Source organism: Pseudomonas sp. EU05-FHT14B02 (assembly GCF_058791055.1).
Genome location: NZ_JBYTDD010000039.1, coordinates 1 through 49816 on the forward strand (window position 1 = coordinate 1; position 49816 = coordinate 49816).

The 49816-nt window shown below is 59.3% G+C and carries 47 protein-coding genes; 29 read left to right on the forward strand and 18 right to left on the reverse strand.

Going from position 1 to position 49816, the window contains the following annotated elements:
- Window positions 1-98 precede the first annotated feature (98 nt).
- From msrQ to mrcB, 9 genes are all read right to left on the reverse strand, one after another.
- Window positions 99-719: a protein-methionine-sulfoxide reductase heme-binding subunit MsrQ gene (gene msrQ, locus AC3WTM_RS27160; protein ID WP_102672222.1), complete on the reverse strand. Its 621-nt coding sequence runs from the start codon at window positions 717-719 to the stop codon at window positions 99-101.
- Window positions 719-1732, reverse strand: coding sequence for a protein-methionine-sulfoxide reductase catalytic subunit MsrP (msrP, locus tag AC3WTM_RS27165; protein WP_102672223.1), 1014 nt, complete (start codon window positions 1730-1732; stop codon window positions 719-721). Before msrP ends, msrQ begins: the two co-directional genes overlap by 1 nt.
- A 58-nt stretch (window positions 1733-1790) precedes the next feature.
- Complete coding sequence (gene pssA / locus AC3WTM_RS27170) at window positions 1791-2645, reverse strand: CDP-diacylglycerol--serine O-phosphatidyltransferase (protein WP_007971084.1); 855 nt, start codon at window positions 2643-2645, stop codon at window positions 1791-1793.
- A gap of 143 nt (window positions 2646-2788) precedes the next feature.
- Window positions 2789-3805, reverse strand: a complete 1017-nt coding sequence (gene ilvC, locus AC3WTM_RS27175) for a ketol-acid reductoisomerase (protein WP_003228216.1) — start codon at window positions 3803-3805, stop codon at window positions 2789-2791.
- Between the two features lie 45 nt (window positions 3806-3850).
- Window positions 3851-4342: an acetolactate synthase small subunit gene (gene ilvN, locus AC3WTM_RS27180; protein ID WP_003205610.1), complete on the reverse strand. Its 492-nt coding sequence runs from the start codon at window positions 4340-4342 to the stop codon at window positions 3851-3853.
- Between the two features lie 2 nt (window positions 4343-4344).
- A complete protein-coding gene (locus AC3WTM_RS27185; protein WP_057716561.1) occupies window positions 4345-6069 on the reverse strand; it encodes an acetolactate synthase 3 large subunit in 1725 nt (574 codons plus the stop codon).
- 483 nt (window positions 6070-6552) lie between these two features.
- On the reverse strand, window positions 6553-6888 hold the full coding sequence (locus tag AC3WTM_RS27190) for a YqcC family protein (RefSeq protein WP_102672224.1): 336 nt from the start codon (window positions 6886-6888) through the stop codon (window positions 6553-6555).
- Complete coding sequence (locus AC3WTM_RS27195; RefSeq protein ID WP_102672225.1) at window positions 6888-7625, reverse strand: tetratricopeptide repeat protein; 738 nt, start codon at window positions 7623-7625, stop codon at window positions 6888-6890. The genes AC3WTM_RS27190 and AC3WTM_RS27195 overlap by 1 nt, the downstream gene beginning before the upstream one ends.
- Window positions 7626-7641: 16 nt before the next feature.
- A complete protein-coding gene (gene mrcB, locus AC3WTM_RS27200) occupies window positions 7642-9960 on the reverse strand; it encodes a penicillin-binding protein 1B (protein WP_090451424.1) in 2319 nt (772 codons plus the stop codon).
- A gap of 116 nt (window positions 9961-10076) precedes the next feature.
- On the opposite strand from mrcB, the gene AC3WTM_RS27205 reads away from it, so the two are divergent.
- The 4 genes from AC3WTM_RS27205 to AC3WTM_RS27220 all read left to right on the forward strand — a co-directional run bounded on the left by AC3WTM_RS27205 (window position 10077) and on the right by AC3WTM_RS27220 (window position 13388).
- Window positions 10077-11633, forward strand: a complete 1557-nt coding sequence (locus AC3WTM_RS27205; RefSeq protein ID WP_102672226.1) for a bifunctional aminoglycoside phosphotransferase/ATP-binding protein — start codon at window positions 10077-10079, stop codon at window positions 11631-11633.
- 91 nt (window positions 11634-11724) lie between these two features.
- Window positions 11725-12069, forward strand: coding sequence for a pentapeptide repeat-containing protein (locus AC3WTM_RS27210; protein ID WP_102672227.1), 345 nt, complete (start codon window positions 11725-11727; stop codon window positions 12067-12069).
- 247 nt (window positions 12070-12316) lie between these two features.
- Entirely contained in the window at window positions 12317-12589 is a 273-nt protein-coding gene (locus AC3WTM_RS27215; RefSeq protein WP_057713281.1) for a TfoX/Sxy family protein, read from the forward strand.
- 481 nt (window positions 12590-13070) lie between these two features.
- Window positions 13071-13388, forward strand: a complete 318-nt coding sequence (locus AC3WTM_RS27220) for a Rieske (2Fe-2S) protein (protein ID WP_102672228.1) — start codon at window positions 13071-13073, stop codon at window positions 13386-13388.
- Here the strand turns inward: AC3WTM_RS27220 and sfsA are convergent.
- Both sfsA and AC3WTM_RS27230 read right to left on the reverse strand, forming a co-directional pair.
- The gene (gene sfsA, locus AC3WTM_RS27225; protein ID WP_102672229.1) at window positions 13385-14098 is read right to left on the reverse strand and encodes a DNA/RNA nuclease SfsA; all 714 of its coding nucleotides are present in this window, start codon (window positions 14096-14098) and stop codon (window positions 13385-13387) included. The two genes, AC3WTM_RS27220 and sfsA, sit on opposite strands and share 4 nt — an antisense overlap.
- Window positions 14098-15270, reverse strand: a complete 1173-nt coding sequence (locus AC3WTM_RS27230; RefSeq protein WP_102672230.1) for a pyridoxal phosphate-dependent aminotransferase — start codon at window positions 15268-15270, stop codon at window positions 14098-14100. Before AC3WTM_RS27230 ends, sfsA begins: the two co-directional genes overlap by 1 nt.
- Window positions 15271-15602: 332 nt before the next feature.
- Between AC3WTM_RS27230 and dksA the strand changes: the two genes are divergently transcribed.
- From dksA to AC3WTM_RS27310, 16 genes are all read left to right on the forward strand, one after another.
- Window positions 15603-16043, forward strand: a complete 441-nt coding sequence (gene dksA / locus AC3WTM_RS27235; protein ID WP_008053890.1) for an RNA polymerase-binding protein DksA — start codon at window positions 15603-15605, stop codon at window positions 16041-16043.
- 77 nt (window positions 16044-16120) lie between these two features.
- Window positions 16121-17011 (forward strand): tRNA glutamyl-Q(34) synthetase GluQRS, encoded by an 891-nt coding sequence (gene gluQRS, locus AC3WTM_RS27240; protein ID WP_102672231.1) that lies wholly within the window; start codon window positions 16121-16123, stop codon window positions 17009-17011.
- Window positions 17012-17088: 77 nt separating this feature from the next.
- Window positions 17089-17265: a hypothetical protein gene (locus AC3WTM_RS27245; RefSeq protein WP_003176118.1), complete on the forward strand. Its 177-nt coding sequence runs from the start codon at window positions 17089-17091 to the stop codon at window positions 17263-17265.
- Complete coding sequence (locus AC3WTM_RS27250; RefSeq protein WP_173677973.1) at window positions 17249-20203, forward strand: sensor histidine kinase; 2955 nt, start codon at window positions 17249-17251, stop codon at window positions 20201-20203. Before AC3WTM_RS27245 ends, AC3WTM_RS27250 begins: the two co-directional genes overlap by 17 nt.
- A gap of 22 nt (window positions 20204-20225) precedes the next feature.
- Window positions 20226-21659 (forward strand): sigma-54-dependent transcriptional regulator, encoded by a 1434-nt coding sequence (locus tag AC3WTM_RS27255; protein ID WP_102672233.1) that lies wholly within the window; start codon window positions 20226-20228, stop codon window positions 21657-21659.
- A gap of 703 nt (window positions 21660-22362) precedes the next feature.
- Window positions 22363-23763: a polynucleotide adenylyltransferase PcnB gene (locus AC3WTM_RS27260; RefSeq protein ID WP_173677974.1), complete on the forward strand. Its 1401-nt coding sequence runs from the start codon at window positions 22363-22365 to the stop codon at window positions 23761-23763.
- Window positions 23764-23766: 3 nt separating this feature from the next.
- Complete coding sequence (gene folK, locus AC3WTM_RS27265; protein ID WP_102672235.1) at window positions 23767-24252, forward strand: 2-amino-4-hydroxy-6-hydroxymethyldihydropteridine diphosphokinase; 486 nt, start codon at window positions 23767-23769, stop codon at window positions 24250-24252.
- A 364-nt stretch (window positions 24253-24616) separates the two neighbouring features.
- The gene (gene panB / locus AC3WTM_RS27270; protein ID WP_102672236.1) at window positions 24617-25417 is read left to right on the forward strand and encodes a 3-methyl-2-oxobutanoate hydroxymethyltransferase; all 801 of its coding nucleotides are present in this window, start codon (window positions 24617-24619) and stop codon (window positions 25415-25417) included.
- Entirely contained in the window at window positions 25414-26274 is an 861-nt protein-coding gene (gene panC / locus AC3WTM_RS27275; RefSeq protein ID WP_102672237.1) for a pantoate--beta-alanine ligase, read from the forward strand. The genes panB and panC overlap by 4 nt, the downstream gene beginning before the upstream one ends.
- A 194-nt stretch (window positions 26275-26468) precedes the next feature.
- A complete protein-coding gene (panD, locus tag AC3WTM_RS27280) occupies window positions 26469-26849 on the forward strand; it encodes an aspartate 1-decarboxylase (protein WP_003228271.1) in 381 nt (126 codons plus the stop codon).
- A 224-nt stretch (window positions 26850-27073) separates the two neighbouring features.
- On the forward strand, window positions 27074-28738 hold the full coding sequence (pgi, locus tag AC3WTM_RS27285; protein ID WP_102672238.1) for a glucose-6-phosphate isomerase: 1665 nt from the start codon (window positions 27074-27076) through the stop codon (window positions 28736-28738).
- A 191-nt stretch (window positions 28739-28929) separates the two neighbouring features.
- Window positions 28930-30867: an acetate--CoA ligase gene (gene acs / locus AC3WTM_RS27290; protein ID WP_102672239.1), complete on the forward strand. Its 1938-nt coding sequence runs from the start codon at window positions 28930-28932 to the stop codon at window positions 30865-30867.
- Window positions 30868-31010: 143 nt separating this feature from the next.
- Complete coding sequence (locus AC3WTM_RS27295; RefSeq protein WP_102672240.1) at window positions 31011-31880, forward strand: oxygenase MpaB family protein; 870 nt, start codon at window positions 31011-31013, stop codon at window positions 31878-31880.
- 100 nt (window positions 31881-31980) lie between these two features.
- The gene (locus tag AC3WTM_RS27300; protein ID WP_102672241.1) at window positions 31981-32997 is read left to right on the forward strand and encodes a class I SAM-dependent rRNA methyltransferase; all 1017 of its coding nucleotides are present in this window, start codon (window positions 31981-31983) and stop codon (window positions 32995-32997) included.
- Window positions 32998-33090: 93 nt separating this feature from the next.
- Entirely contained in the window at window positions 33091-36048 is a 2958-nt protein-coding gene (locus tag AC3WTM_RS27305) for a DUF748 domain-containing protein (protein ID WP_102672242.1), read from the forward strand.
- Window positions 36048-36341, forward strand: a complete 294-nt coding sequence (locus AC3WTM_RS27310) for a DUF2845 domain-containing protein (RefSeq protein ID WP_173677975.1) — start codon at window positions 36048-36050, stop codon at window positions 36339-36341. The genes AC3WTM_RS27305 and AC3WTM_RS27310 overlap by 1 nt, the downstream gene beginning before the upstream one ends.
- Window positions 36342-36607: 266 nt before the next feature.
- On the opposite strand, the gene AC3WTM_RS27315 is transcribed toward AC3WTM_RS27310, so the two are convergent.
- Both AC3WTM_RS27315 and AC3WTM_RS27320 read right to left on the reverse strand, forming a co-directional pair.
- Window positions 36608-36964: a BON domain-containing protein gene (locus tag AC3WTM_RS27315; RefSeq protein ID WP_057713265.1), complete on the reverse strand. Its 357-nt coding sequence runs from the start codon at window positions 36962-36964 to the stop codon at window positions 36608-36610.
- A gap of 300 nt (window positions 36965-37264) precedes the next feature.
- A complete protein-coding gene (locus AC3WTM_RS27320) occupies window positions 37265-37684 on the reverse strand; it encodes a pilin (RefSeq protein ID WP_057713264.1) in 420 nt (139 codons plus the stop codon).
- Between the two features lie 227 nt (window positions 37685-37911).
- Here AC3WTM_RS27320 and AC3WTM_RS27325 point away from each other — a divergent pair, with 227 nt between their 5' ends.
- Genes AC3WTM_RS27325 through yacG form a run of 4 tightly spaced genes read left to right on the forward strand, consistent with a single transcriptional unit; the run spans window position 37912 to window position 40820 of the window.
- Window positions 37912-39129, forward strand: a complete 1218-nt coding sequence (locus AC3WTM_RS27325) for a type II secretion system F family protein (RefSeq protein ID WP_102672243.1) — start codon at window positions 37912-37914, stop codon at window positions 39127-39129.
- A 1-nt stretch (window position 39130) separates the two neighbouring features.
- Complete coding sequence (locus AC3WTM_RS27330; protein WP_102672244.1) at window positions 39131-40003, forward strand: prepilin peptidase; 873 nt, start codon at window positions 39131-39133, stop codon at window positions 40001-40003.
- Window positions 40000-40623, forward strand: coding sequence for a dephospho-CoA kinase (coaE, locus tag AC3WTM_RS27335; RefSeq protein WP_102672245.1), 624 nt, complete (start codon window positions 40000-40002; stop codon window positions 40621-40623). Before AC3WTM_RS27330 ends, coaE begins: the two co-directional genes overlap by 4 nt.
- The gene (yacG, locus tag AC3WTM_RS27340) at window positions 40620-40820 is read left to right on the forward strand and encodes a DNA gyrase inhibitor YacG (RefSeq protein ID WP_102672246.1); all 201 of its coding nucleotides are present in this window, start codon (window positions 40620-40622) and stop codon (window positions 40818-40820) included. The genes coaE and yacG overlap by 4 nt, the downstream gene beginning before the upstream one ends.
- Before the next feature lie 35 nt (window positions 40821-40855).
- On the opposite strand, the gene AC3WTM_RS27345 is transcribed toward yacG, so the two are convergent.
- Together AC3WTM_RS27345 and AC3WTM_RS27350 are read right to left on the reverse strand one after the other, a co-directional pair.
- Window positions 40856-41545 (reverse strand): energy-coupling factor ABC transporter permease, encoded by a 690-nt coding sequence (locus AC3WTM_RS27345; protein ID WP_007990394.1) that lies wholly within the window; start codon window positions 41543-41545, stop codon window positions 40856-40858.
- 71 nt (window positions 41546-41616) lie between these two features.
- Entirely contained in the window at window positions 41617-42549 is a 933-nt protein-coding gene (locus tag AC3WTM_RS27350; RefSeq protein WP_057713260.1) for a LysR family transcriptional regulator, read from the reverse strand.
- Between the two features lie 120 nt (window positions 42550-42669).
- Between AC3WTM_RS27350 and AC3WTM_RS27355 the strand changes: the two genes are divergently transcribed.
- Window positions 42670-42912 carry a DUF2790 domain-containing protein gene (locus AC3WTM_RS27355; protein WP_102672247.1) on the forward strand — a complete coding sequence of 81 codons (243 nt, stop codon included), beginning with the start codon at window positions 42670-42672 and terminating at the stop codon, window positions 42910-42912.
- A 9-nt stretch (window positions 42913-42921) separates the two neighbouring features.
- Here the strand turns inward: AC3WTM_RS27355 and AC3WTM_RS27360 are convergent, their stop codons facing one another.
- Genes AC3WTM_RS27360 through AC3WTM_RS27370 form a run of 3 tightly spaced genes read right to left on the reverse strand, consistent with a single transcriptional unit; the run spans window position 42922 to window position 46774 of the window.
- Window positions 42922-44190, reverse strand: a complete 1269-nt coding sequence (locus AC3WTM_RS27360) for an OprD family porin (protein WP_102672248.1) — start codon at window positions 44188-44190, stop codon at window positions 42922-42924.
- 16 nt (window positions 44191-44206) lie between these two features.
- Window positions 44207-45427 carry a benzoate/H(+) symporter BenE family transporter gene (locus tag AC3WTM_RS27365; protein WP_102672249.1) on the reverse strand — a complete coding sequence of 407 codons (1221 nt, stop codon included), beginning with the start codon at window positions 45425-45427 and terminating at the stop codon, window positions 44207-44209.
- Between the two features lie 3 nt (window positions 45428-45430).
- Window positions 45431-46774: an aromatic acid/H+ symport family MFS transporter gene (locus AC3WTM_RS27370; RefSeq protein ID WP_102672250.1), complete on the reverse strand. Its 1344-nt coding sequence runs from the start codon at window positions 46772-46774 to the stop codon at window positions 45431-45433.
- A 219-nt stretch (window positions 46775-46993) separates the two neighbouring features.
- Here AC3WTM_RS27370 and AC3WTM_RS27375 point away from each other — a divergent pair, with 219 nt between their 5' ends.
- Genes AC3WTM_RS27375 through AC3WTM_RS27390 form a run of 4 tightly spaced genes read left to right on the forward strand, consistent with a single transcriptional unit; the run spans window position 46994 to window position 49728 of the window.
- Window positions 46994-47620 (forward strand): DUF1780 domain-containing protein, encoded by a 627-nt coding sequence (locus AC3WTM_RS27375; protein WP_007970534.1) that lies wholly within the window; start codon window positions 46994-46996, stop codon window positions 47618-47620.
- Complete coding sequence (locus AC3WTM_RS27380) at window positions 47617-48144, forward strand: MOSC domain-containing protein (RefSeq protein WP_102672251.1); 528 nt, start codon at window positions 47617-47619, stop codon at window positions 48142-48144. The genes AC3WTM_RS27375 and AC3WTM_RS27380 overlap by 4 nt, the downstream gene beginning before the upstream one ends.
- Before the next feature lie 51 nt (window positions 48145-48195).
- The gene (locus tag AC3WTM_RS27385; RefSeq protein ID WP_007970531.1) at window positions 48196-48369 is read left to right on the forward strand and encodes a DUF3094 domain-containing protein; all 174 of its coding nucleotides are present in this window, start codon (window positions 48196-48198) and stop codon (window positions 48367-48369) included.
- Between the two features lie 60 nt (window positions 48370-48429).
- The gene (locus AC3WTM_RS27390; protein WP_102672252.1) at window positions 48430-49728 is read left to right on the forward strand and encodes an NAD(P)/FAD-dependent oxidoreductase; all 1299 of its coding nucleotides are present in this window, start codon (window positions 48430-48432) and stop codon (window positions 49726-49728) included.
- Window positions 49729-49816 lie beyond the last annotated feature (88 nt).

Consider the following 49816-nt stretch of genomic DNA (forward strand, 5'->3'; position numbering starts at 1 on the left):
AAACTGCGTAACTCTTTGTTTACCAAGGAGTTTTCCGTTTCGACTGCGCCGGAAGTGGGGCGAATTATAGACACCTGGAATCTGCCGTCAACCACTATTTACGCCTTTTTGGCAGAAGAGGCCTTTTTAGCCATTAGACGCGGGATTCGACGAGCCACAGGCGGTAGCCGCAGCATTAACAGCAATGCACCTATAGATGCATAGATCACCCACTCTTTCAGGTCGGCGCGCACAATCCAGAGCATATGCAGTAACCCAAGCCCGAGAATGGCATAAGCCAGGCGATGCAACTTCTTCCAGCGGGCGCCCAATCGTCGCTGGCTGTATCGATTGGAAGTCACCGCCAATGCCAGCAAACCAAGAAAACCCAACGCCCCGACAATAATGTAAGGCCGCTTGCGCAACTCGACACCCAACTGCGACCAGTCAAAACCAAGAATGAATGCGCAGTAGCTACCGAGGTGGAGCAGCACATAGGCAAAGCACCACAATCCCAACTGTCGCCGCACGGCATTCCACCCCGCCCAACCGGTGAGTCTCTGCAAAGGCGCCATGCTCAAGGTTACAAGCAGCAGAACAAGCGCCCCCAAACCCAATCGATCGACCAGCACCTTGCCCGGATCCGGCCCGAGGACATCCTCCCAGGCCTGGTACAGCCACAGCAGCGGCCACACCAGCACCACGACAAAGACACCGATACGCCAAAACGGATAGCGCATCAGTAATTCTTCCTCAGGTCGAGCCCCGTATATAGAGAGGAGACTTCCTCTGAATAGCCGTTGAACATTTGCGTGTCGCGCACATTGGGCTTGAACAAGCCACTGGGCAGGCGGCGTTCACGCGCCTGAGTCCAACGAGGATGATCAACGGTGGGATTCACGTTCGCATAAAAGCCATATTCATCCGCAGCAATACTCTGCCAAGTGGTTTTCGGCTGCTCGCTGACCAGACTGATGCGCACAATTGACTTGATGCTCTTGAAGCCATATTTCCAAGGCACCACCAAACGCAACGGCGCGCCGTTTTGATTAGGCAATTCACGCCCGTACATCCCCACTGCGAGAATCGCCAACGGATTCATGGCCTCATCCAGTCGCAACCCTTCCACATAGGGCCAGTCGATCAAGGCAAAACCGGAGCGCTGCCCCGGCATGCTTTGGGGATCCTGCAAGGTTTCGAAGCGGATGAATCTGGCTTTCGAGGTCGGCTCGACCTCCTTGAGCAAGGCCGAGAGCGGAAAACCGATCCAGGGAATGACCATCGACCAGGCTTCCACGCAACGCAGCCGGTAGATTCGCTCCTCCAACCGATACGGTTTCATGAAGTCCTCCAGCGCATACCGCCCAGGCTTGCCCACCTCCCCGTCCACCACTACCGACCACGGCTCCGTCTTCAGCGTACCGGCATTGGCGGCCGGATCACCTTTGTCTGTGCCGAACTCGTAGAAGTTGTTGTAGTGGGTCGCATCCTTGAACGGCGTGATCGCCTCATCCTTGACGCTGATCGCCCCCCACTGGGTAGCCGGAAGTTTTTCGCTGAACCAGGAAGGCGCCTTGCCGGGCTCGACATCCGGATAACGCACAGCATCGCCAGCGCTGGCCCATTGCGACAGGCTGCCCAGAGCGAAGCCCGCAACCGTGGCGCCGAGCACTTTGCGTCGAGAAAGATAGAGGGATTCAGGCGTGACGTCCGACTCGTGGCAATCGGACGCTCTGGGGACTTTGATCAGCATGGTTACTCCGCAGCTTTGGAGGACAGATGCACCCATAGACTGCGGAGTATGAGGGAAATTACGCGCTCTTGTTACGGCGAAGACGTAACAGATATTGAACCGGGCCGGAGGCTGCATAGGCGAGAAACACCAGCAGCAGGATGCGCGGAGGGTCACTGAACACCACTGCGAACACCAGCACCACGGCGAGAATCGCCACGAAAGGCACTCGCCCCTTCAGGTCCAGCTCCTTGAAGCTGTTGTACTTGATGTTGCTGACCATCAGCATGCCGGCCGCCGCAACCATCAGCGCAACCAGGAAGGACATCTTGGAACCCTGAATGCCGTAGTCACTGAACGCCCAGACGATACCTGCAACCACACCCGCAGCGGCAGGACTGGCCAGACCGATGAAGTAGCGCTTGTCCGCAGTACCGACCTGGGTGTTGAAGCGCGCAAGGCGCAAGGCCGCGCCCGCCACATAGATGAAGGCGACCATCCAGCCAACCTTGCCCATGTCACCCAAGGCCCAACCAAAGGCCAGCAATGCCGGGGCAACACCAAAGGCAACCATGTCCGACAGCGAGTCGTACTCGGCACCGAAGGCGCTCTGGGTATTGGTCATGCGGGCCACGCGCCCATCAAGACCATCGAGCACCATTGCGACGAAGATCGCGATGGCCGCGAACGCGAAATACTTGCTCGCATTGGCCGAGTCACCGGCGCTCAAGGCCGCCTGGGCGCTCATTGAGTTGATGATGGAATAGAACCCTGCGAACAGATTCGCAGTGGTGAACAAATTCGGCAGAAGATAGATACCACGATGCCGGACTTTACGACCTTCGGCGTCATGCCCTTCCTCGACATGTTCATCGATGGGCAGCAGGCTTTCGGCGTCAGAAGCCTGGTTTGGCTCTTCGGGGCGTTCGCTCATGGACATTACCTTGCAACGGGTGGAAAGTTTGGACAGGTGTCTGGGACGACGGTTCGGCCGCAAACGATGCAGCTTTATACCAGAACCGGCCCCCCAAACGAAAAAACGCGGCCTAAGCCGCGTTTTTCGTACAAGCGCGTGACTTAGTTTTTAGCTTTGTCGACGATCTTGTTGGCACCGATCCACGGCATCATGGAGCGCAGTTGCTCGCCGATGATTTCGATACCGTGAGCGGCGTTGTTACGACGCTTGGCGGTCATCGAAGGATAGCCGGTAGCGCCTTCGCTGATGAACATCTTGGCGTATTCACCGTCCTGAATACGTTTCAGGGCGTTGCGCATGGCCTGACGGGATTCGGCGTTGATGACTTCAGGGCCGGTCACGTACTCGCCGTATTCGGCGTTGTTGGAGATCGAGTAGTTCATGTTGGCGATACCGCCTTCGTACATGAGGTCAACGATCAGCTTCAGTTCGTGCAGGCACTCGAAGTAGGCCATTTCCGGCGCGTAGCCAGCTTCAACCAGAGTTTCGAAACCGGCCTTGACCAGCTCAACGGTACCGCCGCACAGAACGGCTTGTTCGCCGAACAGGTCGGTTTCAGTCTCGTCCTTGAAGGTGGTTTCGATGATGCCGGTACGACCGCCGCCAACGCCGGCAGCGTAGGACAGGGCGACGTTCTTCGCGTTGCCCGAGGCGTCCTGGTAGATAGCGATCAGGTCAGGGATACCGCCGCCCTTCACGAACTCGGAACGTACGGTGTGGCCTGGAGCCTTCGGCGCGATCATGATCACGTCGAGGTCAGCGCGCGGCACAACCTGGTTGTAGTGGATCGCGAAGCCGTGGGAGAAGGCCAGGGTGGCGCCTTTCTTGATGTTCGGCTCGATTTCGTTCTTGTACAGGGAGGACTGGAATTCGTCCGGGGTCAGGATCATGACCAGGTCGGCAGCTGCAACAGCAGAAGCAACGTCGGTCACTTTCAGGCCGTGGGCTTCAGCCTTAGCAACGGTAGCCGAACCTTTACGCAGGCCGACAGTCACGTCAACGCCGGAGTCTTTCAGGTTGCACGCTTGAGCGTGGCCCTGGGAACCATAACCGATGATGGCAACTTTCTTGCCCTGGATGATCGACAGGTCGCAGTCTTTATCGTAGAAAACTTTCATGAATTTCCCCTATATCAGGCCGTTCAGGCCGTTCGCTAATTTGGTTTAAATGCTGAGTACTTTGTCGCCGCGGGCAATGCCGGTCACGCCACTACGGACGGTCTCCAGAATCGAGGCGGTGCCAATGGACTGAATGAAGCTGTCGAGCTTGTCGCTGGTACCGGTCAGTTGAACGGTATACACGCTGGCGCTGACATCGACGATCTGCCCACGGTAAATATCGGTAGTGCGCTTGATCTCGGCGCGCTGGGCGCCGGTGGCCTTGACCTTGACCAGCATCAGTTCGCGCTCGATGTGAGCACTCTCCGACAGGTCGACCAGTTTTACCACTTCGATCAGCTTGTTCAGGTTCTTGGTGATCTGCTCGATGATTTCATCGTGACCGACCGTGGTCAGCGTCAGACGCGACAGGGTCGGGTCTTCGGTTGGTGCCACAGTCAGGCTTTCGATGTTGTAGTTGCGCTGCGAGAACAGACCAACCACACGAGACAGAGCACCGGGTTCGTTTTCCAGAAGCAAGGAAATAATGTGCCGCATGATTAGGTACGCTCCGTCTTGCTCAGCCACATATCGCGCATGGAGCCGTCTTTGATCTGCATCGGGTAGACGTGCTCGCTGGTATCGACCGAAATATCGATCACCACCAGGCGATCTTTCATGGCGAACGCTTCTTCCATCTTCGACTTCAAATCTTTCGATTCAGTGATGCGCACGCCAACGTGACCATAGGCTTCAGCCAGCTTGACGAAGTCAGGCAACGACTCCATGTAGGAGTGCGAGTGACGGCTGCCATAGCTCATGTCCTGCCACTGACGAACCATACCCAGAACGCCGTTGTTCAGAATGACGATTTTTACCGGCAAACCGTATTGCAGACAGGTGGACAGCTCCTGGATGTTCATCTGGATACTGCCTTCGCCCGTCACACAGGCGACGTCGGCATCCGGATAGCTCAACTGAATGCCCATGGCCGCCGGGAAACCGAAGCCCATGGTGCCCAGGCCACCGGAGTTGATCCAGCGGTTCGGCTTGTTGAACTTGTAGTACTGCGCAGCAAACATCTGGTGCTGACCCACGTCGGAGGTCACAAAGGCATCGCCATTGGTCACTTCGCACAGGGTTTCGATCACGGTCTGAGGCTTGATCTTGCTGCCGTCGCCCTTGTCATACGGGAACAGGCCGCGATCACCGCGCCACTCGTCAACCTGCTTCCACCAGCTGGCAACGGACTCCTTGTTCGGGGTCTCGCCGATTTCCTTGAGGATCGCGACCATCTCGGTCAGGACACTCTCAACCGGCCCCACGATAGGCACGTCGGCCTTGATGGTCTTGGAGATCGAAGCCGGGTCGATGTCGATGTGAATGATCTTGGCGTTCGGGCAGAACTTCGACGCGCCGTTGATGACACGGTCGTCGAAACGTGCGCCGACAGCGAGGATCACGTCAGCATGGTGCATCGCCAGGTTGGCGGTGTAGCTGCCGTGCATGCCGAGCATGCCGATGAACTGACGGTCGGTGCCAGGGTAGCCACCGAGGCCCATCAGGGTATTGGTCACTGGCAGGTTGAGCATCTTCGCCAGTTCGGTCAGTGGTGCGGAACCACCACCCAGGATCACGCCGCCGCCCGAGTACAACACAGGACGCTTGGCCGCCAGGAGCATTTCTGCCGCCTTGCGGATTTGACCGGAGTGACCACGAACAGCCGGGCTGTAGGAACGCAGCTTGGCTTTTTTCGGGAAGACGTATTCGAACTTCTCGGCCGGGTTGGTCATGTCTTTCGGGATATCGACAACGACCGGGCCAGGACGACCGGATTGCGCCAGGTAGAACGCCTTCTTCATGACTTCCGGGATTTCCGACGCGTGCTTGATCATGAAGCTGTGCTTCACGATCGGCCGGGAGATACCGATCATGTCGGTTTCCTGGAACGCATCGGTGCCCACCATGGTGCTAGGCACCTGGCCGGAAATGATCACCATTGGAATGGAGTCCATGTAGGCGGTGGCGATACCGGTGATGGCGTTTGTTGCGCCAGGACCGGAAGTCACCAGTACCACGCCGGCTTTACCGGTGGCACGGGCGTAGCCGTCAGCCATATGGGTAGCCGCTTGCTCGTGACGAACCAGGATGTGGGTCACTTCCGGTTCTTTGAACAGGGCATCGTAGACATGAAGAAGAGCACCACCCGGGTACCCGTAGATATATTTGACGCCTTCGTCACGCAAGAAGCGGACGAGCATCTCACCGCCAGATAAAAGCTCCACGTTGCTCACCTCTAAAACGCCAGAATACCGCCCACGAAAAATGGGACGGGTCTTAATAGGTTTACTTCTCGGCAGAGCATGAGCGACGGTGGTCGCCGACTACGTCAGCACTGACTGAGCAAGTATTGGGATCGTCCCAAGTGTTGCGGGGCTTTCCCACCCAGCGCGAGGTAACGCGTTGCGGGTGTAACAGGTCGACGCGGATATGCGCCTCATGATCTGCTGAGAGGGTCTGCTTCTGGCAGTCCCTGTACAGCGGACTTTGGATTCTTCTGTTTCGGCCTTCGCAAGTCAAGTCGTCTATGTGCTTTATTCTACTAAGCACATGAGAACGCAAGAAAAAACCCGTAAATCCACCCCGTGTTAGCTTTGATTGCGCAACTTTTGGCAAAAAATTGGCACGCGAATGCACTTACCCTGAAACGGCCGACAAAATAGAGAGATATTGTGAACAACTGCCAGCGGACACTGGCAGCTTCTGGCTCAGCGGGACGCGGTGATCAGTTGATCGAATTCTTTGAGCAGCACCTGTAACTGCCGATCCCTACCTTGGACATTGCGCCCGGCAAAGACCATTTCGGCCATTTCCTGAATGCCCGAAGCATTGGGTAGCGGCAAATTCTGCTCGAGGATCATTTTCATGCGTGGTAGGAAGATCCATTGCAGCCATTGCTCGAAATCCAGCGTATCGACCGAAAACGGCTCGACGCTGGAAAGCGCCTCAGCAGATGGCGAGACTTCATCCCACCATCCTTGCGCCCGCAACTCGCGCTCGATCAACAACAGTTGATCGGCGATTTTCAGAAATCGCGCATCCATCACAGCGTTACCTTGGCCTTCTGTCGAGCCAATGCCGCGCCCTGGGAGTCACCCTGCTTTTCACGCGCCTGGCCAATCAGCTCCCACAAGCTGGCCTGAAGGGCTGGACGGCCATTGGCAAAGGTCAACCCACGGCGAGCGAACTGCTCGGCCTGGGCTGCGTCGCCTTGAGCCATTCGCACCTGCGCCAGACGGTAAAGCACCTGCGGCTCACGCGGTGCAACGCGCTGGGCACGCTCGAGGCTGGAGGAGGCACCATTGAGATCACCGCTCGCCTGTTGCTGTTGAGCGGTGGTCAGCAAAGCCAATACCGGGCCGTCCAGTTGCTCGTCGGCAGAAAGTCCGCCCGAACTGGCCGATGGAATCCCGCTTGGCGACGACGGCATGCTGTAGCTGCCCGGATTGATCGGCGCTGATTGGACCGGCGACGTGTCAATCGGCCCCGGCGTGATCGGCCCCGGGGTAATCGGCGTGGTGCTGATCGGCGTCGAAGTCGTTGCCGCGCCTGGCACCATCACCACTACGCCGCTGTCACCTTGCGGAATCGCCTGGGTCTGCGACTGACCTTGCGCAGGGCGCTTGACGGTCGTCTGGCGGAAACCGCCATTGGCCGAGATCCGCTCACTGTTGGACACGGCGGTGCCGGAATCCACGACCGGAATCGAGCCACGTTGTACGCTAGAGCAACCGCTGAGCAAAGCTACGGCGGCAACCGCTGGAATCAACCACTTGTTCACTTGAAACCCTCTTTGCTTAATTCATCCAGCCCTTGACCCAGTCCATCACCGTCTCGGCAGGGTTTTCACCACCGCAAGCGGCACCGGGAGGCGGTTCGCTGCCGCGAATATACGGCATCTGCACGGCACCCGGGCAACCGGCGTCAGAACCTTGCCCGGTTCGCGAGTCCACCCAAGCCTGAACGATATTATCCGGCTGCGGCATGTCCAGCGGCAACGGGTCGGCCTTGCGCATAAAGCTGGTCCAGACCTGCAAGGCCCCGGTGGCGCCGGTGAATGGCGTCTTGCCATTGTCGTCGCGACCCAGCCAGACCACCGCCAGCAAGTCCTGGCTGAAACCGGCAAACCAACTGTCTCGCGAATCGTTACTGGTACCAGTCTTGCCCGCCAGGGTCAGGGTCCTTGGCAACGCGTTATAAACCGAGCTGCCGGTCCCCTCACGCATCACCCGCTGCATGGCACTCTGGATCAGGTAAATGGAGGCCGGATCAAAACGCTGCTGAATCTGGAACGGATAACGCTTGAGTGGCTCGCCTTCGGCAGTCAGCACGCTACGAATCCCGCGCATCGGCGTATTGAAGCCGCCGTTGGCGAGGGTCTGGTACATGGTCGCCACTTCGATTGGCGTCATGCCGCCGGCCCCGAGCAACATCGACGGAAAGGCAGGGAACTCACGCGTCACACCCAGGCGCGCCACCGTCTTCAATACGTTCGGCACACCGACCGCCAAACCAAGACGCGCGGTCGACAGGTTGTAGGAATGCGCCAGGCCCTGATAGAGGAACACCGTACCGTGAGAACGGCGATCGTAGTTCTGCGGCTTCCAGACCTGACCATCCGCGCCTTTGACCGAGAAGGACTCGTCCGACAGCCAACTGGTCAATGTGTACTGGCTCGGTTTCTCCAGCGCAGTCAGATAAACCGCAGGTTTGATCAGCGAGCCAATCGGCCGTACCGCATCCAGCGCCCGGTTGAACCCGGCAAAACTGGCCTGGCGACTGCCGATCATGGCCTGCACTTCCCCGGTCTCCGGATTGGTCACGACCATTGCCGCTTCGACGTCATCGGAACCCTTGCGTCCCGCCAGACGCTTGAAGGTGTCGTTGACCGAAGCCTCAGCCTTCATCTGCAGGATCGGGTCGAAACTGGTGAAGATCCGCAGGCCTTCTTCGGTCAAGTCTTCGTCGCGATAGTCTTCACGCAACTGACGCTTGACCAGATCGAGGAAGCCGGGGAACGAGCTGTCCGCGAGACTGCCGCGCTTGGTCACGCCCAGCGGCATCTTCTTCGCGGCCTCAACCTGCTCGGCGGTCGCGACGCCCTGCTCTTGCAGCACATCGAGTACCAGGTTGCGCCGCTCGAGGGCACGCTCCGGATTACGACGAGGGTTATAGGAAGAAGGCCCCTTGACCATGCCCACCAGCAGCGCGACCTGGTGCAGCTTGAGCTCGGCCAGCGGCTGACTGAAGAAGAACTGGCTGGCCAGACCGAAACCGTGCACCGCACGCTGACCGTCCTGCCCGACAAACACTTCGTTGAGGTAAGCCTCAAGGATTTCGCGCTTGTCGTAGTGCAGTTCAAGCAGCAGCGCCATCATCGCTTCGGTGAGTTTGCGGCTCAGGCTGCGCTCGTTGGTCAGGTAGAAGTTCTTGACCAACTGCTGCGTCAGGGTACTGCCGCCCTGACGCATGCGCCCGGACGAACCGTTGACCCAGATTGCACGGGCGATCGACTTCGGCGAAACACCAAAGTGATGATAAAAATCGCGATCCTCGACCGCCACCAGCGTTTCAAGCAAGTACGGTGGCACCTGATCGATCTTGATCAGAATCCGGTCTTCGAGGTTTTTCGGGTACAGGCCGCCAATCAGCAGCGGCTCCAGGCGCACCACCGACAGCTTCGAGCCTTTAGCCCCCGCCAACTCGGCCACGTAATCGCCGGAGAAACGCACCCGCACAGGTTGCGCCTGCTCCATGCCTTCATAGAACTGGAAGCCACGGGTATTCAGATCAACGGTATTGCCGTTGACCGACGCCGCCCCCGGACCGTTGGCCACGCTTTCACGGCGATAGCCCAAGGCATCGAGTTCGGTCAGAAAATCATCCCGGCTCAGCTTCTGTCCGACGAACAGTTCGAGCGGGCGCGCGTAAACCTTGGCCGGGATGGTCCAGCGCTTGCCGGAGAACTTCTCCTGGACGATCGCATCAAGGTAAACGGCGAATCCGGCCAGCACCACAAGGGCGACCAGACTGAGTTTAATGGCCCATCCCAGCCACGGGCGCAGGCCCCTGGAGGGTGGTTTTTTCGGGGTACGGGGAGTTCGAGTACGAGTCATGGCGGCGGATTATACGCACTTTATTCATCCTCAACAGGAGCGCTCCGAGGTTTGCGTCAAGCGGACTTGCGGCCATAATGACGGCCTTGAATTTCCCAGACTCTGAAGGATCGCCTGTGAGCCAGTCCCTGATCGCTGCCCTGCAAAACCCTGCCCTCTACCCGCATCCTATAGAGGGATTCCAGGTCATCGAGACCCATATTTCCTGGGTACTGCTTACCGGCCCCTATGCCTATAAAGTGAAGAAGCCGGTCAATTTCGGTTTTCTCGACTTCACCAGCCTTGAGGCTCGCGGACACTTTTGCGCTGAAGAACTGCGCCTGAACCAGCGTCTGACCGACGATTTGTACCTCGAAGTGCTGCCCGTCACCGGCAGCGCCGAGGCTCCGCAACTGGGTGGTGAAGGCTCAGCCATCGAATATGTACTGAAGATGCGTCAGTTCCCGCAAAACGGCTTGCTCAGCACCCTGCAAGCCAATGGAGAATTGACCACCGCGCACATCGACGAGATGGCCGAACAAATCGCCCGCTTCCACCTCAGCGCACCGAAAGTGCCGACCGGGCACGAAGCCGGCACCCCGGACAGCGTCATGGCGCCGGTGCGGCAGAACTTCGAACAGATCCGTCCGTTCCTCAGCGACAAAGCCGACCTGTTGCAACTCGACGCCCTGCAAGCCTGGGCCGAAAGCAGCTTCGAGCGCCTCAAACCGCTGCTCGCCCAGCGCAAGGCCGAAGGTTTCATTCGTGAATGCCACGGTGATATCCATCTGGGCAATGCAACCGTGATCGACGGCAAGGTCGTGATCTTCGACTGCATCGAATTCAACGAACCGTTTCGCTTTACCGACGTTTATGCCGATACCGGTTTCCTGGCGATGGACCTGGAAGATCGCGGCCTGAAGTGCCTGGCGCGTCGCTTCATCAGCCAGTACCTGGAGCTGACCGGTGACTATCGCGGTCTCGAACTGCTGAACTTCTATAAAGCCTACCGCGCACTGGTTCGCGCCAAGGTTGCCCTGTTCAGCATGCCGGCCGACGCCACTGCGGTGCAGCGCGCCACGACCCTGCGCCAGTACCGCAACTACGCCAACCTGGCCGAAAGCTACAGCACCATTCCTTCACGCTTCATGGCCATTACCCACGGTGTTTCCGCTGTCGGCAAGAGCCATGTCGCCATGCGCCTGGTCGAAGCCCTGGGCGCGATTCGCCTGCGTTCCGATGTCGAGCGCAAGCGCCTGTTCGGCGAGCAAACCGTCGAGAACGACGTACAGGCCGGCATCTATAGCGCCGACGCCAGCGCGGCGACCTATGCCCGCCTCCACGAAATCGCCGACATTATTCTGCGTGCGGGTTTCCCGGTGGTGGTCGACGCCACTTACCTCAAGCGTGATCAGCGTGACAGTGCAGCGAAGGTAGCCGAGGCAACAGGTGCCCCCTTCCTGATCCTCGACTGCAATGCGCCACAGGCCGTGATCGAAAGCTGGCTGGCCATGCGTCAGGCAGACAAGAAAGACCCGTCCGACGCCACTCTGGCCGTTATCGCCGCCCAGCAAGACAGTCGTGAAGCGCTGACACCCGCGGAAATCCTCTGCAGCAAGCGCGTCCAGACCAATGAAAGCGGGACGCTCGATACCGTTGTGGAACAGATTCGCCAGCGCCTGCCAGGGCTGTAAAAAACTATTTCAGTCGTGAGGCCCTCGCTGGCTTCACGACTGTCAAATGGTGGCACTATACTGGCGTCATAAAAACATCAGGTGATGAGACATGAGCCAGCCAAAACTTCTCGACACACCGCTATATGCCCTGCTGCACAAAGACGATATCAAGGGCTTCAACAATGAACGCCCCAAGAATGGCCCCATCGACATGGTGGGGGGAGATTTCCGCGGGCTGGACCTGCGCGAACTGAATGCCGACGGCGTGGATTTCAGCGACGCCTACTTCCGTTCCGCCGACTTGCGCGGCATCGATTTTCGCAAAGCGAACCTGGAAGGCGCGAGCCTGGCCCATGCGCAAATTTCCGGTACGTACTTTCCAGTGGAACTCAGCGCCGACGAAATCCTGATGTCGATGAACTTCGGCACGCGATTGCGCTATCGCACCCGCTGATCATCGTCGCTGACTGACACGTCCGGCGCCTCTCGTTGCGCTGGACGGGGGGGATGTTCGCCCTTTGTTTCCAGACTCTTCCCCGCCTCTCTCTACTGCGCTCATAGACTTCTTCATGCACTGCCAATGCTCGTTTCTTAGAAGCATTTGCGTCGTAAACGAGCAAACAATCACGCTTTTCCTACTGATGGCTACACTCCTCAGAAGATTGCCCACGCTCTCCATTCGGCCATCGCAAGGAGGCTTGATGAATGATGAACTGCAACACCTGAAGAATCTTGGCAAGACGTCAGCGCAATGGCTGCATGCCGTGGGCATCCATAGCGCTTCGGACTTGCGTCGCCTCGGGGCGGTAGATGCTTATCGGGCCGTGCGCACGCGCGGTTTTCGGGCGTCCAAGGTGTTGTTGTACGCAATTGAAGGCGCCCTGATGGACGTTCACTGGAATGATATTCCTGCCGAGCGCAAGGAGGCCCTGAACAAACAACTGGAAGCCATCTCTACACGCAACAAGAATTGATCCGACAACTAATTCTGAAGTTTTGCAACCTGGAACCCAATGATTGCGGGGCCTGCAGACACAAATCCGGCAAATCGCAAGGAAATCGAAAACAGCGGTTGACTTGGTAATGAGAATCGATATGATTATCACAACCGGTCGCGAGACTGGTCGATATTCTGAAAAGCCCTTGGTTCGGACTCTCGGATTATCTCCTCATCAGGCTAATCACGGTTATTTGACCCGGCTCTTGCCGGGTCTTTTTTTTGCCTGTGGAAAAGTACTGACAGGATGCCGCGATGGATGCTCCATGCAGATCACGACGATGCCGGTGGTCAGGCGCATAAACAGCTTTCTTTGAAGGTTTTCCGGGCATCGAATGATCATGCCAAGTATCCTCGACGACAGGCACTTGTCCCCGGCGGGCAAGAGCGCCATTTGATAGCATTTAACCGCCCAGCTCGGACATATCCGGTCACGAGTTGCGGGACCGAGGACAGACATGAAGTTGCTTTGCGCAGGCGCCGAGTTGGTCAATGACAGCAGCCGCGGGTTCGACATCGAAGACCAAAAGTTTTTTGCAGTGCGCCGCAGCGGACAGGTTTACGTCTACATCAATCGCTGCCCGCACCGGGGCGTTGCCCTGGAGTGGCATCCCGACCAGTTTCTCGACCCTAGCAACAGCCTGATCCAGTGCGCCACCCATGGCGCACTGTTCCTGATCGAAGACGGTGAATGCGTTGCTGGCCCTTGCGCAGGGCAAGCCTTGACCAGCGTGGCCTGCCGCGAGGATGAACAAGGGATCTGGATCAGCCTTTAGCCACCTGGCAACACGTCCAGACGTCGGTCGACCAGCATTTCTTCGTGACTCAACCGCACACCGTAAGCCAACACCTCGACACCACAGGCAATCGCCTCACGCAAGGCTTGCGCATAAGCGGCATCGATTTCCTGCGCCGGGCGAACGGCCTCGATGCCGGTCAGGCAAACACAGTACAACTGCACCGCGCGAATACCGTCCCTGGCCAGGTGAGCCAGTTCCCGCAAGTGCTTGGCGCCACGCTGGGTGACCGCATCGGGAAACGCCGCCACCGCCGTACCGTCGAAGCCCAGAGTCACGCTTTTGACTTCGACGTAGGCCGGTCCGTCGGGGTAATCAAGGCGAAAATCGATGCGACTGTTTTCCTGACCATAAGCCACTTCACGCTTAAGCCCGGCAAAGCCATTCAGCTCAGTGATAATGCCCGCACGCAGCGCCTCTTCGACCAAACCATTGGCCCGGGCGGTGTTCACGCAAAACAGCCGCCCTTGCGGGGTTTCACCAATCTCCCAGGTGCCAGGCAACTTGCGCTTCGGGTCATTGGAGCGACTGAACCAGACCTGCCCGCCCTCGACCTGACAATTGAGCATCGATCCAGTGTTCGGGCAATGAATGGTGAGCAATTCGCCGCCAACGGTTTCGATATCGGCGAGAAATCGCTTGTAACGTCGGATCAGGCGCCCTTCTTCGAGGGGAGGATGAAAACGCATCAGCCTTGCCAGCTCCGCAACCCACGGGCAATGCGCTCGACCGCCTCCTGCAAACGCTGGAGATTTTGCGTATAGGCAAACCGCACATGATGCCCGGCCTGATAACGCCCGAAATCCAGACCCGGGGTAAATGCCACATGTTCGGTTTCAAGAAAATGTTTACAGAACGCGAAGGCATCGCCGCCGAACTTGCTGATATCGGCGTACAAATAGAAAGCCCCCTCTGGCTCCACGGCAATACCGAAGCCCAGTTCACGCAAGGCCGGCAGCAGATAATCCCGGCGCCGGCCAAATTCGGCACGACGCTCTTCGAGAATGCTGATGGTTGCCGGCTCGAAACAGGCCAGCGCAGCGTGCTGCGCCATGCTTGGAGCACTGATGTAGAGGTTCTGTGCGAGCTTTTCCAGCTCACCGACGGCCGCGTCGGGGGCCACCAGCCAGCCGAGCCGCCAACCGGTCATCCCGAAGTACTTCGAGAAACTGTTCAGAACGAATGCACTGTCGTCGACTTCCAGCACGCTGGCCGCATCGGTGCCGTAGGTCAGGCCGTGATAAATCTCGTCGACTACCAGATGACCGTGGCGCTCCTTGATCGCGACAGACAGCTTCGCCAGTTCGTCGCGGGTCAGGATCGTGCCGGTCGGATTGGCAGGCGACGCCACCAATGCGCCGACGCTGTCGTGGTCCCAATGACGCTCGATCAGGTCCGGCGTCAATTGATAGCGCACCTCCGGACCGACCGGCACCAGTTGTGCCGCGCCTTCGACCAGCCGTAGGAAATGCCGGTTACACGGGTAGCCCGGATCCGCCAGCAACCAGTGTTTACCGGGGTCGACCAGCAAAGCGCTGGCCAGCAGCAACGCGCCGGACCCGCCAGGCGTGATGAGAATGCGCCGCGGATCGATGCTCAAACCATAACGCTGTTGATAGAAGCCCGAAATGGCCTCGCGCAGCTCTGGAATGCCGCGTGCGGCGGTGTAACGGGTCTTTCCCGCTGCCAGCGCAGCCTGGCCGGCCTGGATGATCGGTTCGGCGGTGGTGAAGTCCGGCTCGCCGATTTCCAGGTGGATCACATCGTGGCCGGCGGCTTGCAATTCGTTGGCCCGCGCCAACAGCGCCATGACATGGAAAGGTTCGATCGCGCGACTGCGGGCACTGTAGGGCTGAGCCATTGGCCTTCCTTCAACGGAAAAAAACCGATTCTACCCAACCGCAGGAACGAGCGAGAACCTAAAGCGGTCATAGGCCTTGTAAGGCCGATCACAAACGACCCAGGCGCGCGCGCAAGGTTTGACTAAAATCAATAATTGAGCAGGGTTCCAGAGCCACCAGACAACGGTTTGTCATCATTTGCAAGCACCCTGTGCCGCGAGCTCGACATCCGGGAGTAGCGCGGCCCGAGTTGATCTGGTAAGTTCGCCCGCTTGCAGCCGCAGGGCCGGCACGTGTCGGTGATGGAGCAATCCTGCGCAGATGGATTACAAGAGTAGAGGCGGTCTATTTCATGTCCACCCAAGCAAAGCAGCAAAACCAGACGATCAGCGGCTTCGAGCCCTATGTTCAGAAAACCGGCGAAGAGTACATGGGCGAACCCATGCGCAAGCACTTCACCAAGGTCCTGAATCAGTGGAAGAAAGAGCTGATGGAAGGTGTCGACAAGACCGTGGACCACATGAAGGACGAAGCGGCCAACTTTCCTGATCCGGCAGACCGTGCCAGTCAGGAAGAGGAATTCGCCCTCGAACTGCGTGCCCGCGATCGTGAACGCAAGTTGATCAAGAAGATCGACAAGACCCTTCAGTTGATCGAAGACGAAGAGTACGGCTGGTGTGAATCCTGCGGCATCGAAATTGGTGTCAAGCGCCTCGAAGCACGCCCTACAGCCGACCTGTGCATCGACTGCAAGACCCTGGCGGAAATCAAGGAAAAGCAAGTCGGCAAATAATTGCGACTTGAACGAAGAACGGAGCGTGCGAACGCTCCGTTTTTGTTTCTGATGTTTGTATGGCCCCGAATGCATCCATGACCGCCAATACCCCCTACATCGGGCGCTTCGCCCCCACCCCTAGCGGCCATCTGCACTTCGGCTCGCTGGTCGCCGCGCTGGCCTCCTACCTTGACGCGCGCTCGGTGGGCGGACGCTGGCTGATGCGCATGGAGGACCTCGATCCACCCCGCGAGGAACCCGGCGCCCAGGCGGCCATACTCAAGGCACTGGAAAGCTATGGCTTTGAGTGGGATGGCGACCTGGTTCGCCAAAGCGAGCGGCACGATGCCTACGCCGAGGTGCTCAATCGCCTGTTCAATCAAGGCCTGGCCTACGCCTGCACCTGCTCGCGCAAACAGCTGGAGCCGTATCACGGAATTTATCCGGGCTTGTGCCGCAATGCCGGCCACGGCACCGACGATGCGGCCATCCGCCTGCGCGTACCGGAACTGGAATACCATTTCATTGACCGGGTGCAGGGCCAATACCGACAGCATCTGGGGCGGGAAGTCGGCGATTTCGTGATCCGCCGCCGTGACGGGCTCTACGCTTATCAATTGGCGGTGGTCCTGGACGACGCCTGGCAGGGCATCACCGATATCGTTCGCGGTGCCGACTTGCTGGACTCCACGCCCCGCCAGCTCTACCTGCAAGAACTGCTCGGCCTGCCTCAACCGCGTTATCTGCATATCCCGCTGATTACCCAGCCTGATGGCAACAAGCTCGGTAAATCCTACCGTTCGCCGCCGCTGACCGAGGATCAGGCAACGCCCCTGCTGCTGCGGGCGCTACGGGCGCTGGGACAGAACCCGGGAACCGAACTGACGTACGCCACGCCACGGGAAGTGCTGAATTGGGGCGTTGCCCACTGGGATGCCTCGCTGATCCCGCGCACACTGAGCCTGCCCGAGGCACAGCTATTGTGATCGCACTTGCAGTGGCGCACCCATCCGTTACCATCGCCGCACGTTTTCGGGCACGCGCATAAAAAAGAGAGGCCGGGATGTACATCTATCGCTTGGTCCTGCTTTTGGTAGTGGGGATTTACCTGTTTTCCCCGGCCATCATGGATTGGTGGATCGACGCCACTGGCGCCTGGTATCGCCCTTATCTGCTCTGGCTGATTCTGATCGTCGTGACCTTCATCCTGCAGAGCCAAAAAGATGCCGATGAGCTTTAGCCTGACCCAGATGATCCTGATCAGCGCCGCATACCTGGCGGTGCTGTTCGGTGTGGCCTGGATCAGCGAACGGGGCATGATTCCCCGGGCGATCATTCGCCACCCGCTGACCTACACCCTGTCACTGGGCGTCTACGCCAGTGCCTGGGCGTTTTACGGCACCGTGGGCCTGGCCTATCAATACGGCTATGGTTTTCTGTCCAGCTACCTGGGCGTTTCCGGGGCATTCCTGCTGGCGCCGGTGCTGCTCTACCCGATCCTGAAGATCACCCGCACCTATCAACTGTCGTCGCTGGCGGACCTGTTTGCCTTCCGCTTCCGCAGCACCTGGGCCGGTGCGCTGACCACGATTTTCATGCTGGTCGGCGTACTGCCGCTGCTGGCCTTGCAAATTCAGGCGGTCGCCGACTCCATCAGCATCCTCACCCGAGAGCCGGTACAGCATCGCGTGGCCCTGAGCTTCTGCGCACTGATTACGCTGTTCACGATTTTCTTCGGCTCCCGTCACATCGCCACCCGCGAAAAGCATGAAGGCCTGGTATTCGCGATTGCCTTCGAGTCGGTGATCAAGCTGATTGCCCTCGGCGGTGTCGGGCTGTATGCGCTTTACGGCGTGTTCGACGGCCCGCAACAGCTTGAACTGTGGCTGCTGCAAAACCAGACCGCGCTCGCCGCCCTGCACACACCGTTGCAGGAAGGCCCGTGGCGTACGCTACTGCTGGTGTTCTTCGCCTCGGCGATCGTAATGCCGCACATGTATCACATGACCTTTACCGAAAACCTCAACCCGCGTTCGCTGGTGAGTGCGAGCTGGGGCCTTCCGCTGTTCCTGTTGCTGATGAGCCTGGCGGTGCCGCTGATTCTCTGGGCCGGCCTGAAACTGGGCGCCACCACCAACCCGGAATACTTCACCCTGGGAATCGGTATCGCCGCCAACAGCAAGGCTTTGGCGTTGCTGGCCTATGTCGGCGGGCTGTCCGCCGCCAGTGGCCTGATCATCGTCACCACGCTGGCACTGTCCGGGATGGCCTTGAACCACCTGGTTCTGCCGCTGTATCAACCACCGGCCGAAGGCAACATCTACCGCTGGCTGAAGTGGACTCGCCGGGCGCTGATCGTCGCGATCATCATGGCCGGCTACGGTTTCTACCTGATGCTCGGAGCCGAGCAGGACCTGGCCAACCTCGGCATTGTCGCTTTCGTCGCCACGTTGCAGTTCCTGCCAGGCGTGCTCTCGGTCCTGTATTGGCCGACCGCCAACCGTCGCGGCTTCATCGCCGGCTTGCTGGCGGGGATCCTGGTGTGGCTGGTGACTATGCTGTTACCGCTGGTTGGCAACCTGCAAGGCTTCTACATTCCACTGCTGAACATGATCTACGTGCTGGACGACACCAGCTGGCACATGGCGGCGATTGCCTCGCTGGCGGCCAACGTGCTGATGTTCACGCTGATCTCGCTGTTCACCAACGCCAGCACCGAAGAGGCCAGCGCTGCCGAAGCCTGCGCTGTGGATAACGTTCGCCGCCCGCAACGTCGGGAACTGCACGCCGCCTCGCCCCAGGAGTTCGCCACGCAACTGGCCAAACCACTGGGTGCAAAAGCGGCGCAGAAAGAAGTGGAACAGGCACTGCGCGACCTCTATCTGCCTTTCGATGAACGCCGCCCCTATGCCCTGCGTCGCTTGCGTGACCGCATCGAAGCCAATCTCTCCGGCCTGATGGGCCCGAGCGTGGCCCAGGACATGGTCGAGACGTTCCTGCCGTACAAGGCTGGCGGCGAAAACTACGTCACCGAAGACATTCACTTCATCGAAAGCCGCCTCGAGGATTACCACTCGCGCCTGACCGGCCTGGCCGCCGAGCTCGATGCCTTGCGCCGCTATCACCGCCAGACCCTTCAGGAATTGCCGATGGGCGTTTGCTCACTGGCCAAGGATCAAGAGATCCTCATGTGGAACAAGGCCATGGAGGAGCTCACCGGCATCGCCGCGCAGCGCGTGGTCGGTTCGCGCCTGAGTACCATTGCCGCCCCATGGAAAGACCTGCTGCAAGGCTTCATCAATCTTCCGGACGAGCACTTGCACAAACAGCACCTGGCCCTCGACGGCCAGACACGCTGGTTGAACCTGCACAAAGCGGCGATCGACGAACCCCTCGCGCCGGGCAACAGTGGCCTGGTGTTGCTGGTGGAAGACTTGACCGAAACCCAGATGCTCGAGGACAAACTGGTGCACTCCGAGCGCCTGGCCAGCATCGGTCGACTGGCGGCCGGCGTGGCCCATGAAATCGGCAACCCGATCACCGGTATCGCGTGCCTGGCGCAAAACCTGCGAGAAGAACGTGAAGAAGACGGCGAGCTGAAGGAGATCAGCGGCCAGATCCTCGAGCAGACCAAACGCGTGTCGCGCATCGTCCAGTCGTTGATGAGCTTTGCCCATGCCGGTAGCCATCAGCACAACGACGAGCCCGTCTGTCTGGCCGAAGTGGCTCAGGATGCCATCGGCCTGCTGGCCCTGAACCGACGCAATTTCGAAGTGCAGTTCTACAACCTGTGCGACCCCGAACACTGGGTCGAAGGCGACCCGCAACGGTTGGCCCAGGTATTGATCAACCTGCTTTCAAACGCCCGTGACGCCTCGCCTCCCGGCAGTGCGGTACGGGTCAAGAGCGAAGCCAGCGAACACACGGTCGATCTGATCGTGGAGGACGAAGGCAGCGGTATTCCGTCGAGCATCATGGACCGATTGTTCGAACCTTTCTTCACCACCAAGGATCCTGGCGAAGGCACCGGTCTGGGCCTTGCACTGGTCTATTCCATCGTTGAAGAGCATTATGGACAAATCACCATCGACAGCCCGGCTGATGTTCAAAGCCAACGCGGTACCCGCATCAGGGTTACCTTGCCGCGTCATGTCGAAGCGACGTCCGCTGTGAACTGAGACCGTCGAGAGTATCGAATCAATGCCGCACATTTTGATCGTCGAAGACGAAACCATTATCCGCTCCGCCTTGCGCCGCCTGCTGGAACGTAACCAGTACCAGGTCAGCGAAGCCGGATCAGTGCAGGAAGCACAAGAACGCTTCACCATTCCCTCGTTCGACCTGATCATCAGTGACCTGCGCCTGCCGGGCGCGCCTGGCACGGAGTTGATCAAGCTCGCCCAGGGCACGCCGGTGCTGATCATGACCAGCTATGCCAGCCTGCGCTCGGCGGTTGACTCGATGAAAATGGGCGCGGTGGACTACATTGCCAAGCCATTCGACCATGACGAAATGCTGCAAGCGGCCGCACGAATTCTGCGTGACCGACAAACGGTACAAGCCGGAGGTGAAACGGTTGCCGGCAAAGCCGCCAACGGCGCGGCGAAATCCGGTACCGATAACAGCAATGGTGAGATCGGCATTATCGGCTCGTGCCCACCGATGCAGGACCTGTACGTCAAGATCCGCAAAGTGGCACCGACCGACTCCAACGTTCTGATCCAGGGCGAATCGGGTACCGGTAAGGAACTGGTGGCGCGCGCCCTGCACAACCTGTCCAAACGTGCCAAGGCGCCGATGATTTCGGTGAACTGCGCGGCCATTCCGGAAAGCCTGATCGAATCCGAACTGTTCGGCCACGAAAAAGGTGCATTCACCGGCGCCAGCGCCGGGCGCGCCGGCCTGGTGGAAGCGGCGGACGGTGGCACCTTGTTCCTCGACGAAATCGGCGAACTGCCACTGGAAGCCCAGGCTCGCCTGCTGCGCGTATTGCAGGAGGGCGAAATTCGTCGCGTGGGCTCGGTGCAGTCGCAAAAAGTCGACGTGCGCCTGATCGCGGCTACTCACCGCGACCTCAAGAGCCTGGCGAAGATCGGCCAGTTCCGAGAAGACTTGTATTACCGCCTCCATGTTATCGCGCTGAAGCTCCCAGCCCTGCGCGAACGCGGTGCGGACGTGAACGAAATCGCCAATGCGTTCCTGGCGCGGCAAAGTGCGCGGATCAACCGCACCGACCTGAAGTTCGCCGCCGACGCCGAGCAAGCCATTCGTCACTACTCCTGGCCGGGCAACGTTCGTGAACTGGAAAACGCCGTCGAGCGCGCCGTTATCCTGTGCGAAAGCCCGGAAATCTCCGCCGAGCTGCTGGGTATCGACATCGAACTGGGCGACCTGGAAGACGACGAATTCATTGGCCTGGCGCCACAACAGGGCAACGCCAGTAACAGCAACCACGAACCGACCGAAGATCTCTCCCTGGAAGATTACTTCCAGCATTTCGTCCTCGAACATCAGGACCACATGACCGAAACCGAACTGGCCCGCAAGCTCGGGGTCAGCCGTAAATGCCTGTGGGAGCGCCGTCAGCGCCTGGGCATCCCACGTCGCAAGACCGGGGTGACCAGCGAAAGCTGAACCGTCCCTGTCTCATGTGCGGGTAACACATGACTTTGTGGAGAAACTGTTACCTCAGTCTTTTCACGTAACAGAAGCCGGGGCTTACGGTAACGAAGCCCCGGCTTTTTTTGGCCCCAGAAATGCCTGTCGACCGGCCTAACCCCTTGTTTTATTGGGTTTCGCAAAAGTTGGCACGCACCCTGCTATATGTTTGGTACAAGAACAATAACAAGCAATGCACAAGACAATAAAAATAAGACGAATCGACTCACGCACAATAAAAACAAGACGGCGAGAGGCGCAGCTAACTGATTCTTTTGGAGAGGCGTTGTATTTGGGGCTTGCCCCACGACCAGGCCGAGAACAACAAAAAACTGTCTTAAGACAGAGCCTGTACTGGTTGGATCGAAAGATCACTGCAATTCAGCGACCAAAGCAATCCGTTTGCTCTTGGCTCCCGATTGGGAGGGTCATGAAGGAAAGCTTCATGGCGAGGGCACTCAACAAAAACAAGAAGCCCGAAACCAAAAATAAAAATAGAGCATGCAACTACTTCTTGGGGAGCTTCGGCTCCCCTTGTGGTTTCCGCCCCCCGCCCCCTGCTTCCTACATCTCATATCTGCTGTCTCCTACACCATCCCCCGACTAAATGCTAGAATCCCCGCCCATCATGCGGTCATTCTTCTGTTATGGCCGAATATTCCTTCAAACAGTGCATCCCATGCTGAAGAAGCTGTTCCAGTCATTCCGTTCTCCCAAGCGTCCTACGCAACACATTCGCAGCACGCCTGAAGTGCTCAACAGCGGCCAACACTCGCTGCAGAAGGCGCAATTCAGCCGTTACGCGGTGAATATCGTTGAACGCCTGCAGAACGCCGGTTATCAGGCTTATCTGGTTGGCGGTTGCGTGCGCGACATGCTGCTGGGTATCACCCCGAAAGATTTCGACGTTGCCACCAGCGCCACACCCGAGCAGGTACGGGCCGAATTCCGTAACGCGCGAATCATCGGGCGCCGGTTCAAACTGGTGCACATCCATTTCGGCCGCGAAATCATCGAAGTCGCGACCTTCCGCGCCAATCACCCGCAAAACGAAGACGAGGAAGACAGCAACCAGTCTTCGCGCAACGAAAGCGGGCGCATCTTGCGCGATAACGTTTACGGCACGCTGGAAGAGGACGCGCAACGTCGCGACTTCACCATCAATGCCTTGTATTACGATCCGGTCAGCGAACGCATCCTCGACTACGCCAACGGCGTACACGACATTCGCAATCATCTGATCCGCCTGATCGGCGATCCGACGCAACGCTACCAGGAAGACCCGGTACGGATGCTGAGGGCCGTGCGTTTCGCCGCCAAGCTGAACTTCGGCATCGAAAAACACAGCGCCCTGCCGATCCGCGGCCTGGCGCCGATGCTGCGCGAGATCCCCTCGGCTCGTCTGTTCGAAGAGGTGCTCAAGCTGTTCCTCTCCGGCCATGCCGCCGACACGTTTGAAATGCTGGTCGACCTGCAGTTGTTCGATCCACTGTTCCCGGCCAGCGCCGAAGCACTGGAATACAGCCCGACTTACACCCACACCCTGATCAGCGAAGCCCTGATCAATACCGACCTGCGGATCAAGCAGAACAAACCGGTAACCCCGGCGTTCCTGTTTGCAGCCCTGCTTTGGCCTGCCCTGCCGGCCCGCGTCCTGCGCCTGCAAGAGCGTGGCATGCCGCCGATTCCGGCGATGCAGGAAGCGGCGCACGAGCTCATTGCCGAGCAGTGCCAGCGCATTGCGATTCCGAAACGCTTCACCATGCCGATCCGCGAAATCTGGGACATGCAGGAACGCCTGCCCCGCCGCAGCGGCAAGCGTGCCGATCTGTTGCTGGACAATCCGCGCTTCCGCGCTGGTTACGACTTCCTGCTGCTACGCGAAAGCGCCGGCGAGCAGACCGATGGCCTGGGCGAATGGTGGACGGACTATCAGGACGCCAACGAAAGCGAGCGTCGCGATATGATTCGCGACCTCAGCGGCAAGGACGAAGGCACCGGCGCCCCGCGCAAGCGTCGCCGCAGCGGTGGCGCCAAGCGCAAACGCGCTGCCGGCGCTTCGAGCACCACGGGCGAGTAATCCATGGAGCGCATCTACATCGGCATGGGCAGCAATCTGGCTGACCCCGCCGAACAATTGCGCAGCGCCGTCGAAGCGCTGGCACATTTGCCGCAATCGGAGCTGGTCGGGGTTTCTGCGTTTTACCAAAGTGACTCGCTTCTGCCCGGCCAACCGCGTTACACCAATGCAGTCGCCGCTCTCGACAGCACACTGGCGCCGCTGGATCTTCTGGACGCCTTGCAGGCCATCGAAAACGGCCAGGGTCGCGAGCGTCTTGAGCGTTGGGGACCGCGAACGCTGGACCTCGACATCCTGCTGTTCGGTGACCGCCTGATCGACGAACCGCGCCTCAAGGTTCCCCATTACCACATGCAGGAACGGGCCTTCGTACTGTATCCGCTGGCGGAGCTGGCCCCTTCGGATCTGCACTTGGCCGATGGCCGGAACTTGGCCGAACTGCTCAAGGCATGCCCGTTCGTCGACCTGGAACGCCTCCTCCCGACGTGACACAAATACCCTGTGGGAGCGGGCTTGCTCGCGAAAGCGGTGTATCAATCAACATTAATGTTGAATCTGATGCGCCCTTCGCGAGCAAGCCCGCTCCCACATTGGTTTTGTGTCGCGCACAAGATCTGCTGCTGAATCGCATCAGTTACCCCGGTAACACCCCACCCGTAACAATGCGGTAACACACACAATTGACTTCCCTCGTTCTCCTCACGACTATAGGCGTCCCGCTGCCGCCTACACGGCGTTCAAGGGCGCAATCCAGGCCTTAAAAGCACGACGAAAGAGCGTGCGCCTGTATTCAACGAAGAATCACGCGCGTTACTCGCAGTAGTTTCCACAGCGCCTGAATGAGGAACTTTTCATGCCAGCCATCACCCTGACCACCTTGCAAGGTCTGAAGCAAAAAGGTGAAAAAATCACCATGCTGACCTGCTACGACGCGACCTTCGCCCACGCCTGCAATCAGGCCGGCGTCGAAGTGCTGTTGGTGGGCGACTCCCTCGGCATGGTTTTGCAGGGCCACGACAGCACCTTGCCTGTCACCACCTCGGAAATGGCTTACCACGTGGCTGCCGTCAAACGCGGTAACAGTGATGCCCTGATCCTCGCCGACCTGCCTTTCATGGCCTACGCCACCACCGAGCAAGCCATGGCCAACAGCGCGCTGTTGATGCAAGCCGGCGCGCACATGGTCAAGGTTGAAGGGGCTTTGTGGCTGGCAGACTCGATCCGCCTGCTGGCCGAGCGCGGTATCCCTGTGTGCGCGCACATGGGCCTGACGCCGCAATCGGTGAACATCCTTGGCGGCTACAAGGTCCAGGGTCGCAATGAAAACCAGGCGCGGCAGATGCGTGCCGACGCGATCTCCCTGGAACAGGCCGGCGCGGCAATGCTGCTGCTCGAGTGCGTCCCGAGCGAACTGGCAGAAGAAATCACCCAGGCAGTGAAAATCCCGGTGATCGGTATTGGCGCCGGCAATCGCACCGATGGCCAGGTTCTGGTTCTGCACGACATGCTGGGGCTGTCCATTTCCGGCCGGGTGCCAAAATTCGTGAAAAACTTCATGACTGGCCAGACCAGCATAGAGGCGGCACTGAATGCCTATGTGACTGAAGTCAAAGCGGCAACTTTCCCTGGGATCGAACACGGATTCTCTGCATGAACACCGTAAAAACCGTACGCGAACTACGGGCCGCCGTGGCCCGTGCCCGTAGCGAAGGCAAGCGCATTGCCTTTGTGCCAACCATGGGCAACCTGCACAGCGGCCACATTGCGCTGGTAACCAAGGCCTCTCAACGGGCGGACTTCGTGGTGGCGAGCGTTTTCGTCAATCCGCTGCAATTCGGTGCTGGCGAAGACCTCGACAAGTACCCGCGCACCCTCGCCGCAGACCAGGAAAAACTGCTCCAGGCCGGTTGCCACCTGCTGTTTGCCCCCACTGTTGAAGAGATGTATCCCGACGGCATGGCCGGCCAGACCCGCGTCAGTGTCCCGCAATTGTCCGAAGGACTGTGCGGCGCCAGCCGGCCGGGACATTTCGAAGGTGTGGCGACGGTGGTCAGCAAGCTGTTCAACATGGTCCAGCCGGACCTGGCGATTTTCGGCGAGAAAGACTTCCAGCAACTGGCAGTGATTCGCGCCCTGGTACATGACCTGAACATGCCGATCCAGATCATCGGTGAGCCCACTGTTCGCGCAACTGATGGCTTGGCGCTGTCGTCGCGCAACGGTTTCCTCAGCGAAGAGCAACGCGCTGTGGCACCGGTGGTTTATCGCTCGCTGAATGCGATCGGCGAGGCGATCAAGCAGGGCGAACGCGACTACCCGGCGCTGATCGGCACCCAGATCAAACAGCTCGAAGCAGCCGGCCTGCGTCCCGACTATCTGGAAATCCGCCATGCCATGACCTTGCGCCCGGCGACGGCGCAGGATCGTGACCTGGTGATTCTGGTGGCGGCGTTCCTCGGTACGACGCGGTTGATCGACAACCTGCACCTGAACCTCGACGCGCCAATCTAAACACTGCAATACCCTGTGGGAGCGGGCTTGCTCGCGAATACGGTCTGTCAGCTGACACATACGTCGACTGACGCAACGCCTTCGCGAGCAAGCCCGCTCCCGCATTCGATCTGCGGCAGTTTCCACACCTTATTGCTGCCTCTCAAGCCATCGGGCAAACTGCCCGCCGTTCGATTCCGACCTGGGAAATACTCATGCACGCCATCATGCTCAAAGCCAAGCTGCATCGCGCCGAAGTCACCCACGCTGTACTCGATTACGAAGGCTCCTGCGCCATCGACGGTGAATGGCTGGATCTGTCCGGCATCCGTGAGTACGAGCAGATCCAGATCTACAACGTCGACAACGGCGAGCGCTTCACCACCTACGCCATCCGTGGCGAAGAAGGATCGCGCATGATCTCGGTCAACGGCGCCGCTGCCCACAAGGCCAAGGTCGGTGATCGCGTGATCATCTGCGCTTACGCCCATTACAGCGAAGCTGAACTGCTCAACTTCAAGCCACGCATGCTCTACATGGCACCGGGCAATGAACTGAGCCATACCAGCAATGCCATTCCGGTCCAGGTTGCCTGATACGAGTCTTGTCTCTTCCGTTTGTCGGGTCTTTCCTAACTTCGATGTTAAAAAAGTACCGGAAACAGGTCAGACAAAGTCAAGACAGATCATTGCGTGGGGTTTACTGTATTCGCCCTGCGCCATGAAATCGTGTCGACGCAGTTGACCGGAACGCCCACCCACAGCGCTCCGGGATTTTTAGTGTTCAAAAGGCCGTTCAAGTAATAAGGAAACCCGCAGCGATGGCGTATTACCGCACTCCTCACGACGTTACCGCTCTGCCCGCCTGGCAAGCGTTGAATGACCACCGCCAAGCCATGCAGGATTTCAGCATGCGCGAAGCCTTCAATGCTGATCCGCAGCGTTTTACTCAATTCACCCTCAGCAGCTGCGGCCTGTTTCTCGACTATTCGAAAAACCTGATCAACGCCGAGACCCGCAATCTGCTGGTGGGCCTGGCCAACGAAGTCGACCTCAAGGGCGCGATCAAGTCGCTGTTCGATGGCGAAATCGTCAACTCTTCCGAGGGTCGTCCGGCCCTGCACACGGCCCTGCGCCGCCCGGTCGGCGACAAGCTATCGGTCAACGGCGTCAACGTGATGCCCGAAGTGCACAAGGTGCTGAACCAGATCACCGACCTTGTTGGCCGTATCCACGATGGTCTGTGGCGCGGTTACACCGAGAAGCCGATCACTGACGTGGTGAACATCGGTATCGGCGGCTCCTTCCTCGGCCCTGAGCTGGTGTCCGAAGCCTTGCTGTCCTACGCTCAGAAAGGCGTGCGTTGCCATTACCTGGCGAACATCGACGGCAGCGAGTTCCACGAACTGACCATGAAGCTGCGCGCCGAGACCACGCTGTTCATCGTCTCGTCGAAATCCTTCAACACCCTCGAAACCCTGAAGAACGCCCAGGCGGCCCGTGCATGGTATCTGGCCCAGGGTGGTTCGGAAGCCGAGCTGTATCGCCACTTCATCGCGGTATCGAGCAACAACGCCGCCGCGGTAGCGTTCGGCATCCGCGAAGAGAACATCTTCCCGATGTGGGACTGGGTCGGCGGACGCTACTCGCTTTGGTCGGCCATTGGTCTACCGATTGCGCTGGCCATCGGCATGTCCAACTTCAAGGAATTGCTGTCCGGTGCCTACACCATGGACCAACACTTCCAGAGCGCACCGTTCGAACAGAACATGCCGGTGCTGTTGGCCTTGCTCGGCGTGTGGTATGGCAACTTCTGGGGCGCGCAAAGCCACGCGATCCTGCCGTACGATCACTACCTGCGTAACATCACCAAGCACTTGCAACAGCTGGACATGGAATCCAACGGCAAGAGCGTCCGCCAGGACGGCAAGCCAGTGTCCACAGACACCGGACCGGTAATCTGGGGCGGCGTCGGCTGCAACGGTCAGCACGCCTACCACCAGTTGCTGCACCAAGGCACCCAATTGATCCCGGCCGATTTCATCGTGCCGATCGTCAGCTTCAACCCAGTGTCCGACCACCACCAGTGGCTGTACGCCAACTGCCTGTCCCAGAGCCAGGCGCTGATGCTCGGCAAGACCCTTGCCGAGGCCGAAACCGAGCTGCGCGACAAAGGCATGAGTGACGCCGAAGTACAGAAACTCGCACCACACAAGGTGATCCCGGGCAATCGTCCGAGCAACACCCTGGTGGTCGAGCGCATCAGCCCACGTCGCCTCGGCGCTCTGGTGGCGATGTACGAACACAAAGTCTTCGTGCAAAGCGTGATCTGGGGCATCAATGCCTTCGACCAGTGGGGTGTGGAGCTGGGCAAGGAACTGGGCAAAGGCGTCTACAACCGCCTGGTCGGCAGCGAAGAAACCCCGGCCGAGGACGCCTCGACCCAAGGGCTGATCAATTACTTCCGTGGTCGTCACCGCGGGTGATCTAGAGCCCACTGCTATACCTGTGGGAGCGAGCCTGCTCGCGAATGCGGTTTGTCAGTCGACGTTGATGTTGGTTGACCCAACGCTTTCGCGATCAGGCTCGCCCCCACAGTTGTTTTGTATCTGACTTGAACCCATTGACCTCTCGGCGCATCTTTATCCTTGTCGCAAAACAAGCATAAGGAACCGTCATGTTCGATATCAGCACGTTCCCCAAAGCCGATGCCGTCCGCCGGGCCGCACAATTGAGTCAAGACGACTATCAGCGCCTGTACCGCCAATCCGTTGAACACCCCAGCACCTTCTGGGCCGAACAGGCCACGCGTTTTCTCGACTGGAGCGCGCCTTGGGAAACCGTCCAGCGCTACAACCTGAAAACCGGTGAAGCCAGCTGGTTTGCCGGTGCGCAATTGAACGTCAGCTACAACTGCATCGACCGACACCTGGAAAAACGCGGCGATCAGGTCGCCATCATCTGGGAAGGCGACGACCCTGCCGACTCGACATCGATCACCTACAAAAAACTGCATGAAAACGTCTGCCGCCTGGCCAATGTGCTGAAAAACCGTGGCGTGAAAAAAGGCGACCGCGTATGCATCTACATGCCGATGATTCCCGAGGCGGCCTACGCCATGCTGGCCTGTACCCGCATCGGTGCGGTGCACTCGGTAGTGTTCGGCGGCTTCTCCCCGGACTCGTTGCGCGACCGCATTCTCGACGCCGACTGCCGCACCGTGATCACTGCCAACGAAGGCGTGCGCGGTGGCAAGGTCGTGCCACTCAAGCAGAACGTCGACAAGGCGCTGCAAAGCTGCCCGGACGTGAGCAGCGTGCTGGTGGTCGAGCGCACCGAGGGGCTGGTGAACTGGGTCGAAGGACGGGACATCAAATACCAACAGGCCCTGCGCGAAGCCAGCGCCGATTGCCCGCCCGAACCGATGGACGCCGAAGACCCGCTGTTCATCCTCTACACCTCCGGCAGCACCGGCAAACCCAAAGGCGTGCTGCACACCACGGGTGGCTACTTGCTGCAAGCAGCGATGACCTTCAAGTACGTGCTGGACTACCGCGACGGCGAAGTCTTCTGGTGCACCGCCGACGTCGGCTGGGTCACTGGCCACAGCTACATCGTCTACGGTCCGCTGGCCAACGGCGCGACCACGCTGATTTTCGAAGGCGTGCCGAACTACCCGAGTACCTCGCGCTTCTGGCAGGTGATCGACAAGCACAAGGTGAACATTTTCTATACCGCCCCGACAGCCCTGCGCGCATTGATGCGCGAAGGTCCGGAACCGTTGAAGCAAACATCCCGCGCCAGCGTCAGGCTACTCGGCACGGTTGGCGAACCGATCAACCCGGAAGCCTGGGAATGGTATTTCCATGAGGTCGGCGAAGAGCGTTGCCCGATCGTCGACACCTGGTGGCAGACCGAAACCGGCGGCATCATGCTCAGCCCGCTGGTCAGTGCCCAGCGGATCAAGCCCGGTTGTGCCACACAACCGATGTTCGGCGTGCAACCTGTGCTGCTCGATGAGCAAGGCAAGGAAATCAAGGGCGCCGGCAGCGGCGTTCTGGCCATAAAGTCCAGCTGGCCTGCACAGATCCGCAGTGTCTATCGCGACCCGCAACGCATGGTCGACACCTATTTCAAGCCCTATCCCGGCTACTACTTCACCGGTGATGGCGCGCGGCGCGATGAAGATGGCGACTACTGGATTACCGGGCGCATCGACGACGTGATCAACGTGTCCGGCCACCGTATCGGTACCGCCGAAGTGGAAAGCGCCCTGGTGCTGCACGAGAGCATCGCCGAGGCCGCTGCGGTTGGTTATCCCCACGATATCAAGGGCCAAGGCATCTATGTCTTCGTCACACCCATGAACTGCGTCGAAACCAACGATGAACTGAAGAAAGAATTGCTGGCCATGGTCAGCAAGGAAATCGGCAGTTTCGCCAAACCGGACTTGATCCAGTGGGCGCCAGCTTTGCCGAAAACCCGCTCAGGCAAGATCATGCGGCGCATTCTGCGCAAGATTGCCTGCAACGAACTGGATAATCTGGGCGACACTTCGACCTTGGCCGATCCAAGCGTGGTACAAGGCTTGATCGATAAACGCCTGAATCAATAACGTTCTGTCTTCTGCAGGAGCGAGCTCGCTCGCGATGAACTCCGACATACCGCGTTTATTCAGGAAACACGCGTTACCGTTAACGTCCATCGTCGGAACGCCGCCCGGAGCTAGCTCGCTCCTACAGAAAATACAGAGTGGCCATGGAATTCATCCGTACCCGCATCGAAACCCAGATCATGAGCCTGTCCGGTTTGTCTTTGGGCAAACTCGACCTGGAAAACCCCAAGGGCGATCCCGGGCTGTTCGGGCCAGACTCGGTGAGCTGGCAAGTCCATGGCGATTTCAGCAGCATGCTGATCGGAGGCATCAGTGCCCTGATGCTGCAGGCCCTGCACCCGCTGGCATTGGCCGGGGTCTGGGACCATTCGAACTTTCGTGAAGACATGCTCGGCCGCCTGCGCCGCACCGGGCAGTTCATCTCCGGCACCACGTTCGGCTCTCGACAGGATGCCGACTGGCTGATCGAAAAAGTACGCACCATCCATTTGCAGATCACTGGTACAGCGCCGGACGGACGTGCCTACGCCGCCAGCGATCCAGAACTGCTGACGTGGGTGCATGTGGCGGAAGTCAGCAACTTCCTCGCCGCGCATTTGCGCTATCGCAACCCGCACCTGTCCCCGGTCGATCAGGATCGCTACTACGCTGAAATCGCCTTGGTTGCCGAGCGGCTCGGAGCCAGGGATGTGCCCCGTACGCGGCAGGAAATTGCCGACTATCTTGAGCGTATACGCCCTCAGTTGCTGTGTGACGAACGCAGTCGGGAAGTCCTGCGCCTGTTGCTGAACGCCCCCTCCCCCAGTCGCTTGGCCAAGCCTTTCGGCGGTCTGATGATGCAGGCCGGGATCGACCTGCTGCCGGACTGGGCCAGCGACATGCTCGGCGCCAGCCAGAACCCGTTGCAACGCAAGCTGATCCGCGCCAGCGTCAATCGCAGTGTGCCGATGCTGCGCTGGGCAGTACGTAATGGGTCTGTGCAGCGGGCCAAGCGGCGGATGGGGATTACTTAGAAAGAACAAAGTCAAAAGCTTGCTCGCGAAGGCAGCGCCTCGGCCCCGCGCCAAAACTGTTAAACTCCCGCGCCCAATTCTCTCCTGCAAGGCGCCCAGCATGTCTTCCTTGAATCAGGCGCTGCGCGCCGCCCTCGATCAACGCCAGGACCTGCTCGCCGAACTGCACCTGCAAGGCACCGATTGCTATCGCCTCTTCCACGGTAGCCAGGAAGGCGCCGGTGGCCTGACCATCGACCGCTACGGCCCGCAGCTGCTGGTGCAAAGTTTCCACCAGGCGCTGGAGCGCGAGACGCTGCTGCAACTGCACGAAGCGATCAATCAGCACCTGGGTTTAGAAACCCTGCTGGTCTACAACGACCGCTCCCGTGGCAACTCGCGCATCGATCGCGATGACACCGTCTACCGCGCCGACGAAGCCGCCCTGCAAGACCTGGTCGGCCACGAATGGGGCCTGAACTATCGGGTGCGCGGTCGCCATGCCGGACAGGACCCGCTGCTGTTCCTCGACCTGCGCAACACCCGCGGCTGGGTCAAGGATCACAGCAAGAACAAAAGCGTGCTGAACCTGTTTGCCTACACCTGTGGTGTCGGCCTCAGTGCCGCCGCCGGTGGCGCGCGTGAGGTGTGCAACCTGGACTTCGCCGAAGGCAACCTGGCGGTCGGTCGGGAGAATGGGCAGCTCAACCCGCAGTTGCCGACCATGGAATTTATCCAGTCCGACTACTTCCCGGCCATTCGCCAACTGGCCGGCCTGCCGATCAGCCAGCGCCGCGGGCAAAAACTTCCGAGCTATCAGCGCCTGGAACAGCGCCAGTACGATCTGGTGCTGCTAGACCCTCCGGCCTGGGCCAAGAGTGCATTTGGCACCGTCGACCTGCTGCGCGACTACCAGAGCCTGCTCAAACCGGCCTTGCTGACCACTGCCGACAACGGCGTGCTGATCTGCTGCAACAACCTGGCGAAGGTCAGCATGGACGACTGGCGCGAACAGGTTTTGCGTTGTGCAGAGAAGGCCGGGCGGCCGGTGCGTGAATGGACCGTGATGAAACCGGGCGCCGATTTTCCGTCAATGGATCAACAGCCACCGCTGAAAACCCTGATCCTGCAGCTCTGACCGTCGTCGGAGAAATCTGAAAATTCATGAACAGGCCAATCACTTCGGAACCGGAAACGCGTGCCATACTCCAAGGCTATCCGATTCAGACAGATGAAGCCGCACATGCACAAAGGATTGATTCGCGCCATCGGCGCCTTGTTGACTGCTCTGGCCCTCTACAGCTTGCTGGGTTTTCTGATTTTACCGGGTGTCGCGTTGCGCGTTGCCAACCAGCAACTGGCCAACTACGCCACCACACCCGCGACCATCCAGCGGATCGAATTCAATCCGTTCAGCCTTGAACTGACCCTTTGGGGCTTGAACATCGGCGAACCCGGCAAGGAGCAGGTAGGTTTCGAGCGCCTGTACGCCAATCTGCAATTCGACAGCCTGTGGACCAAGGCGGTGCACCTGTCTGATGTCGAACTGACCAAGCCCAAGACCGAAATCCTCTTCAGCAAGGACGGCAAACTCAATCTGCTCGGGCTGTTCAAACTGCCAGAGAGCGAACCCACGCCGGCCGACCCGGATGCCAAGCCGTTTCCACTGCGCATCGAGCGGATCAAACTGGCGGGCGGCGCCGTGCATTTTGAAGATGCCCGGCCCAGCGAGCCCATCGAGTTTCTCTACGACACACTCGATTTCGAACTGAAGAACCTCAGTACCCTGCCCGATGACAGCGCAGACATGACCCTGGTGGCCATCGGCCCCAATGGCGGACAGATCGACTGGACCGGCAACTTCAGCCTGATCCCGATCGCCTCCGAAGGTAAGCTGAAAATCACTGACGGCAAGATGAAAGCCTTTTGGCCCTATGTGCGCGATGCCGTGCCACTGGATCTTGAAAACGGCGTCATGAGCATCAGCACCGACTACAAACTCAACCTGGCCAAGGAAACCGAGCTGCTACTGAGCAATGTAGCGGTCAGCATCGCCCCCTTCGCGATCAAGGCTCCGGATGGTCGGCCGCTGGTAAAGCTCGAGCGCCTGGACGTCAGCGAAACCACCGTGGACCTGGCCAAGCAGCAAGTGGTGGTGGGCAAGATCCGCAGCCACAAACTGGAAACCTGGGCCGCGCTGGAATCGGACGGCCAACTCGACTGGCAGAAACTGTTCGCCAGCCAGCCGGCCAAACACTCTGCCAAAGCCATGGCGGATGCCGAACCGACCAGCACTCCGGCGGCGGCAGACTCACCGAAACCTGAACCGGCCGCGCCAGACAAACCCTGGCAGGTGCTGCTCAAGGATGTGCAACTGCGCGACTACAAGGTGCATCTGGCTGACCGCAAGGCACAACCCGCCGTCGCCCTGGAACTGAGCCCGCTGAACCTCGACCTGCAAAATTTCGACAGCCTCAACGGTTCCCCCTTTACCCTCAAGCTCGATACCGGAGTAGGCAAGCAAGGCAAGATCATGGCCGACGGCGAGGTCAACCTGGCCCCGGTCAGCGCCAGGTTGAAGGTACAGACCAAGGACATCGACCTGCGGGTCGCCCAGTCCTACATCACGCCGTTCATTCGCCTGGAACTGCGCAGCGGCATGCTCGGCAGCGATCTGGCGGTAGACCTGAAAAGCACCGAGCCCTTGGCCTTCGGTGTCACCGGCCGTGCCCAGGTCGATCAGTTGCACACCCTGGACACCTTGAAAACCCGCGACTTCCTCAAGTGGCAGCAGGTCGTGGTCGAAGGCCTGAACTATCAGCATGGGGACAGCCTGTCGATCGACAAGATCAACCTGTTCCAGCCCTATGTGCGTTTCATGATCAACGATGATCGCACCACCAACATCGATGATCTGCTGATTCCACAGCCAGCGGATTCCGGGGCAAAACCGGCGGCGAACAAACCGGCCAGCAACGAACAACCGTTGGGCATCCACATCGGCGGCATTTTCATCAATGACGGTTCGGCCAACTTCGCCGACTTCAGCCTGACCCCGAACTTCGCCACCGCCATCCAGCAACTCAACGGGCAGATCGGCACCATCGACAGCCGCCGGCCGAAACCGGCCAGTGTCGACGTCAAGGGCAAGGTCGATCGCTACGCACCGGTGACCATCAAAGGTTCGGTTAACCCGTTCGACCCGATGGCCAGCTTCGACATCGCCACCAGCTTCAAACGCGTGGAACTGACCACGCTGACGCCCTACTCCGGCAAGTTCGCCGGCTACCGTATCCGCAAGGGCCGGCTCAATCTCGACCTGCACTACCAGATCACCAAGGGCCAGCTCAAAGCTGAAAACAAAGTGGTGGTCGAACAACTGCAACTGGGTGAAAAAGTCGACAGCCCGGATGCCGTGAGCCTGCCACTGAAACTGGCCATTGCCTTGCTCAAGGACGTCGACGGCAAGATCTCCATCGAACTGCCGGTCACTGGCGACCTGAACAATCCTCAGTTCAGCGTCATGCCGATTATCTGGCAGACCCTGCGCAACCTGATCGTCAAGGCCGCGGCAGCACCGTTCAAACTCATTGGCGGCTTGGTCAACGGTGGTGGTTCGGAAGACCTGGGCAGCGTTTCATTCGCAGCCGGTTCCAGTGAATTGAGCAAGGACGCCGAAGGCGCCCTCGACAAACTGTCCAAGGCACTCAAGGAACGCCCGGCCCTGCGTCTGGAAATCGAAGGCACCGCCGCCCAGAGCAGCGATGGCCCGCTGATCGCCGAACAACGCCTGGAGCGTGAATACCAGTACAACTACTACAAAATGCTCCAGCGCCGCGGTGACAAGGTCCCGGCCCAGGCTTCGTTGCTGGAAGTGCCGGACGGAGAAAAGGGCCCGCTGCTCGAAGGTATCTACCGCACCCGCCTGAAAACCCAGCCCCCTGCCGAATGGAAGGACCTGGGCAAGGAAGAACGCACCGCGAAAATGCGTGCCGAGGTGATCAAGTTCTGGAGTGCCAGCGACGTACTGTTGCGTCAACTGGGCCAGGAACGCGCCAGCAGCATCAAAGATTATCTGGTCGACAAGGCCCAGTTGGAAGATGACCGGGTGTACTTCATCGATGCCAATCTGGGCGAGGCGCAAAGCGACGGCCGCGTGGTGACGCCGATGCATCTGGATGCCGAGTGATGCATCGGCAGCTGGCAGGCCTGGCTCTGGCGCTCTCCGTCAGTCAGGCCTGGGCGGCCGATACCCTGCGCTGTGGCAGCCAGTTGATCAGCGTCGGCGACCGCTCGAGTGAGGTCGTGCAGAAATGCGGTGAGCCGGTCAGCCGCGACTTGCTGGGATACAAGCGCAGTGCCGATCGACGCGAGGAGTTTCAGGTCGAGGAGTGGACCTACGGACCGAATGGCGGGATGTATCAATACTTGCGGTTCGAAGGTAATCGGTTGAAGCAGATCACCAGTAAACGCGGCAATTGATTAGCACTATCCAATGTGGGAGCGGGCTTGCTCGCGAAGGCGATAGATCAGTCAACTTATTGGTTGAATGACACACCGCTTTCGCGAGCAAGCCCGCTCCCACATTGGGTTTTCAGCGTTACATATAGAACAGGCCCCGGCAAAAGTGCGCGGGGCCTGCAGTGGCCAACATCCTTATGGCCCTTCGCATGAACACTCAGGTTGCAACAGACGTATGACTCTGCCCGTCTGTTGCGCCTTCTCCCGGTCCAGGCGAGAAGCCTGCCTTACTCGGCTTTGAGGCCGTCAGCGGAGACCGCCTTGACGCCTTTGATTTTCTTGGTGATGGCCACAGCCGCTTCTTTTTGCGAATCGGTTACGGCAGTGGTCGATGACAGCGATACCACGCCTTTGTTGGTTTCAACTTTGATGTCGCTACCTGGAATGCCTTTTTCAGTCATCAGGTCAGCCTTGACTTTGGTGGTGATCCAGGTATCGGAAGTATCTTCTTTCACTTCGGTCATTTCACCGGCAGCCAGCACCATTGGCGACTGGGTTGCCTGGGTGGTTTGGGCAAACGCGGCGTTGGCCATGGTCAGGGTCAGCGCGGTAGCAGCAGCGGCAGTGATAGCGAACTTCTTCATACGAGTAACTCCTGTTTTTCGGAAAGTCTGCCGGATGTCTTGTCGGCAGGGTTACCAAGGATATTGCGAACGCTGTGCCAACTTTGGAGAAGGAACTAAAACCTTATTAATCAATAAGTTACAAAATCATCCAATTTTCGGAATCATGCAAAATGCACGAGAAGCACAAACACTGCATGCAAGTTGCGGGTTTATGGAAAGTTCCTAAGATGCTGAAATTTCTGAGCTTTATCTGCAACATTTGACGACGGGTCGACAAACAGGAAAATCCCCGCAAAAGCGGGGACTTGATTCAGCAATTCATGCCGCAGAACCGGAACACCCTTTAGGCAAGTAGTCCTCGGTAACGCTGCTCTTGCATGACCAGCCTTTGGCTTCGTCCCGTGTCAGGGTGACGGTTTTGCCCTGGACCACCCCCGGGGCATTGTGCAACGTACAAACGATTGATCCCGCCCCCGGCGTTGTAGCCGTCACAGACAGGGCGCAATGGTTGGTCGATGTCTTGCCAGCGGGCGCCACGTTGGCAATTGTCGGCGTTTCCCCCTGGCTGATCACATCCTCGAACGGCACCTTCATTGCAGTCAGCTCGGCCATCGCCGCCGTGACCTTGGCCCGCGCCTGGTACTTGGAATACATCGGCAGGCCCAGGGTTGCCAGGATCCCGATGATCGCTACCACGACGAGCAACTCGATCAGGGTAAAACCTTTCTGATAGTTCATGTACAAGCTCCATGCATGAGTCGAAGGCTCATGACCTGCCCCATTGCAGCACAGCCTGTGCCAAGGCCAGAAGCCCCTGTTGACCGAGGGCGTGGTGTTCGCAAAGCCCTTACTTACTACCAAGATCAGTACTATCTGACGTTTTTTGTCACATCACCCTTGCGGGTTTGGCCCCATCCTTTGACTAGGCTATAAGAGCAATTCAATCGGAATACCCAGGACTGAACATGGCGGTCAAGGCAGCGAAAATCAGCGTGTATGCGTGGGAAGGCATCGACCGCAAAGGCACAAAAGTGACCGGCGAACTCAGCGCTCAGAACCCGGCGCTGATCAAGGCGAAACTGCGCAAGCAAGGCATCAGTCCGGGCAAGGTTCGCAAAAAAAACCATTCGGTTTTCAGCATGGGCAAGCGTATCAAGTCCCAGGACATTGCCCTGTTCACCCGGCAAATGGCGACGATGATGAAGGCCGGCGTGCCGTTGTTGCAGTCCTTCGACATCATCGGCGAGGGCTTCGACAATCCGGCCATGCGCAAGCTGGTGGACGAACTGAAACAGGAAGTTGCGGCAGGCAGCAGTTTCGCCGCCGCCCTGCGCAAGAAGCCCCGGTATTTCGATGAGCTGTATTGCAACCTGGTGGATGCCGGCGAGCAGGCCGGTGCCCTCGACACCCTTTTGGAGCGGGTCGCGACCTACAAGGAAAAAAGCGAAAGCCTCAAGGCCAGGATCAGGAAAGCCATGACCTACCCGCTGGTGGTGGTGTTCGTCGCGGCGATTGTCACCGGGATCCTGCTGGTCAATGTCGTGCCGCAGTTCGAATCGGTGTTCAAAGGCTTTGGCGCCGAACTGCCGGCCTTCACCGTGATGGTCATTGGCCTCTCGCAATTCATGCAAGCCTGGTGGTGGGTGGTCCTTGTCACGCTGATCACGATGACCTTCGGCGTACGCCACGCCCTCAGGACCTCCCCGGCCTTGCGTGACCGGATGGACACCTGGCTGCTGAAACTGCCGCTGGTGGGCACCCTGATGCACAAGTCCGCCGTGGCCCGGTTCGCCCGTACTTTGTCGACCACTTTCGCTGCCGGCGTGCCGCTGGTGGAGGCTCTGGAATCAGTGGCCGGTGCGACCGGCAATAGCGTGTTCAAGCGCGCGGTATTGCGCATCCGGCAAGACATCTCGACCGGCATGCAATTGCATTTCGCCATGCGCACCTGCGGCGTCTTTCCGAACATGGCGATACAAATGACTGCAATTGGCGAAGAGTCCGGCACCCTGGACGCTATGCTCGACAAAGTCGCGGGGTTCTACGAAGACAACGTCGATAACATGGTCGATAACCTCACCAGCCTGATGGAGCCGTTCATCATGGTGGTGCTGGGTGTTATCGTCGGTGGACTGGTAGTTGCCATGTACCTGCCCATCTTCCAACTTGGCTCAGCGATCTGACATGCCCTTGAATGAAATCCTGACTCAATCTGCGCTGGCCTTTGTCCTTCTCGCAGGCATCACCGGCCTGCTGGTCGGCAGCTTCCTCAATGTCGTGATCTGGCGCCTGCCAAAAATGCTCGAACGCGACTGGCGCGAGCAGGCCCATGACATTCTCGGGCTGCCAGGCGAAACGCCGCTGCCGACCTACAACCTGTTGCTGCCCCACTCCCAGTGCCCGCACTGCGGTCACCGCATCCGCGCCTGGGAAAACATCCCGCTGCTCAGCTATGTGTTTTTGCGCGGCCGCTGCTCAGCCTGTGCGGCCGCGATCAGCCCGCGCTATCCGTTGACCGAACTGGCCTGCGGCCTGTTGTCGGCATTTGTTGCCTGGCACTTCGGCTTCGGTTGGCCCGCCTGCCTGATGCTGGTCCTGAGCTGGGGTTTGCTGGCGATGAGCCTGATCGACGCCGAGCATCAGATATTGCCGGACGTACTGGTGCTGCCGTTGATATGGCTGGGGTTGATCGTCAACAGTTTCGGCCTGTTCGTGTCGTTGCACGAGGCGCTTTGGGGGGCGATAGCCGGCTACAGCCTGCTGTGGTCGGTGTTCTGGCTGTTCAAGCTGATCACGGGCAAGGACGGCATGGGCTACGGTGATTTCAAGTTGCTGGCGATGCTGGGCGCCTGGGGTGGCTGGCAGATTTTGCCGCTGACCATCCTGCTGTCCTCGCTGGTGGGGGCCATTATCGGGCTGATGCTGCTGCGCTGGCGCAATGCAAAAACCTCGACACCGATCCCTTTCGGTCCCTATCTGGCCATTGCCGGCTGGATTGCGTTGCTCTGGGGTGGTCAAATAACCGACCTCTATTGGCAGTTTGTCGGTTTGAAATGAATAGCCCTGTGGAAAAACCCTGGATTCTCGGCCTGACCGGCGGCATCGGCAGCGGCAAAAGTGCGGCCGCCCAACACTTCATCGATCTTGGCGTGCATGTGGTCGACGCCGATCATGCCGCTCGCTGGGTCGTTGAACCCGGCCGCCCGGCACTGGCACAAATCGCCGAACACTTCGGCCCCGGCGTGTTGCAGGCCGACGGGCAACTGGACCGCGCCGCGCTACGCAAATTGATCTTCGAAGTGCCAGAAGAACGCCGCTGGCTGGAGGCCCTCCTGCATCCGCTGATCGGCGAAGAAATCGCTCACCACCTGGCGCTGGCAAAATCGCCTTATGCGATTCTGGTTTCGCCGCTGCTGATCGAGTCCGGGCAATACGCCATGACCCAACGGGTGCTGGTGATCGATGCCCCCGAACAATTGCAGATCGAACGTACCCTGCAACGTGACCAGACCAGCGAGCAGCAAGTCCTGGCGATCCTCAAGGCCCAGTCCAGTCGCCAGGATCGCGTGAGCCATGCCGACGACGTCGTGATCAATGACCGCGACCTTGCCTGGTTGCACAGCGAGGTTGAACGCCTGCATCACTTTTATCTTACTTTGCGTGGAGGCCAGTCATGAGCCAACCAACAACCGTCGACTGCCCAACCTGTGGCGCCCCCGTGGAATGGACCGCCGAGAGCAAATTCCGGCCATTCTGCTCCGACCGCTGCAAACTGATCGACCTGGGCGCCTGGGCGTCCGAAGAACACAAGATTCCAGTGGCTCCCGATGCCGAGGACGAGATGTTCAGCGGTGACTTCGACCCGCGCCATTGATCCATCGAGTGGGCGATTCCAGGTTTTGATGCAGATCAGGACTTGGGATCGTCGTCCTTCCAGGGAGCCGAGAGGTAGCGTGTGCGGTTGAACGTCTCAAGCCACTCCGGACAGAACACGACCAGCGCACTGACGATCATGCCGTTGATAAACGCTTCGGGAAAAATGATCAGCCATAGATATCCAACAAAATCTTCCAGCCAGTACGGCATGGCAAAGCGCTCGTCGAACCATAACAACCAAAGCGCCAGCAGCAGACACAGCAACGCCGACAGCGCTGCGGCAAAAAATCCGGAAACGAAGATATACACGAAGGGATTTCGTGGCTGCGCCCTCTCCACCAGAATGGCGCAGCACTCGGTGACCAGCACCGGCAACGCGATCAACAGCGCGCCATTGACCCCGACCGCCGCCAGGTCCTGTCGCCCGAGCAACACCAGCCCCGTTTGCGCCACCAGGCCCCCCACCAGCGCCAGCGGCCAGTCCAGCAGTAGCGTCACTGCGGTCATGCCGATGAAGTGGTAAGACACGCCGGTATCAAAGTCGCGCCGCACCAGCCACAACAGAAACAGCGCAAACACCGTTCCAAACAGCAGATGCTGACGACGGCTGTCGGTGAACAGTTCAACCCACGGCGCGCGACAGATCGCCCAGATCAACACCGGCACATAGATCAGCCAGCCGACCGCAAGGGTTTGCGATGACAGCAACTCTGCACCGATCATGGCTACGTGCGCCTCCCAGGCGAAGAACAACAGGCACTCAGTCTACACTGCCGCCCGCATGCCCTTCGACTTCAAGCCCAATGCCGCGGATCGTTCATCACCGCGTCATGTTCGGCGAACAGCTTCGGTAGCTCAGACTTGAGAAAGTCCACCCAGGTGCGGACCTTGGCATCGAGAAAGCGTCGCGAAGGATACAGCGCATACACATTGCGTTCGCGCAGGCGCCATGCAGGTAACACACGCAGCAAAGTACCGTCGCTCAAGGGCCGCGTCGCGGTGTAGAACGGCAGCAAGCTGATGCCCATGCCCGCCTCCGAAGCCTTGACCATCGACTCGGCAACATTGCACTGAAAGGTCTTGGCCGGGCTGACGGCGTGCTCGCCGTCCTGGTCCTGGAAAAGCCATTGATCGCCGTACAGCGGGTCGAGCATGCGCAGGCATTGATGATCGCTCAGCGCCAGCGGCTGCTGCGGCACACCCCGGCGTCGCAGATAGGCCGGGGAGGCACAGGGCACGCTGTAGATCTGCCCGATGGCTTGCGCAACCATTTGCGAATCGGCAAGTTCCGGAGCGATCGAAATCACCACATCGTGCCCCTCCTCCAGCGGATCGGGATTGCGCTGCGACAAGGTCAGCTCGAACACTACATCGGGATAAAGCTCGCTGTAGCGGGCGATCAACGGCGTGAGCAGCACACCCAGGCCGTTCATGCTGTGCACCCGCAGGCGTCCGGCCGGATTGATATGAGCGCCACGGGCCTCGGCCGTCGCCTCATCCATGGCCTCGACGATTTGCCGGCTGCGCAGCAGGAAGCGCTCGCCGGCGTCGGTCAGGCTCAAGCGCCGCGTGGTGCGTTGCAGCAGACGCGCCTGTACATGTTCCTCCAGATCCGCCACCAATCGGGATACCTGTGCGGTCGACAGATCCAGCGCATCGGCAGCCCCGGTGAAACTGGCGCAGTCCACCACCCGGATGAATACGCGCAAGTTGTTAAGCACATCCATAAGCCCCCTCGGGCGATGACTGTTACGTTTTATGTAAGGCTGCATCCGCCGTTCGCCCCTTTATCCGTCGGTGGCAAAGACTAAAATTCAGACATCAAAACCGACACGGAGCACGCCAACATGAAAACGTTGATCAGCCTGTTGCTGACCGTCATCGCCACCTCGGCCATGGCCGCTGACAACGAGCCCCTCGCAGTCCTGTACAACCCGGCGCAGCCACTGGACATCGCCAGCGTGGTTTCTGTGTCGGACACCGCGACCGCGTGCGGGGTTGTACCGGCGACCATGGTCTATGTCGATCATCAGGGCCAGAGCCACCGCGTGACCTACGACGTCATGGGTGATTGCACCAGCAACCTGTGATCGATGGATTCACAGCAAGGTCCACGTGTAGCTGAGGATCAAGCGGTTCTCGTCGATATCACTGCGGTAGTTGGAACGCGCCATCGCATTGCGCACGCGAATGCCCAAACCTTTGAGGCTGCCGCTCTGCAACACATAGCCGATGTCCAGGTCACGTTCGCGATCCTTGCCCTCATAGTCCTTGCCGGTATCGACATTGTTGCCGCTGATGTAGCGCACGGTACTGGTCAGCCCCGGTACGCCGAGCGCCGCGAAGTCGTAGTCGTAGCGCGCCTGCCAGGAACGCTCATCGGTGAAGGCGAACTCATAGGTCGGCACTTCGTTGCCCAGCGGCGAGATGTTGGCAAATACCCGTGGAAATGCACTGTCGCCGAACATGCCCTGATAGCCGACGTAAAACGTATGGCCGCCACGCTTGGCCGACAGCAATGAGAAGAACGCCTGGTTGTCGATATTGCCCAGCAGTTTTTTGCCGTCTTCGCGCGAATCGTAGTAACCGAGGTTGGCGCCGAGGATCCAGTTGCCCACTGGCTCACTGTGCTTTAAGCCCAGAAAACGCTGGTTGTAGATATCTTCCAGTTGCCCGTACCAGGCGCTGACCGAGCTGCGCTTGTCATTGAACGCATAATCAGCGCCGGCAAAATTGAAACCGTCACTGCTAACCTGACGCTGCGGCACGTGACCCAGCATCGCCTGCATCTTTTCGTCGCCAGCCTCGTTGCGCAGGCTGGTTGAACTCAAGTGACCACCCTGCACTGTCAGGCCATTGATCTCGTTGGAGGTGATGCTTGCGCCCTGATAACTGGGTGGCAACAGGCGAATATCGCTGAATGCCAACACCGGGAGACTGGGTTGCAACTCACCGACTTTCAGCTCGGTTTTGGAGTAGCGCATCTTCAACGCGCCTTCCAGACGGCTGTAGTTGTCTGCCGCGCGGCCGTCGTCCTGCACCGGCAACAAACCGGTGTTGGTCCGGTCCGGAGCGCTGTCGAGCTTGAGTCCGAGCAAGCCGATAACGTCCACCCCAAACCCGACGGTGCCTTGGGTGTATCCGGACTTCACGTTGAGGATGAAACCCTGGGCCCACTCTTCAGCCTTCGATTGCTGGTTGGCGCCGACGATGTCGGAATAGTCGCGGCTGAAGTAGTAATTGCGCGCCTGCAACGTCGCGGTGGTGTCTTCGACAAAGCCGATTTCAGCCGCCATCGCACCGGTGGAAAAACCCGAGACGACAGCCAGGGACAACGCAGAACCGGTTGTTGGGAGAATCTGTTTCATCGTTTTTCTCTTATTGTTATTGATCGACTGATTGAAGGACTTCAGTTGCAGTGGATTTGCGAAGGGGAACGGGACGACGAGCACTCAACAGCACATGGGTGACCATGCCGAAAATCAGCCCCCAGAACGCTGCAGACAAACCGAACAACGACATGCCCGAAGCCGTGACCAGAAAGGTCACCAACGCGGCTTCGCGATCGCTCGGTACCGCCATCGCGCCGGTCAACGCGCCGGCAATGGCAGCGAACAAGGCCAGCCCGGCCAGCGCCGCGATCAACTCTTTGGGGAACGCTGAAAACAGCGAGACCAGCGTGGCGCCGAAGATCCCCAGCAGCAGGTAGCACAGGCCGCCGACGACCCCGGCCACGTAGCGTTTGCGAGGATCTTCGTGGGCTTCGCGACCGGTGCAGATCGCCGCGGTGATCGCCGCCAGATTCAGTCCGTGGCAACCAAACGGCGCCAGCAACGCCGTGCCCAGCGCGCTACTGGCGATGATCGGGCTCGCCGGCGTCGGATAACCGCTGGCGCGCAGCACCGCCATGCCGGGCATGAACTGACCGGTCAGCGCCACCATCACCAGTGGCAAGGCGATGTTCAGGATCGTGCCCAGGCTGAACTCGGGCGTGATCCACACCGGCGTGGCCAGGCCGATCACCAGCGCTTCACGGTGCAACTCACCGGTGAACGCGGCAATCGAACAGCCCATCAGCAGCACCATCATCACCGCATAACGCGGTATCACACGCTTGCAGATCAGGTAGCAGGCAAACATCGCCAGGACCAGCAACGGCTTGCGCTGCATCGACACGAACAAGCCAGTGCCGAAACTGAACAGGATCCCCGCCAGCATCGCCGCCGCGATGGCGGCGGGCAGTTTGCTGATGATCCGGTCGAAAGCGCCCGAGATGCCAACCACGAAAATGATCAGGCTGCTGACCAGATACGCCCCCACCGCCTCTGCCATGGAGATGTCCGGCAACAGCGTCACCAGCAACGCCGAGCCCGGCGCCGACCAGGCAATGATCACGGGAACGCGGTAGCGCAAGCTCAAACCGATACCGAGCACGGCACTGCCGATGGAGATCGCCCAGATCCAGGACGACAACACTTCCCGCGAAAGATGTGCCGCTTCTGCCGCCTGAAAGATGATCACCAACGGGCCGGCATAGGAAATCACCGTGGCAATGAATCCAGCCACGGCGGCTGACATCGAGAAGTCCTGGAAAAACGCTTTCATGATTCAGGCACCGGTCGCTGACAACGCTGGGTTGACGCCAGCAGCGCTACGCCGGCTGCTGATGGCGAACACGGTCATGGCCAGGGCCGCCACCGCACCGGGCAAGGCAAACGCCATGAAGTTCAGTTGCAGGGGCAGGCTGATCCCGAGCAAGGCCCCCCCCAGTAGCGGACCGACGATGGCCCCGTTGCGCCCAATGCCCGACGCCCAGCCCAGACCGGTAGACCGAATCGTCATGGAGTAAAACTGCGCGGCACAGGCGTACAAAAGAATCTGCGAGCCAATGGTGGTGGCACCCGCAATGGCGATCAGCAAGTACAACACCGGCATCGGGCTGTTGAAGCCCAACAGCGTGATCGACACCGCCGCCATGGCGAAAAACACCGCCAGCACTCTCGGCAGATTGAGTTTGTCGCCCAGCACCCCACCACCGACCGCGCCGAAGATCGCCCCGAAGTTCAACACCAGCAGGAACGACAGGCTCGAACCCAGGCTGTAACCGGCGTTGGCCATCAGTTTCGGCAGCCAGGAACTCAGCGCGTACACCATCAACAGGCAGCAGAAAAACGCCAGCCACAGCATCAGCGTGCGCAGCGCACGGCCTTCACGGAACAACTGCAACACCGGGGTGCCCGTGCCTTTCACTTCGGCCATGTGCAATTGATCAGAGGTTTGCACGACGTAGGCCGGATCGATGCGCTGAAGAATATTGCGCGCCTCTTCATTACGCCCCTGACGCAACATGAAGCCCACCGATTCGGGCAGGAAATACATGATCAGCGGCAACAACAGCAACGGCAGGACCGCCACGTAAAACACCGACTGCCAGCCGAAACTCGGGATCAGCACAATGCCCAGTCCGGCGGACAGCATGCCGCCCACCGAGTAACCGCTGAACATGATCGCGACCAGAGTGCTGCGGATTTTTTTCGGCGCGTACTCGTTCATCAGTGCCACGACGTTAGGCATCACGCCGCCAATGCCGAGCCCGGCAATGAAGCGACAGAGGCCAAACTCGGTGGGGTTTCGGGCGAAACCATTGAGCACGGTGAAGCCACTGAAGAGCATCACGCAAATCGTGATGGCTTTTTTGCGACCGATCCTGTCCGACAGCGGACCGAAGAACAGCGCACCGAACATCATGCCGAACAGTGCATAACTGCCCAGTGCGCCGGCCTGCAGAGGACTGAGTCCCCACTCTTTCATCAGCATTGGCAAGACCACGCCGTAGATCACCAGATCGTAACCGTCGAAGATGATGATCAGGGCACACCAGAACAGCACCATCCAGTGAAAGCGGTTGAAGCGAGCGTTGTCGATAACCTCATGTACGTCGATCTTGCGCATGGCATATATCTCTTGTTGTTGTTTTTTTAGAGCGTCGGTAACACGGCTTACGTCCGTACAGCCGAGGGTAGAGCTGCCCGATGCGTGGCAATATCCAGTGCGCGCAGATCACTATCCATTTTGTGCAGATCCCTGAAACGGGCATGGGAGCAGGAGGCATTGACCCTCTCCGACAAATTGTCTTCTTTGCGATCACATTTGAACGCTAAGCTTGGGCCTATGGATGACTCAGATTACTTACGCCTGCTGACCATTGCGGCCGAGCAAGCCAACGCGTTCCTGTCCAATGCCCGCAAGTGGGAGCGTGAGCGTTGGGTCTGCCAGCGCCTGCTGCAAGGCTTGAACATTCCCTATCGCGCCGATGAGTTCGCCCCCGCCGGGGAGCCGCCGGATGTGTTGTTTCGCGATGCCAGTTTCGAGGTGTTCTTCGTGCTCGACGAGGGCCGGCGCCTCAACGATGAATGGCGCGACGAATTGCAACGCCGACGCAGCGCGTTTTCCCTGAGCCAACTGGTGCGCCGCGAGGCCAAGCCACGACGCATCCCCGCCAACGAGTTCTTGCTGCGATTGGCGCCGACCTTGCGCAAAAAAGCGCACAACTACAAAGAGCGCGGCATGGATCTGGGTGAGCTGGACATCATTGCCTTCGCCAGCCTCAAACGCGAAGTACTGGACCTCAACAGCCATTTCCCGCCGCCGACCGAATACCTGCGCCAGGGCTGGCGCTCGCTGTCATTGGTTGGGCCGACATTCGCCCGCGTGCTGTTCGCGCACCCGGATGCGCCGGACTTCTTGCGCAGCAACCTGGGGCGCAGCATTGTGTTCGACGTCGGGATCAGCCTGTGAGCCCGCTTCAGGAGTTGATCGCCGAGGTGCCGCAACAAGGCCGTGTACGCTGGATCGGCGTGCGCCCGCAATCACGTTCACCGATGCTTGCACTCGAGGCCGTGGAAGCGCGCCTGGAGGCCGGTCTGACCGGCGACCACGCCCGTCCCGGCGTACGCAATGCGCGCCAGGTAACGCTGATTCAGTGGGAGCATCTGCCGGTGATCAGTTCACTGATGGGGCGAGCACAGGATCATCCGATCCAGCCTGAAGATCTGCGGCGCAATCTCGTTATCAGCGGCATCAACCTGTTCAGCCTCAAGGGCCGCCGCTTCCGGATCGGCCAGGCAACGTTCGAAACCACCGGCTGGTGCCAGCCCTGTGCGCGCCTGGAAAGCAACCTGGGCATCGGCACCTTTCAGGCCGTGCGAGGACATGGAGGAATCACTGCCCGGGTGTTACAAAGTGGCATCATTCGCCTGGACGATACGGTGAGCGTCGACCCCCTTCCGGACAGCGGCTATGCTCCGTTCAACGTTCGTTAAATCAGCCTGTAGCTTCTGCCCATTCAGCTACGTCTACCTGACGAGGCCTTTATGACCAGCCGCCTGAACCCCGACGACCAAAAGCATGTCGAAGAGTACCTGCAGTTGTCACAGCACCAAGTCGAGCGCCGGCCTTTCCGGCCGTGGATGCTCCTTGTACTGGTATTGGCAGTGACCATTGGCCTGGGCCTGTTGAGCCGACTTATCAGCTACCTGACGCTATGAGCTGCCTTGCGCTCGCGCGGTTGACTGTACCGATTTCTTTTAGCCTTGCGAGATATCCCCATGACTCATCGTATTGTCATCGTTGGCGGCGGCGCCGGCGGTCTGGAGTTGGCTACCCGTCTGGGTAAGACTCTGGGCAAGCGCGGTACGGCCAGCGTGATGCTGGTCGACGCGAACCTGACCCACATCTGGAAACCGTTGTTGCACGAAGTGGCGGCCGGTTCTCTGAACTCTTCCGAAGACGAACTCAATTATGTCGCCCAGGCCAAATGGAACCACTTCGAGTTCCAACTGGGGCGCATGAGCGGGCTCGATCGCGCGAAGAAAAAAATCCAGCTGGCCGCTACCTACGACGAAGCCGGTCTGGAGCTGGTGCCGGCCCGCGAAGTGCCTTACGACTCGCTGGTGATTTCCGTCGGCAGTACCACCAACGATTTCGGCACCCAGGGCGCGGCGCAACACTGCCTGTTCCTCGACACCCGCAAACAGGCCGAGCGTTTCCACCAACAACTGCTCAATCACTATTTGCGCGCGCACGCCGGTCAGACCGACACGATCGAGCAAATCAGCGTGGCCATCGTCGGCGCCGGTGCCACCGGGGTCGAACTGGCCGCCGAACTGCACAACGCCGCCCACGAATTGGCAGCCTATGGCCTGGACCGGATCAAGCCGGAAAACATGCACATCACCCTGATCGAAGCCGGTTCACGGGTGCTGCCGGCCCTGCCGGAGCGCATTGGCGGGCCTGTGCATAAAACCCTGGAGAAACTCGGGGTCAACGTCATGACCAATGCTGCTGTCAGCGAAGTGACGGCCGACAGCCTGATCACCGCCGACGGCAACGAAATCAAGGCCAGCCTGAAAGTCTGGGCCGCGGGGATTCGCGCACCGGGTTTCCTCAAGGACATCGATGGCCTGGAAACCAACCGCATCAATCAGCTGCAAGTGCTGCCGACCCTGCAAACCACCCGTGACGAAAACATCTTCGCGTTCGGTGATTGCGCCGCCTGCCCGCAACCGGGTAGCGACCGCAATGTGCCGCCACGGGCCCAGGCCGCTCACCAACAGGCTTCGTTGCTGGCCAAATCGTTGAAACTGCGCATCGAAGGCAAGGCGTTGCCGGAGTACAAGTACACCGACTACGGCTCGCTGATCTCGCTGTCGCGTTTTTCGGCTGTGGGTAACTTGATGGGCAACCTCACCGGCAGCGTGATGCTCGAAGGCTGGCTCGCGCGGATGTTCTACGTGTCGCTGTACCGCATGCACCAGATGGCGCTGTACGGGCCCTTCCGCACGGCAATGCTGATGCTCGGCAGCAAGATCGGACGTGGCACCGAGCCAAGGCTCAAGTTGCACTAACACCTCAACCACTAATGAAATGGCTCCCCCCTCACACCCTGTGATCACTCTCTAAGCTTTCACAGGGTGTCTTTCGGAGGCTATTGCC

What these genes read in the sequence shown, in the direction of transcription:
- msrQ (WP_102672222.1), bottom strand. Translation starts at nt 719, where the DNA reads ATGCGCTATCCGTTTTGGCGTATCGGTGTCTTTGTCGTGGTGCTGGTG.
- msrP (WP_102672223.1), bottom strand. Translation starts at nt 1,732, where the DNA reads ATGCTGATCAAAGTCCCCAGAGCGTCCGATTGCCACGAGTCGGACGTC.
- pssA (WP_007971084.1), bottom strand. Translation starts at nt 2,645, where the DNA reads ATGAGCGAACGCCCCGAAGAGCCAAACCAGGCTTCTGACGCCGAAAGC.
- ilvC (WP_003228216.1), bottom strand. Translation starts at nt 3,805, where the DNA reads ATGAAAGTTTTCTACGATAAAGACTGCGACCTGTCGATCATCCAGGGC.
- ilvN (WP_003205610.1), bottom strand. Translation starts at nt 4,342, where the DNA reads ATGCGGCACATTATTTCCTTGCTTCTGGAAAACGAACCCGGTGCTCTG.
- AC3WTM_RS27190 (WP_102672224.1), bottom strand. Translation starts at nt 6,888, where the DNA reads ATGGATGCGCGATTTCTGAAAATCGCCGATCAACTGTTGTTGATCGAG.
- mrcB (WP_090451424.1), bottom strand. Translation starts at nt 9,960, where the DNA reads ATGACTCGTACTCGAACTCCCCGTACCCCGAAAAAACCACCCTCCAGG.
- AC3WTM_RS27210 (WP_102672227.1), top strand. Translation starts at nt 11,725, where the DNA reads ATGAGCCAGCCAAAACTTCTCGACACACCGCTATATGCCCTGCTGCAC.
- AC3WTM_RS27215 (WP_057713281.1), top strand. Translation starts at nt 12,317, where the DNA reads ATGAATGATGAACTGCAACACCTGAAGAATCTTGGCAAGACGTCAGCG.
- AC3WTM_RS27220 (WP_102672228.1), top strand. Translation starts at nt 13,071, where the DNA reads ATGAAGTTGCTTTGCGCAGGCGCCGAGTTGGTCAATGACAGCAGCCGC.
- sfsA (WP_102672229.1), bottom strand. Translation starts at nt 14,098, where the DNA reads ATGCGTTTTCATCCTCCCCTCGAAGAAGGGCGCCTGATCCGACGTTAC.
- AC3WTM_RS27230 (WP_102672230.1), bottom strand. Translation starts at nt 15,270, where the DNA reads ATGGCTCAGCCCTACAGTGCCCGCAGTCGCGCGATCGAACCTTTCCAT.
- dksA (WP_008053890.1), top strand. Translation starts at nt 15,603, where the DNA reads ATGTCCACCCAAGCAAAGCAGCAAAACCAGACGATCAGCGGCTTCGAG.
- gluQRS (WP_102672231.1), top strand. Translation starts at nt 16,121, where the DNA reads ATGACCGCCAATACCCCCTACATCGGGCGCTTCGCCCCCACCCCTAGC.
- AC3WTM_RS27245 (WP_003176118.1), top strand. Translation starts at nt 17,089, where the DNA reads ATGTACATCTATCGCTTGGTCCTGCTTTTGGTAGTGGGGATTTACCTG.
- AC3WTM_RS27250 (WP_173677973.1), top strand. Translation starts at nt 17,249, where the DNA reads ATGCCGATGAGCTTTAGCCTGACCCAGATGATCCTGATCAGCGCCGCA.
- AC3WTM_RS27255 (WP_102672233.1), top strand. Translation starts at nt 20,226, where the DNA reads ATGCCGCACATTTTGATCGTCGAAGACGAAACCATTATCCGCTCCGCC.
- AC3WTM_RS27260 (WP_173677974.1), top strand. Translation starts at nt 22,363, where the DNA reads ATGCTGAAGAAGCTGTTCCAGTCATTCCGTTCTCCCAAGCGTCCTACG.
- folK (WP_102672235.1), top strand. Translation starts at nt 23,767, where the DNA reads ATGGAGCGCATCTACATCGGCATGGGCAGCAATCTGGCTGACCCCGCC.
- panB (WP_102672236.1), top strand. Translation starts at nt 24,617, where the DNA reads ATGCCAGCCATCACCCTGACCACCTTGCAAGGTCTGAAGCAAAAAGGT.
- panC (WP_102672237.1), top strand. Translation starts at nt 25,414, where the DNA reads ATGAACACCGTAAAAACCGTACGCGAACTACGGGCCGCCGTGGCCCGT.
- panD (WP_003228271.1), top strand. Translation starts at nt 26,469, where the DNA reads ATGCACGCCATCATGCTCAAAGCCAAGCTGCATCGCGCCGAAGTCACC.
- pgi (WP_102672238.1), top strand. Translation starts at nt 27,074, where the DNA reads ATGGCGTATTACCGCACTCCTCACGACGTTACCGCTCTGCCCGCCTGG.
- acs (WP_102672239.1), top strand. Translation starts at nt 28,930, where the DNA reads ATGTTCGATATCAGCACGTTCCCCAAAGCCGATGCCGTCCGCCGGGCC.
- AC3WTM_RS27295 (WP_102672240.1), top strand. Translation starts at nt 31,011, where the DNA reads ATGGAATTCATCCGTACCCGCATCGAAACCCAGATCATGAGCCTGTCC.
- AC3WTM_RS27300 (WP_102672241.1), top strand. Translation starts at nt 31,981, where the DNA reads ATGTCTTCCTTGAATCAGGCGCTGCGCGCCGCCCTCGATCAACGCCAG.
- AC3WTM_RS27305 (WP_102672242.1), top strand. Translation starts at nt 33,091, where the DNA reads ATGAAGCCGCACATGCACAAAGGATTGATTCGCGCCATCGGCGCCTTG.
- AC3WTM_RS27310 (WP_173677975.1), top strand. Translation starts at nt 36,048, where the DNA reads ATGCATCGGCAGCTGGCAGGCCTGGCTCTGGCGCTCTCCGTCAGTCAG.
- AC3WTM_RS27315 (WP_057713265.1), bottom strand. Translation starts at nt 36,964, where the DNA reads ATGAAGAAGTTCGCTATCACTGCCGCTGCTGCTACCGCGCTGACCCTG.
- AC3WTM_RS27320 (WP_057713264.1), bottom strand. Translation starts at nt 37,684, where the DNA reads ATGAACTATCAGAAAGGTTTTACCCTGATCGAGTTGCTCGTCGTGGTA.
- AC3WTM_RS27325 (WP_102672243.1), top strand. Translation starts at nt 37,912, where the DNA reads ATGGCGGTCAAGGCAGCGAAAATCAGCGTGTATGCGTGGGAAGGCATC.
- AC3WTM_RS27330 (WP_102672244.1), top strand. Translation starts at nt 39,131, where the DNA reads ATGCCCTTGAATGAAATCCTGACTCAATCTGCGCTGGCCTTTGTCCTT.
- coaE (WP_102672245.1), top strand. Translation starts at nt 40,000, where the DNA reads ATGAATAGCCCTGTGGAAAAACCCTGGATTCTCGGCCTGACCGGCGGC.
- yacG (WP_102672246.1), top strand. Translation starts at nt 40,620, where the DNA reads ATGAGCCAACCAACAACCGTCGACTGCCCAACCTGTGGCGCCCCCGTG.
- AC3WTM_RS27345 (WP_007990394.1), bottom strand. Translation starts at nt 41,545, where the DNA reads ATGATCGGTGCAGAGTTGCTGTCATCGCAAACCCTTGCGGTCGGCTGG.
- AC3WTM_RS27350 (WP_057713260.1), bottom strand. Translation starts at nt 42,549, where the DNA reads ATGGATGTGCTTAACAACTTGCGCGTATTCATCCGGGTGGTGGACTGC.
- AC3WTM_RS27355 (WP_102672247.1), top strand. Translation starts at nt 42,670, where the DNA reads ATGAAAACGTTGATCAGCCTGTTGCTGACCGTCATCGCCACCTCGGCC.
- AC3WTM_RS27360 (WP_102672248.1), bottom strand. Translation starts at nt 44,190, where the DNA reads ATGAAACAGATTCTCCCAACAACCGGTTCTGCGTTGTCCCTGGCTGTC.
- AC3WTM_RS27365 (WP_102672249.1), bottom strand. Translation starts at nt 45,427, where the DNA reads ATGAAAGCGTTTTTCCAGGACTTCTCGATGTCAGCCGCCGTGGCTGGA.
- AC3WTM_RS27370 (WP_102672250.1), bottom strand. Translation starts at nt 46,774, where the DNA reads ATGCGCAAGATCGACGTACATGAGGTTATCGACAACGCTCGCTTCAAC.
- AC3WTM_RS27375 (WP_007970534.1), top strand. Translation starts at nt 46,994, where the DNA reads ATGGATGACTCAGATTACTTACGCCTGCTGACCATTGCGGCCGAGCAA.
- AC3WTM_RS27385 (WP_007970531.1), top strand. Translation starts at nt 48,196, where the DNA reads ATGACCAGCCGCCTGAACCCCGACGACCAAAAGCATGTCGAAGAGTAC.
- AC3WTM_RS27390 (WP_102672252.1), top strand. Translation starts at nt 48,430, where the DNA reads ATGACTCATCGTATTGTCATCGTTGGCGGCGGCGCCGGCGGTCTGGAG.